Source organism: Moorena sp. SIO3A2 (assembly GCF_010672265.1).
Lineage (GTDB): Bacteria > Cyanobacteriota > Cyanobacteriia > Cyanobacteriales > Coleofasciculaceae > Moorena > Moorena producens.
The window spans coordinates 1-57,671 of sequence record NZ_JAAHHC010000004.1 but is presented as its reverse complement, the minus strand read 5'-3'; the positions used below and the strand labels follow the sequence as shown (position 1 = coordinate 57,671).

Here is a 57,671-nt window from a genome sequence, read left to right as displayed (position 1 = left end):
CGTTGATCTGCTGGCTTGCCCAGTTTTGGCACACGACGCCCGTGACGCATTTTTTAGCTTCCTCCTTTTTTTTGAACAAGATTTGCCTTTATTCCTAGGGTTTGGACTAGCTAATTGCTAATTGTCCAGTCCCTTAAGTTTAATTGTTGTGGTTAAGTCTTAGCGGATTTTTCGTGGGGCAGTGTAATTCCTAGACGTCGTTGCAGAGCTTCAATCACTTCTTCAGCCGACTTTTGACCAAAGTTTTTGATTTCTAGGAGGTCTTCCTGACTATAATCGAGCAAATCGGATACAGAGTTGATCTGTGCTCGTTTCAGGCAGTTGTAAGCCCGAACCGAGAGTTGTAATTCTTCGATTGGGATTTGGCTGGTCGGATCGTCATCATCACCATAGTCATCTTTAATAGATTCGAGATTAATATCCTTGAGAGGATTGAACAGATCCACCAGGGTCCCAGCCGCTTGAGATAAAGCTTCTTGGGGAGTTATACTACCATTGGTCCAGACCTCTAAAGTTAAGCGATCCTTTTCCAGAGCACCATCAATGCGAGTATTTTCAACGCTGTAATTTACTTTAGTCACCGGCATGAAAACAGAGTCAATCTGGAGGAAATCTACCGCTGTTGATTCATCATGCCCCCGTTCCACAGAGCGATATCCTGTACCCTTTTCGATGCGGAACTCCATTTCAAGCTTAGCCCCTTCTGCTAAAGTAGCAACATACTGACCTGGAGCAATAATTTCCACCTCCGAGGGCAAATCAAACTGAGCAGCTCTCACAGTGGATGGCCCAGTAATCATCACTCGACCTATCTGAGGTTGAGAGGTGTAGCTTTTGAGGACAACTTCCTTCATATTCAGCATAATTTCCAGGACATCCTCTCTGACTCCCTCAATTGTGGCAAACTCATTGTTTACGCCAGCAATCCTGACAGCCGTCACTGCTGCTCCTTCTAGGTTGGACAGCAAAACTCGTCTGAGGGCGTTGCCAACCGTTGTGCCTTGACCACGTTCGAGAGGCTCTAGGACAAATCTGCTATACTGACTTTGGTTCTTCAGTGTTTTGGATTCTACACACTCAATCTGAAACTGCGCCACAGAGTGACCTCCCTCTATTCATAAGACCCCTTTAACCGAATACAGGTTGAAGGGATAGTAAGCCAAAGGGTAAGGAGTTCCTTATGAACCTCCTCCTTTCAAGCTACTTTCCTTTCAACCTAACGGTCGCAAAAAATATACTCTTATACTCGACGCCGTTTGGGTGGACGGCAGCCGTTATGAGGAATTGGAGTTACATCCCTGATTAGGGTGATTTCCAGTCCGGCTCCTTGCAGGGCCCGAATAGCGGTTTCTCGACCTGCTCCTGGTCCACTCACCATCACTTCCACCTGACGCATACCTTGGTCTATGGCTCGTCGGGCAGCACTGTCAGCAGCGGTCTGAGCAGCGAAGGGAGTTCCTTTTTTTGCCCCCTTAAATCCACTAGAGCCAGCTGAAGCCCAAGAGACTACATCCCCTTTGGTGTCAGAAATGGTGACGATAGTATTATTGAACGTAGACTGGATGTATGCTATTCCATTGGGTACATTGCGTTTCTGCTTTTTTGTACCACCTTTTTTTGTTGGTCGCGCCATGTCACTTGACTTTACTCTATCGGTGATTGATTATCTTGGGGTTGAGTAACTTGAACAATTTTGTCCAAAGTCTTTTGTCCAAAGTCCTTTGTCCAAAGTGACTAACAGAAGGTCTCCTGGCAGTTACTTTTGACGAATGACCAATGACCACAAAGCTGTGGTGGATAGTTGAGCTGACTAGAGCTATTACTTCTTAGCCGGTGCTTTTTTCTTTCCAGCGATAGTCACTCGTCTACCGCGACGGGTACGGGCATTAGTGCGGGTTCGCTGTCCTCTCACGGGCAGTCCCATGCGATGACGACGTCCGCGATAGGTACCAATATCTACTAGGCGCTTGATGTTCATTGACTGCCAGCGCCTTAAATCCCCTTCCACCTGATAATTTTTTTCGACAGCTGCTCTGAGGGCAGCCACCTCAGCATCGGTCAAATCCTTAACCCTCGTATCTGGGTTAACTCCTGTTGCTGCTAAAATGTCTTTAGACCGCGACAGACCGATTCCATAAATGTAGGTCAGACCTATTTCTACACGTTTATCGCGAGGTAGGTCTACACTGGCAATCCGAGCCACGCTTGGTTCTCCCTTGACTGAAGTTTTGTGCTACAAATTAAATGTATGGATTAAGTGTATGGATTTGAGGTTTATCCCTGACGCTGTTTGTGTTTGGGATTCGGGCAAATCACCATAACTCGACCGTGGCGTCGAATCACGCGGCACTTTTCACACATTTTTCGGACAGATGGTCTAACTTTCATGCCTTTTTTTCTGGACAGAATGCAGTTGGTTATTATATCTTTTTTTTGGTTGACTTGTCAAATTTAACTTATTTTTCATAAAACAGAATCCGCTGCTAGTTTTACTTCTTACGCAGACGGTAGGTGATCCTGCCTTTGGTTAAATCGTAGGGGGTTAGTTCAACTTTGACCCGGTCTCCGGGCAGAATTTTGATGTAATTCCGACGGATTTTACCGGAAATATGAGCTAGGACATTAAAGCCATTGTCCAAGTCAACGCGAAACATGGCATTCGGCAGGGATTCAGTCACCGTGCCTTCCATTTCAATTAAGTCTTGTTTAGCCAAAGTGTTTTAACCTCAATACAACTATCCCCCTATGTTCTAAATTTTGATTATTTAATTCAGGGAGTCTTAACATATTTTATCAAATCCTAAATTATACCAACTAAACTAGTTTAAAACCAACTTTGGAGTAGCGCGGTCAGGGAAGCATTTTTCCCGTGGCCTAGCTCAAGGCATAGGTTACACCGGTCGAACCATTAGAATAACCATTAGTCTAAATTAGTCTAAGTATTAGGCTAGTGGTAAGGTATTCGCTACAATAGGGTCAGATGATGGCTTCCATGCCCCACGCAGGGGGTTTCCGCCCTTACGCATGGGCTTACCCTAAAATCATTACGCTAGAACCTGTTTAATCGATTCGGTGACTTGCTCTAAGGAGAGATCACCATTAATAGATTTTAAAGCTGAGTGTTCTCGGTAAAATTCCACCAAAGGAGCTGTTTGATGGTTATAGACCTCAAGACGTGTGCGGATAGTTTCCTCATTATCATCTGTACGTCCCTCCTTACGACCCCTTTCCAATAGTCTGTCGATCAAAACCTGATCTGGCACTTCTAGGTTGATGGCACCATCCAAAGTTTGGTCAAGCTCCTGCAACAGGTCATTCAAGAAATGGGCTTGGCTGACGTTACGGGGAAAACCGTCTAAAATCCAACCATTTTGAGCATCGGGTTGATTTAGGCGATCGCGGATCAGATCTATGAGCAACTCGTCAGGCACCAATTCTCCTTTATCCATATAGGACTGAGCTTTTTGACCCAGGAGGGTTTGAGCACTTACAGCCCCTCGCAAAATTTCCCCGGTGGAAATGTGAGGAATCCCTAGTTGTTCAGCCACAATTTTGGCTTGAGTTCCTTTACCTGCTCCTGGAGGTCCTAAAAAGATTAATCTCTTCATGTGTCATGTGTCATGGGTAATGTGTCAGTTGGTTTTTGTCCTAGGCAATGAACAACAACCAACTGACCCGAAAATTTGAGGCTCATCCACCTAAAAAAGCTGCTGCGCCCATTGCCCAATCGCTTTATTGCTTGACCATACCTTCGTAACGCTGGGAAATCACGTAGGTTTGAATTTGCTTGGCTGTGTCAATGGCAACCCCCACCAAAATCAGCAACGATGTGGCACCTAATCCCCTAAATGTGGTTACACCAGTGGCGCTTTCGACTGCAGTTGGTACTACAGCTACCAGTCCTAGGAAAATTGCTCCTAATAAGGTCAGTCGGTTCAAAACTCTCTCTATATATTCACTCGTAGCCCTTCCTGGTCGAATACCAGGGATACTCGCCCCCATTTTCTTCAAATTCTGGGACATATCTACTGGGTTTATAATCAGTGAGGCGTAGAAGTAGCTAAAGAACAAAATCAAGACTAAATAGACAGCAACATAGACCCAAGGAGTTTGACCATTGGGGTTGAGATAATTGGCAATCTGGATTAGGACTTGATTGATTGAGCCTAACAATCCATTGCTATTATCGCCACTAGTTATCCCAGCTAGGGATGTGGGTAGGATTAAGACGGCTGAGGCAAAGATAATTGGCATCACGCCACCTTGGTTTAACCTTAGGGGCAAATAATTTTTCCGCTCCCGGTAAAGGCGCTTACCAACTTGACGTCTGGCAGTAATAATCGGAATTCGTCGGCTGCCTTCTTGCACAAAGACAATACCAACAATCATGACTAGGAAAACTAACAGCAGCACAATTACCTTACCCACCGTTTCTCGACCCCCGGTCTGAGCCAGTTCAATGGTTTGACCCAAGGTGCGGGGCAAAACAGCAACAATATTGACAAAAATCAATAGTGAAGCTCCGTTGCCAATACCTCGTTCGGTAATTAACTCTGATAGCCACATCACAAACATAGAGCCAGCCGTGAGGGCAAGTACAGTTTCAAACACAAAGAATGCGCCTGGTTCAACAGCAAACCGCTGTGCCCACAACGATAAGCCAATACTTTGAATCACAGACCAGCCTAGGGCAACATAACGGGTAATCTGACCGATTTTTCGACGCCCTGCTTCACCTTCATTTTTCTGCAAATTTTCTAAAGCAGGAATTGCTGCCGTTAGCAGTTGTAGGATAATCGAAGCATTAATATAAGGCAAAATTCCCAAGGCAAAAATCCCTAGGGCGGAAAAACCACCACCAGAGAAAAAGTCCAAAAGACCTACAAACGGGCTATTCTGGAGTTCTGCTGAAAATCTGGCTCGATCAATTCCTGGTACAGGAAGAAAGACACCCAAGCGGGCTAAAATTAACAAACCAACGGTGACAAGCAGCCGACCTCTAAGGCCAGCCGCTTGAGCCATTTGCATAAACGTCTCTTGAGCAGTTGGGGCTTTGTCTCGACTGACAGTCATTTAAGGTACCTCTTGAAGATACAGGAGCATAAGGGCTAAAGGGGTTACTTAGCTATAACTTCCCAGCTGCCACCAGCCGCCTCGATTTTTTGGCGGGCACCACTTGTAAAGGCAGCAGCTTTTATATTGAGTGGCACATTCAGCTCCCCATCACCGAGTAGTTTCAATGGACCATCATTGGTGGTGACCACACCTGTCTCCAACAATGATTCCAAAGTTACCTCAGTATTGGCGGGAAGTGAGGCCAACTTACCTACGTTGATTGTAGTGTAATGTTTGGGGTTAATGACCGTAAAGTGTTTTAACTTGGGGATACGGCGATATAAGGGCATCTGACCCCCTTCAAAACCAGGTCTTGTCCCTCGACCTGAACGGGATTTTTGACCACGCATTCCAAAACCGCAGCTAGCCCCTTGACCAGCGGCAATGCCACGACCTACACGGCGTCGGCGCTTTTTGGAGCCTTTTTTTGGGACTGCATCATTGATTCTCATCGATCGTTTTTTGTAAGGGTGAAAATGTTTTTTTTAAGATTGACGGCTGACGCTAAACCGTCAACCTTGAGCATATTACTTTTATTTCTAGCTACCTGGTTTTTAATTTATGCATAGATTTGTTCAAGGGGAATGTCTCGTTCTTGAGCCACCTCTGAAAATGTGCGTAGGGAATCAAGAGAGTTGATTGCTGCTCTAGCATTATTGAGGGGGTTATTGGAACCAAGCTGTTTAGCTAAGACATTTTTAACTCCAGCTAACTCAAGTACTGTGCGCACAGCACCCCCAGCAATTACCCCAGTTCCGGGAGCAGCAGGTCGCATGATTACTTTGGCTCCCACCGCCCTACCTCTAGATGGGTGAGGAATGGAATTAGTTTTGGTTAAGGGTACATCAATCAGTTGCTTTTTGGCATCAGCAACTCCTTTACGGACAGCACCAATTACATCACTGGCTTTGCCTACACCAACCCCCACTTGACCTTTTTCATTACCTACAACTACGATGGCCCGGAAGCTCAACTTTTTGCCCCCTTTGACCACCTTACTAACGCGGCGGATTTGGATAACCCGCTCTTGCCAATTACTTTCTTTTTCTTTAGAGCGGTTGTTTTTTCTACGATTTGCCATAGTTCGCTAGAAATTAAATCATGATAGTAAGTATTCAAAGATTAGCTAATTTATAGTTGCTAATTTTTAACTGTTAATTTCAATTTTCAGTTGTTAATTGTCAATTAGCATTTACTAAAAATCTAGCCCTGCTTCACGAGCAGCTTCTGCTAAAGCTTTGACACGACCATGATATAGGTAGCCCCCACGGTCAAAGACCACTTTCTTGAGACCTTTTTCTAGTGCTCGCTGGGCCACCAACTGACCCACTTTAGCTGAGGCTTCACAAGTGGCTCCAGATTTGAGTTCAGATCTCAGAGCTGGTTCTAACGTTGAAGCTGCCACTATGGTATGTTGCTGATTGTCATCGATAACTTGCACATAAATGTGCTCATTAGAGCGAAATACAGCTAATCTTGGGCGTTCAGCAGTACCACTGACTTTCCGGCGTACCCGCCTATGTCTGTGTCGTATAGATTCTTTTCGAGTAAGTTTCATAGTTTACTTCTTACCTGCTTTACCAGCTTTACGTCTGACTATTTCACCGGCATATCGAATGCCTTTACCTTTATAGACTTCTGGGGGTCGAACTGCACGAATTTTTGCAGCTGTGTTGCCTACAACTTCTTTGTTGATGCCACTGACAATCACGTTGGTGTTGTTTTCAACTTTGACTTGAATCCCCTCAGGAGGAACGATCTCCACTGGCTTGCTGTAACCAACGTTTAAAATCAGATTACGACCCTGCACTTGAGCTCGATAACCGACTCCCTGAATGTCCAAACGTTTTTCAAACCCTTTGGAGACTCCCTCAATCATGTTGGCAACCAAAGTGCGAGACAAACCATGACTTTCACGGGCGGTTCGGGTTTCTTCGCGCCGGGAAACCTGTACAGTTTCACCAACTTGCTCAGCTTTAATTGTATCTGGCAAAACCCAATCCAGTTCACCTTTGGAACCTTTGACCTTCACCTGTTGACCGTCTATTGTTACAGTAACTTTACTGGGAATTGGTATAGGGCGCTTGCCAATACGTGACATAAAATTATCCTCCTAACTAAAGAAGTATGAAATATAAAGTATGAAGTATGAAGTATGAAGTATGTCATGAATTGGTTAATCAGCTAATCCGATCAATCCTAGGTTGGCCCAAGGACCGTTTGGCATATACTGAGCTGATTATTGCTCGAACTGATGCTCTAATCTACAGGGGCTTCCAGCTGATAGCTGGCAAGCCTAGATTTTTAAGTAGCGAGTCAGCTGACGGCTCTTAGTAGATCCTTCATCCTTCATGCTTCATCCTTTACCATACGTAACACAGAACTTCACCACCAATTCCCCGACGCCTTGCTTCCCTGTCGGTCATGATGCCATTAGAAGTAGAGATAATAGCAATCCCAATCCCTCCCAAGACTCTTGGCAGTTCTTTACGGTTGGAGTAAACTCGCAATCCAGGTTTACTCACCCGCTTCAGGGCTCTGATAATTGGTTTGCGATTGTTGCCCTTGTATTTTAGGGAAACAACTAAGTATTTTTTGACCCCTTCGCCTGCTTCCTCAAAATCAGTAATAAAGCCTTCTTCTTTGAGTACTTGGGCAATCGCCCGGGTCATTTTAGTTGATTGTACATTTGTTGTTTGATGCCGAACCAAGCAGGCATTTCTAATGCGGGTCAGCATATCTGCAATTGTGTCGTTTGCCGGCATTGTTCCTTCCTATGATTACAGGCTTATTTATCCCGGAAAGGCATTCCCATCTCTTTGAGTAAGGCGCGACCTTCTTCGTCAGTGTTGGCAGTGGTGACTATGGTAATATCCATACCACGAATCTGATCGATGCTGTCGTAGTCTACTTCTGGAAAAATGAGTTGCTCTCGCACCCCAAGAGTGTAGTTACCACGACCGTCAAAGCTTCTAGGGCTAAGACCCCGAAAGTCCCGAATTCTTGGTAGGGCTAAGTTAATTAGCCGCTCTAGAAAGGAGTACATACGCTCTGAACGGAGGGTAACCGTGACACCAACAGGCATCCCGGCACGGATTTTAAAACCCGCGATCGCTTGTTTTGCTCGTGTGACCACCGGTTTTTGACCGGTGATTATGGCAATTTCGTTTACCGATGATTCCAGAGCCTTGGCATTTTGAGATGCCTCTCCTAATCCTCGGTTAAGACTAACTTTGACTAATTTCGGTACTTGATGAATGTTTTTGTAACCGAATTGCTCTTTTAATTTGGGGACTATTGTTTCCTGGTATAGGATTTTTAACCCTTTTGTCATAGTTTTTTTCCTTTGATTTCCCTGGGCTTGGTCAGGGCAATTGTCATTAGTTATTAGTCATTGGTCATTGACCATTAGCCATTAGTAACTGAATAATTAGTCAATAATCTCACCAGTTTTTTTGAGCATCCGCACCTTCCGACCATCGTCGGTAAAGGTATAGCAGATGCGGCTAGCAATTTTTTCTTTATTCGAGTAAAGCATAACGTTGGAGCTATGGATTGGAGCTTCAAACGTAGCAATTTGACCTTTCTCACCTTCTTGTTGAGGCTTGACATGCTTAGTTTTGACGTTAACTCCTTTGACTACTACCTTGCTAATTTTGGGTAGCGTCCGCAAAATTTCTCCAATTTTGCCTTTATCTCGACCGGCAATCACTTGTACCGTGTCGCCCTTTTTAACGTGCATTTTGTAGCGTAATGGGGTATCAGTTTGTGCCTTCTGGTGTTTAATTGGCATCAGAGTACCTCCGGAGCAAGGGATATAATTTTTGTGAAGTTTTTCTCTCGCAGTTCCCGCGCTACAGGGCCAAAAACGCGGGTCCCTCTGGGATTGCCATCTGGGTTTATGATTACTGCTGCGTTGTCATCAAAGCGAATACTCATACCGCTTTCCCGACGTAGCCCCTTGCGGGTGCGCACAATCACAGCCCTAACTACATCTGACTTTTTGACGCCCATATTTGGAATGGCATCTTTGACCACACCAATAATTACATCACCCACACCGCCGTAGCGCCGATTTCCTGCACCAATAACGCGGATGCACATTATTTTTCTGGCTCCACTGTTGTCAGCAACGTTTAGGTAGCTCTCTTGTTGAATCATCAGTGTTCCTCCTCTAATAGAGTAATGAGTTATGAGTTAAACGAGTTATTAGTTAAACATTGCTAAGTTTCCAATTCCGAAAGGATTTTCTTCCGAGATCTCACGCACATTGGTAGGTCGTGGAAAACCCACATCGACTAGGGTTAACTCGCTATTTTGAGGAACTACTGACGATTTCAGCAACCATCCAGCGTTTGGTACGACTCAGTGGTCGTGTTTCTCTAATCCGAACGCGATCGCCTTCTTTACATTTATTTTCCTCATCATGAGCTTTGTATCGCTTGGTACGCACAACAATTTTGCCGTACTTTGGGTGGGGAGACCTATTTTCAATAGCCACCACCACAGTTTTGTTCATTTTGTCGCTGACCACCAGGCCAACTCTCTCTTTTGCTGCCATACTATTCCTTATGCTTCTGATTCTGATTGTGGGGTATCACTTTGTTCTGATTGTGGGGTATCACTTTGTGAGGTATCTGTTGATTCTTTCTGTTTAGCGAGTTGGCGTTCTCGTTCTACTGTCATTAGCTGAGCGATTCGGTGCTTAAGATGCTTAAACTGGTGAGGTTTTTCTAAGCGTTTGGTTGCCTTTTGCAGGCGCAAGTCAAACAACTGACGCTTAGCTGCTAAGATTTCCTGCTCTAGTTCGGCATCGCTCAGGCTTCTAGCATCTTCTATCTTGGGCAGAGCCATAGCTTATACCTGTTCCCCTTCACGAGAAATGAACTTCAATTTAATGGGAAATTTGTTCGCAGCCAGACGCATGGCTTCCCGAGCCACCTCTTCGCTTACCCCAGCGATTTCATAGATAATCCGACCGGGTTTAACTACTGCTACCCAAAACTCTGGGGAACCTTTTCCAGAACCCATACGAGTTTCTGCTGGACGCATGGTGACTGGTTTATCTGGGAAAATTCGAATCCAGATTTTGCCACCACGACGAACGTAGCGCGTCATTGCCCGACGACCTGCTTCGATTTGGCGGGAGGTAATCCAAGCTGGTTCTGTGGCTTGCAGGGCATAATCACCAAAGTTAATGGTACTGCCACGAGTGGCCATACCCTTCATTCGTCCCCGGTGCTGTTTGCGATATTTTGTTCTTTTTGGACTTAACATAATTTGTTCTTTGTTAATTGAAAATCGAAAATTGAAAACTGACAATTAACAAGCAAGCAATTTTCAAAATACTAGTGAGTCATTACTAGTCATTTGAGCGGTCTTCAAACTGCTGGCGGCGTTTTGGCTGACGGCGACGAGGTTGAGCTGTGTTAGGGGTAGGCTTTTCTTCTTGACCGGGAATCACTTCCCCTTTGAACACCCAAACTTTAATGCCCAAAATTCCATAAATGGTTTGGGCCGTTTTGTAGGAATAGTCAATATTTGCCCGGAGGGTATGGAGGGGCACTCGTCCTTCACGAGTCCACTCGGTTCGGGCAATTTCAGCTCCATTTAACCGACCACCTACCTGAACTTTAATCCCTTGGACATCAGCCCGCTGAGCCCGCTGAATTGCTTGACGAACCACTCGTCTGAAGGAAACTCGGCGCTCTAGCTGTTGGGCAATGTACTCGGCAATTAGGGTAGCATCTGCATCCACCCGTGATACTTCCACGACATTGATACGAATCTGACGATTGTTGCCCAGGGATTTTTGCAGACCGACACGCAAAGACTCAATACCACTGCCACCACGACCAACAACTACTCCAGGTCGAGCTGTATGAATTTCTAAATCAATCTGGTCAGCTTTGCGCTCAATCCGGATGTCGGAAATTCCAGCATTATTGAGGTTTTTGTCAACATATTGTCTGATTTGATAATCTTCCTGCAACAGAAGCGGATAACGCTTTGAGTCGGCAAACCAGCGAGAGCGATGCTCTTGCGTGATACCTAGCCGAAAACCAATTGGATGTATTTTCTGTCCCACTGTTCTTTTCTTTCCCTATTATCTAGCCATAGCGCTATTAGTGTTCACCCTTGGTAATGCTCAATCAACTCACTAACTAATCATCTACTTCTGGAGAAACAGCCACCGTGATATGGCAGGTTGGCTTGCGAATCTGATAAGCACGACCTTGAGCTCTTGGTCGATACCGCTTCAAGCTTGGTCCCATATCCGCAAAAGCTTTAGTGATGTATAAGCTAGCTGGGTCAATCCCTGCATTGTGTTCAGCATTGGCAACAGCGGAGCGTAGTACTTTCAAGACTGGTTGACAAGCCCGGTAGGGCATAAATTCCAGAATGATCAGAGCTTCCCGATAGGAACGCCCCCGAATTTGGTCAAGTACTCGCCTCACTTTACTTGGAGACATCCGAATGTAGCGTGCGATCGCTTTAGTTTCTGCTGTAGTGTCTATCGCCATCGTTCCATCATTTGCTTTCTTTATAGCTACTAACTACTGAACTAATCACTTTAACGACGGGCCTTACCATCCTTAACATGTCCCCGAAATGTTCGAGTCGGGGCAAATTCGCCCAGCTTATGACCTACCATCTGCTCATTGATAAAAACTGGTACATGTGTCCGCCCGTTATGAACGGCAATGGTGTGACCAACCATCTGCGGCACAATGGTCGAGGCTCTTGACCAGGTTTTAATCACCTGTTTTTCACCTTTAGCATTCAAGGTTTCAATCTTAGTCAGAAGACTATCGGCTATAAAAGGACCTTTTTTTAATGAACGACCCATAATTCAACGCTCGTTAGTTTTTAGTTGTTAGTTGGTAGTTAATAGTTGCTAGTTGGTAGTGATTAGTTGCTATTTACAACGTTTAACCTGCTAACTTTAACGTTCAACTCCTTAAGAATCGCGACCACCGCGCCCTCGCTTAGAGGATTTCCGCCTACGCCGGACAATTAAAGAACTACTTTGCTTTTTGGCCTTACGAGTTTTGGCTCCCAAGGCTGGTTTCCCCCAGGGGGTCACTGGACCGCTTCTACCAATAGGAGCTCTACCCTCACCACCGCCATGGGGGTGATCTACCGGGTTCATTACACTGCCCCTTACTTGGGGACGACGGCCTCTATGTCGATTGCGACCAGCTTTACCTAAACTCAAGTTTCTGGCTTCAACATTACCGACCTGTCCAATAGTGGCGTAGCATTCTTTACGCAACATCCTGACTTCACTAGACGGCAGCTTTAGGGTGACATAGTCACCTTCTTTAGCTTGCACTTGAGCAGTTGCTCCGGCTGCACGGACAATCTGTGCTCCTCGCCCTGGGATCAGTTCAACGTTATGCACGTTGGTGCCTAAGGGAATATCCTTTAGGGGCAAGGCATTGCCTATTTCGATGGGAGAGTCAGGCCCAGATATAATGGATGACCCCACTTCCAAACCCACAGGATGCAGGATATATCGCTTTTCACCATCTTGATAGTAGAGAAGCGCAATCCTAGCATTCCGATTGGGGTCATACTCAATTGCTGCCACTTTTGCTGGAATATTGTGCTTATCCCGGCGGAAGTCAATTACCCTGTATAGACGCTTATGTCCGCCACCGCGATGGCGACAGGTAATGACACCGCGATTATTGCGACCTTTTTTACGATGCTTAGACTTGGTTAGGGATTTTTCTGGCTCAGTCCGAGTAATCTCAGCGAAGTCTGAGACAGTACCCTGACGAGTGCCTGGGGTGTATGGTCTATAGCTACGGATGCCCATAACAAGTATTTTTTACTTAGTTTGTCTTGACTAGTTTGTCTTGACTAGTTTGTCTTAACAATTGACAATCTACCAATTGGCAATTAACCAATTAAAAATTAACAATTAGCAATTAGCCAGTTTTATACGTCTGGGAATAGAGTAATCGAATCTCCTGGAGCTAGGGTGACAATCGCCCGTTTGTACTGGGTTTTGTAACCTACAAATCTTCCCACTCGACGCTTTTTACGTGGCGGACGTAGGGTATTTACTGCCACCACTTTCACTTCAAAAAGACTTTCAATCGCGGCTCTAATTTGTGGCTTTGTCGCTTTGATAATCACATCAAAGACATACTTGTTCTGCTCCATCAGTAGGGTCGCCTTTTCAGTCACAATTGGGCGAATCACCAAATCAGCCAGGTCACGGGGGTTATACTCAGTCATTGTAAACCTCCTGAATTTTAGCAAGAGCCGTGTTAGTGGTCACGATTTTATCAGCGGCTAGGATATCATAGGTATTCAAGTTGGTGGCATAAATCAACTTGACAGTTGCTAGGTTACGGACTGACAAATAAACCTTTTCTTCTGGCTGAGCTAGGATTAGGAGAACTTTTGACTCAGGCTCAATTCCCCAACGACCAATTGCTGCCACCAAATCCTTGGTCTTGGGTCGTGGTAGTTGCTCAGTAAATTCCTCTACCACAATCAAATCCTCTGCTCGACTCATAAACGCTGTTCTCAGAGCCAAGCGACGCTCTTTGCGGTTCATTTTCTGGCTATAGTCTCTGGGTTTCGGACCAAAGATTACACCACCACCACGCCATAGGGGTGAACGATTAGAACCAGCACGAGCACGACCGGTTCCCTTTTGTCGCCAAGGTTTGCGTCCTCCACCTCTAACTTCGGAACGAGTTTTTGTACAAGCATTGCCTTGACGAGCATTGGCCATTTGTCTCACCAGTGACCGGTGAACAATGTGGGCAGCGTTTTCTTCTTTGGCAACTCGCATCTGGAGTGTTGCCTGCCCTACTTCTTCCCCTTGCCAGTTTCGCACTGAACAATCTACCATTTGTTCTCTCCTTCTTAGCGAGCAAGCGTTTAGCAATTAGCTGTTAGCTTTTAAGCACTTAGGGGGTGCTAGTAGTAAAAATAAACAGTTACATATACATCAGGCTTACACCTAACGATGAGGGAGCTAATTGCTTTTTCGTTCTGACTAACGTCCGACTTTATTAGTGGGTGCAATGCTCAAGAGTGTCCCTGGTTTACCGGGAACTGCACCTTTAATCGCTAGCAAATTGCGCTCTTGATCTATCTTGACTACTTCAAGTTTGCGAATTGTCACCTTGGTACCGCCGTAACGACCAGCCATTTTCTTACCTGGATAGGTACGACCAGGGGTTGTCCCTGCTCCAGTGGAACCTGGAAGGCGGTGGTTTTTGGAACCATGAGCCATCGGTCCTCGCCTGAAGTTGTGACGTTTCTGATAACCCGCGAAGCCACGACCAATGCTTTTACCGCTGACATCGACAATTTGACCAATACTGAACATATCGGTATTGACTGGCTGACCCAGTTCAAAATTACTGGTATCATCCACGCGGTACTCACGTAGGTGGCGTAAGGGTGGGGCGCTGGACTTAGCCAAGTGTCCTATTTCAGGCTTATTAATTGCCTTAGGCTTGACTTGGTCATAACCAATTTGAATGGCATTGTAGCCATCTGTCTGGTTGGTTTTTATTTGGGTCACAGTGCATGGCCCAGCTTTGACGACGGTTACAGGAATCGCTCTTCCTTCATCATCGAACACTTGGGTCATACCGAGTTTGGTACCGAGGATACCGACAGACACTGGTTTCTCCTTTGTAGACATTGCAGCAGTCTGGCAGCAGGGATATTCAAGAACCTGAATTCCCTTTGTGCCACAAACCTGGTCATTATAAACCTGGTCACTATTTATAGTGGATAAACCTCTCCTCAAAAAATAAGCAGAGAGCCCACTTTTATCCAGCTCGGCATGATGGTCGAGCTAGATTCTCGTTCAATTGCGTTTACTGGTCAGAAAAGGCTATTAAACTCGCCTGACTTCGCTGGGACTTAAGTTGTTAATAACTCAGTATCCCTTGATCCACGAAAGTGTAAGCACTGATTGACCTAAAGCAGACCCAAGAACTGATTGGAGTTGTTTAAACCTAACTGTCTTTGACCTACTTTAGCCCTGATGCCAAAAAAAACACCTGATATGCTGTGTATATTGTCTTGCCTCGAACCTAATTCTCAGCCCACAGCACACCCAGCTATTCAGTTGCTGAGGAAGCAACTGTCATAATGCCACTATTATATAGTATATAGTATTTTGCTAAGGGTGTCTAGTTAGTTTGAGAATTAGTTTGACAAAAATTTGCTTGCTGTATGGATTTATGTGAAATCGGGGGATGCAATTGTCGTGCGTATGCAATTCTCGCGCGTATGCGTTCGCGTAGCGTAGCCCTTCGGGCTAATCGCATCGTCTCGCGCACCAGATCATTCACTCCTCATCCCATTCCCCAGACAACAACACACAATCCCCCACCTGCAATACTCCAGCTTCATCCACTGGATTATATAGTTTCCCTTGTCTACGCAACGCCTGAACCATCACATTGTATTGATGCTGGAGATCAATTGGCTTCATACCGACCAAACTTGAATTCTCTACCAAAGTTACCCAATGCTTAGATCCCTCACTAAGGAAACTGCGACTTTCGATCCAGTCTCTAAACGCTGCTAATTCTTCCGGTTCCCCAACAACTAGCAATCGATCCCCTGAACGCAACGTCATCTTACCTTGTGGGTAGTGGACAATATCATTACCTTGTTGAATTGTCAAAACTGTTACCCCAGTCACGTTACGGATATCTGTTGCTGCCAGAGTTACCCAATCTAGACGGGAAGTTTGACTCAAAGTCACCCACTCACTGTGGAGTTCTTCAGCAACATCAGTGATGTCTTGCTGCTTTGAATAGGTAGCTTGTTCAGGTCGTACACTCAAATAGCGGTCTTGGTGAATCCGATTGATCACCGACTGAATCATACCTTGGGTTTCTCCCAGTGCTACTAGCACATGGGCTCCCATTTCCAATGCTGCCTCAAATTCTGGTTGCACTACTTCCCGCGCCCCTAACTGGGTGAGTAGGTCAATTTCGCTATTTTTGTGAGAACGAGCCACAATATCCAGTCCTGGGGCAAACTTGAGGGCACGTTTGAGCAACAAGCGGGTACTGCCAGGATCGGGTAGGGCAATGGCTAGGGCTTTAGCTTTTTCTAGATGGGCTTTTTCTAAGACCAGTTCCGAGTGAGCATCCCCAAACATATAGGGAATTTTTTCATGTCTTAATCGTTGAATAGCAGCTTCGCTATTTTCAATCACTAGTACCTCATGGCCTTGATTGCGCAGGATGTTGACCAATACTCGCCCCACTCGTCCATAGCCAGCCACTACCACATGATTACAAATCGTTTCTGGAATTGACAAAGCTTTAGTGCCCTGAAACTGACGCAGGTAGTTTTTCAGAAACGGCAGATTTACCAGGTGGTCTGCTATTCGGGGAGACCATCTTAGCCACATGGGTGTCAGGACTAGGGTAATGGCTGTGGTTCCCACCAGGAGTAGATACTGATCCCTAGTGATAAATCCTAACTCAAAGCCAACCACCGCTAAGACAAAGGAAAATTCTCCAATTTGATTGAGACCAAAACTAGCAATAAAAGCAGTTTTAAAGGAATAGCCAAATTTCAGCACAATCGGTAGGATAATGGCTGCTTTACCCCCCATCACTAACATCACTAAACCGATAATTATGCCAAAGTTATCGAGCAGCACTTCCGGCTCAATGAGCATTCCTATGGATGCAAAAAATAGACATACAAACGTGTCTTTAAGGGGGATGATTTTGGCAACGGCTTGGTCAGCATAATCAATTTCAGCCATCATTAATCCTGCCACAAATGCTCCCATTTCAACGGATAGACCAAGTCCAGCAGTAATCAAAGCAATCCCTAAACACAGGGCAATTACTGTGATCAGAAATAGCTCACTGTTTTCAGTGCGGGCAATATATTTAATGAGATGGGGAACTATCCAGCGACCCGCTGCTAGAGCAGCAGCTAGAAACACCAACGCTTTGAGTAAAGCAACAACTAAAGCTGAGCCAATATCTGAGGGCTGCTGAAGGGCGGGGATGACGGCTAACATCAGACCTAAACTAAGGTCTTGAGCAATCAAAATTGCTAGCATCACTTGACCATGAAGGGTATTGGTTTCTCCTCTCTCCATCAGGGTTTTAAGAACTACTGAGGTGGAGGAGAGGGATATGATGAATCCGAGCATTATTCCCGGAGTTAATCCATCAACCCAACCAAGTCCATTGGCTAAAACTGCAACTAGGGTAATAGTGAGACTAATTTGCAGTAAACTCCCTTTCAGGACAATATCTTTAAATCGTTTAAGCTGGGATAGAGAAAATTCTACCCCATAGGTGAATAACAAAAAAACAATCCCAATTTCAGCTAGGGATTTGACTTGTTCTAATTCGCCTACGAGTTTAAGACCAAACGGACCAACCAATAAACCACTGGCTAAATAGCCTAAAAGTACAGGTTGACGTAGCCGATTGGCAAGGTAGCCTCCCAGAGCAGAAGCCCCTAGAACTGTGGTTAGATCCAGAATTAAATTGTGTCCTGAGGCCATGATTAGGAATGGGTAATCGGTTATTGGTCACAGGCTTCATACCTGGGGGTTTTCCCTTGTGCCCTGATTTTTGGGTAACCTACTTCACCTGAACTAAGCAACTTGGGCATCAAGGAGTTGGTAAGGAAGGCTCAAAGTACTCTACCCACCTGATAATTTTTTCAGTTATCTTATGACGGTAGAGATTTCCAAGAACTATGGCTTTAGAACAGTGTAACGTTTGTGGGTCTTTAACCAGCACCAACGATGAAATTTGCCTCAGTTGTGGTTATCCAGCTAAAGGTCGGCCAAAGTTAGTTTTTTTCAAGTGGACTGCTATCGGTGTTGCTGTAGTATTTGCTCTGTTTCTCGTACTAGGGGTAATTAACAAAGTTGAGCAACACCTCAACTCTCAACCTTCGACACAGATAGACCGGTAAGATAGACCGATAAGATAGGGTTGGGTTATCAGTCTATCTGTGTATAAGGGAAGCCGTGCCAGCGCGCAGCAGACACAGGGCGCAGCAGACACAGCGCGCAGCAGATACACATGTACTTAGTTAGAAGTTGGCGGACTAATCAGACCATTAGCTGCACCAAATAGATTGATGGGATTTTTGCCATCGGTAATCAAAACACTCTGGATACCAAGTGCTTCTAGAAGTCTTGCCTGCATTTCCGGACCTGCTTGTGCGATCGCTTGAATGGTTTGAGGACCAATCGCTTCTACTTTCTGTCGGTATTCTTCACTCTTAATGTGAGCCATACGCTCAGCTTTGGCAATCTCTAGGTTACTCAAACTCTGTTGATGGGCTAATTCAGCTTCCTGACGTGCTTTGAGTTGAGCTAACTCGATTTCATTGCGAATCCGAGCCGCCTCGGCTTCTTGCTGAGCCAAGTTAACTGCTAATTGTCCTTGAATCTGAGCCGCTTCAGCCTTAGCTCTTGCTTCTGCTGTTGCTTGACCTGTAGACTCAATGGCTATATTTTCTGCCTGTAATTCTAGAAGTTTTTTCCGTTCTGCTTCTGCTGCACTTTGATCCAAAATTACTTGCCTTTCCAACCTGGCTTTCGCTTCTTGCTCAATCCGTTCCGCATCTTGCCGTGCAGCAGCTTCTTGAGCATCAGTAGTAATTTGAATCGCTAGCTGGACTGACTTTTGCAAGCTCCTTAAGGTTTCTTCATCCACTGGCTCCACTGACTGAATGTCAATATTGGTAATTACTAGGTTATTGGCTCGGAAACGAAATTCATCTCGAATATGACCTTCTTCATCAGTGCCAAACACCGCCAGTCGGATAATCCGGGCTGAATTGCGGTGAAATTCATCAAATTTTTCCCCTGCTACAGCACCCCGCACTCGGGATGCGATCGCTTTACAAGTATCTCCCACAAAATCAGGTACTTGAAACAGTCTAGCTGCAGTTTGTTCATCGTGTCTGTCCACATCAAAGTACCAGTTATAGGACAGCTGTAGCTGTAATCTGGTATGGTCTGCTGTCTCTACGGTAAAGATATCGGTCATAAAATCAGGACCGAGTAATAAGGCTAAGGATTTAATTACATTAGGTCGTTTGGGCTTGCTACCTGACAAAGAAAGCACAGTAAAGGCTTCATCTGGTTCGAGCATCACCAAGTCCGGTCCAAATACAGTTCTTGCAGTTCTGTTTTTATAATCATGAAGTTGTACAGCAGCATTTTGAGGAATATGAAACACAACTGCTCTAGTCTTATCCCGTTGGGATAGACGTTGGCGTACTCCTGATTTTTGCTCGGACTGATCCCCTCCAGCTACAGAATCCTGACCACGTCCAGACAATGGGTCTATTTTTTGCATCAACAGTTCCTCAACTACCGATGGCAGTTCTTTTTCCCAAAGCTTCTCATAGGGAGTGAGCATATAAGCCTGAGGACCACCGACCAGTTTGAGTTCACCAGTCTGAATATTACGCACATAGATACCTTCATTCTTATCAAGGGGAATCGCTTGACGCTTCTCAACCACTTCCACTTCCACACGGGGAATATAATCTTGTGGCCCAGCAATCATCCATAAATCCCCTGGTTGATGAGTAATGACCTGGTCACCTTCCCCTTCATTAAACGCTTCTTTGGCTCGAAGCAACAGTGCTTCGAGCTCACTGAGAACATAGATGTTTTGGATACCATTCTCCAAGGATTCACCGGGATGCAAGAAAAATGATGTTCTCCCCTGGCGAACCTCTCGCATACCGAGCTGAGGTTTTCCAGACTCATCAATGGGGTCAACCACAATACACCATTCGTGATCGCTGAGGGTAGTAATCGTGACTTCTCCCACTACATCTTCATAAACATCGGGAATATGAATTTCTGCATCTTCAAAGGTGACCAACCATTCATCTCCAGCTTTACGCTGACGACCAAAAATATCAGTAAAGGTGCGTTTAGCTTTCAGATGTAATGCTTTTTGTTCTGTCAAAATGTAAGCATTAATAATGCCAATTACTTCTTCATCCACACCAGGTAAATAGGCTCCTTCTTCTCTAACCAGCCATTCTTCACCTGCTCTACGTCTATTGCTTTGACGATCGGTGCAATTCTGCCGTGCTAACAGGTGTAAGGCTTGGTTAGGTTTAATCACCTCAGCTGTGACTGTCTCAACTACTTCCACCTCCACCCGGGGAATATAGGTTCCAGGTCCTTCAAACAGCCATTCATCACCTGCTAAACGGTTAATTGTTTCAGTCTGGGTTTCTCCATCAACTATTCTCGTAACCGTATCGGTAAAATCCCGAATTGCTCTCAGACGCAGTGCTTGATTGGTCTCGACTACTGCCAGTTGCGTGACATCCCCTACCAGTTTCTCGTTTGGATAAAGGGGAAACGGATCTTGCGCGAAACGAATTTCCAGATCACCGTAGCGCAGTCGAATTTGACCATGCTGATCAGCAATGGGTTGACCGTCTTCATCCCGGAGTAATGGATTAGCCACCACACAATAATATCGAGGCGGCACAATAATCATCGGTTCAGGTTTTAAGATCAGCCGCTCGTGATCCCGAAGGGTAATGGTTTGAGGACCAACCTCCAGTCGCGTAACACCAGTATTGTTGTCTAGCACATGAATAAACTGTTGGGGCTTGATGCGAATCACTTCACTAGTTGTTCTAGGCACTTCCATTTTCTTCTCTGTTTTACGCTCAGTTGTATTCATAGTCTCGGTCTAATCGAACTAGATTACTAAGTTGCCTTCATCGGTCGTAAGTAGTCATACACAATGAAAGTTGACTGATCAGATAAGGGAATAGGGAACGGCGAACCGAGAACATAAAGGGGTTGAACAACGTTAAGGGTTTCAACACAGTTAACAGTATTTATGTTCAGGTAATTAGATACGGTCTTGTGCCTATAGAAATCCCAAGTCAGTTGTGAGCAGAATTTTTTACCAAGGGAGCTTCGGATCAGTAAATCTCAGGATTCATCTAGGATTGCTATAGTTCATGGTTTATCCCTAAAGCCTAATCAACAATCAACTATTTTGTAACCTGACAGCAAAGGAACTCGCTATAAAACTAAAGTAACCTTTCTTTTTCTGTTCTGCCAAAATAACCCAAACTCGTTATGAATACGTTGAGTTTATTGAGTTGGGAGCAATTTCATCAAACCCCTGGGATAGAAGATGTGATTGCTGATCAGAACATTAACGATGAGGGATTAGGGATTAAGCAACCTTAGATTAGGCTTGATCGCATTAAGTACTAAAACTAGTAACCATTAATCATTAAGCCAACCCATTTAAATTAAATTAAACTTTTTTTTACGATATACTTATGATAAGTAAGAGCTCAAAATAAATAAATTATGGTGCATACTATGAATCGTGATGAATTCCTAAAACGCTACGAAGCTGGTGAAAGAGATTTTTCTGGTATTAATTTGAAAAAGGCTAACTTAAAAAGTACTAATTTCAAGGGTGTTTGTCTAAAAAATGCGGACTTGAGTAATGCTGATTTAGAGGAAGCTACTTGGGATGATGTAGATCTAAGTCATGCTAACTTGAGGAATGCTTACCTATACGAAACCACTATCGAAAATTCTAACCTTACTAAGGCTAACTTGAGTCATATAGTAGCCTCTGAATCAACCTTGGAAAACTGTGATTTTAGTGGTACTGATCTGAGTTATGCGGATTTATCTGTAATCTATATAGCTACTAGTAAGCTCAGGGATGCCAATTTTAGTTATGCTACCTTATGTGAGGTTTACGTAGGTGATTCTGACCTGAGCAATGCTAACCTCAGTTATGCCCGTATGCTAGGGGTTGATGGCTGGAAAAAAGCTGACCTGAGTAGTATAAATTTTACCAAAGCTATCTATACGTCATACACTGAGTTTCCGACTGGATTTAACCCATCAAAAGCCGGAGCAATCTTTATTTGTGCCGAGGCTGACTTAAGCGGTTTAGACTTGAAAAATGTCAACCTAGGTTATGAAGAACTGTGTGGCGCTAACCTTAGTCATGCTAATTTGAGTGGTGCAAGACTGTATAATACTGACTTGAGAGCCGCCAACCTAAGTTATGCCAATTTAGAAGGTGTTGACTTTCATGATGCTGATTTGAGTGAGGCTAATTTCAGCCATGCTAATCTTAAAAAGGCTAAATTAGCTAAGGCTGACTTAAATGATGCTATTTTCTGTAACACTATTATGCCTAATGGCAGGATTAAAAATAATAATTGTTAGCTAGATCAATCCAGCTCAGTGAGAAGATAATTATTGGTAATGGGTAATGGCTAATTTTGATTACTCCCGTACCATTGGCTTTCCTTATCAAAGCAGTGATTTTCTTTTCCTTAGACCATTCTTTGAGGCGTTGCTTAATAATGGAATGATTTGAATAGTTTTGTGGAATGGGCATCTTGCCCGTTCCTGACGGTGCGACCCGTGGCGAATTTAATTCTTAATGGGTCAAGCGCACCGGATCTTTTTGGGCAGGCAGGATGTCCACCCCACTCATATTCATTGATTGATTCAGCAACGCCACATTTTTAGCCAATCATACCTTAATTCAGCAACGCCAAATTTCTCAATTGCGCAGAATCAACCGTTGCCGATGAACATGCAACAAACGAAACTCCCGCTGCGCCACCTGCTCCAACATATAAATAATGTGCTCTGGTCGCAACATCGTGCCATCATTCAAACAACTCCCCACATACCGCAAAACCACCCCAGACTCCGCAACCTCCTCTTCACCATCTTTGGATTTTTGGGGTTCGATCACCTCGAAGTCAAATAAGCGATCGCATAAATTCACCCACTGCTTCTTCCCCGACTTCGTAAACCGCTCCCACCAAATTTCCTTACTACCTTTGATTGCTTCAATCCAACCCTGCCACTCTTCCCAAGACGCTTCTGATATTACCTCAACTCGAATCAAATACTCAGCTCTCTCCAACAGCTGAGTTCCCGCAGGTTCCTTCAAATCCACTGCTTCAACCCCATACACCGGAATCTCTTTAGGCAACTGAGACACCAGCCTTTCCCTAAACTCCTCAACTGGCATTTTCTCAGTTAACTCAAACTCCACAATCTCCCCACTGCTAGACGCTCCCAAGGGCAACGCATTAGCAATCATAATCCGAGCATTAGCCCGAAACCCCCCACTATATCGAATTGGCAGTGACGCCCGTCTTACTGCTCTCTCAAACAGACTTGCCAAATCCAGATGACCCAACAAGGTCATATCCCCCAACTTCCCAAAGCAAACCCGCAGCCGCTGATCCTTATTAGTATTGGGTTTAAAGTGACCAGCAAATTGCGGAATCTGTGGCGGCTCAATCACTACATTATGACCAAAATCAATCCCACACACACCACAGTGAGAACACCCATCAAAGGAACAATCCGGTACCGTTGCTGCATCTAACGCCCGTTGTAAATCTTCCTTGAGCCAATTCTTATCAATTCCCGTATCAATATGATCCCAAGGCAAGGGAGCATCAAGGGCGTTAAGGGTTGACGGTTGAAGGTTAGCTGGTTGAAGGTTAGCTGGTTGAAGGTTAGAAGGTTGAAGGTTAGAAGGTTGAAGGTTAGAAGGTTGAAGGTTAGAAGGTTGAAGGTTAGTTGGTTGAAGGTTAGTTGGTTGAAGGTTAGCTGGTTGAAGGTTAGTTGGTTGTCGGTTAGTTGGTTGTCGGTTAGTTGGTTGTAGGTTAGCTGGTTGTAGGTTAGCTGGTTGCTCTGAACTTTCAACCTTGGCCTTTTGGCCACGCTTCGCGAACAACCTTCCAACTTGCAACTCTTCTACACCCGCCATCACGTTCCATTCGCCATTTTCTACTTGGCGATATTTCCAGGTCAGACCTGATGAAGCGATCGCATTTTCCCAAGCAGCAAATGCCCGATCCAAGCTTTCCATCCAGGAGTCCATCCCTGCCCCCAATTCCCAAGCACGGCGCACCACCGCACTTAAGCGTCTGTCACCCCGTCCCACGAAATCTTCCATGGCCGAAATCCGAACATCGGTGTAATTAACCTTCACCCCCCTGATCTGACCAAATACTTGTTTGAGTAATTCCTGCTTGCGTTCAAACTCCGAAGTCGATACGGAATGCCACTGGAATGGGGTGTGAGGTTTTGGGGTAAAATTAGAAACAGTTATGTTAAACTTAATGGTTTTTCTGCCTTTAGCACGGCACTCCTGCTGCAACCAACGCACCGTTTCCGCAATCCCCAACACATCCATATCCGTTTCACCGGGCAAACCAATCATAAAATAGAGCTTGACTTTCTCCCAGCCTTGCTCAAATGCCGTCTTTACTCCCCTGAGCAGTTCTTCATTAGTCAGTCCCTTATTAACAATATCCCGCATCCGCTGAGTTCCTGCTTCTGGGGCAAAGGTCAAGCCACTCTGCCGATTGCCCCCTAGGATATTGGCAATATTCTCATCAAAGCGGTCTACCCGCTGACTCGGTAGGGACAAGGAAATATTCTGATCCTTAAGACGATTTTTGATTTCCATCCCCACCGCTGGTAGAGCCAGGTAATCCGAACAACTCAGGGATAGAAGGGAAAACTCGTTATACCCTGTAGCACGCATCCCTTGTTCAATAGCTTCCACCACTTTTTCTGGTTCCACATCCCGCGCTGGTCGAGTCAGCATCCCAGGTTGGCAGAAGCGACAACCCCGAGTACAGCCCCGTCGCACTTCGATCTTGAGTCGGTCATGAACCGTTTGGATATAGGGTACTAGTCCAATAGCATAGGCAGGCATCGGTGTAGCCACACGCCGCAAAATCCGCTTCGGCACATCAGGGCGGTTGGGTTTAACTGAGCCATCCTCAGTCATATCATAGAATTGGGGGACATACACCCCTGGTATCTGAGCCAAATCCAGGAGTAACGCTTCTCGACTTAAGCCAGCTGCTTTGCCTTCTTCGATTACTAAGCCAATCTCTGGCAACAATTCTTCCCCATCGCCAAGATCAACAAAATCTAAGAAATCAGCATAGGGTTCAGGATTCGATGTCGCCGTTTGTCCACCTGCAAAAATTAGGGGTATTTCCGATATATCAAACTGAGCACGGTCTTTCCAGGTCAGGGGAATTCCTCCCAAATCCAACATTTCCAAGATGTTGGTTGCCCCTAATTCATAGCTAAGGCTAAAGCCAATAATATCAAAATCTTTCAGAGGTCGCCGATTCTCGACAGCAAACAGAGGGGTTTGAGTGGAACGTAATTTAGCTGCCAAGTCTGGGGCAGGTAGATAGGCGCGATCGCATAATTGCCTAGGTTGATAATTCAATATATTGTAGAGGATGATATGGCCTAAGTTAGAAGCCCCCACTTCATAGATTTCTGGATAAGTCAATACCCAGCGTACCTCAGCTTCTTCCCAAGGTTTATGGACTGCTCCCAACTCGTTACCTAAGTAACGGGCTGGTCTGTTGATGTCTGGTGTTAATATTTCCTCTACAGTGATTGCCATAGAAACTTTATTACTGCTTTCAATGCAGTTAACCCTGATCCACCTTTGATTTTATCAGTACTCAGGCTAGAGATAAGGGGGTGAAGGTGGATGAAGTGAGGGAGATAATAACCACCATACTTCTTAACTGGTATTTCCCTATCTCCTCCCATCATCATCGCTGTAAGCACTTAATCTTCCCAAGATTTCCTATGATTTTGCTGCACTCAGAGCCATTGAGTTAGCTTCCCAACCTACTCCAACCCCCTAGAGGGCTGTAGCAAAAGCCTCATGGCTGTCAAAAATCTCAAACACCCCATCTAATTTAGTTAGCTCCAGCATAATTCGAATTGAAGGAGCTACGGAGCAAAGACCAAAGCGCCTCTCTAGACTTCTTGCTAGCTTCAGACCATGAATTAAGGCCATTAAGCCAGCACTGTCGAGAGACTCTAACTGATGCATATCAACCAACAAAGCCGAATCCTCAGCAGCCACCACAGCTTCTGTCAACTGACTTTTAAACTCAATTGCATTAGAAGCGTTAATATGACCGGAAGGTTGAATAATTCTTAATTTTGCACTCAGGGTCGCCTGTGTCATGAGTAGACTCCTCACTTGGTCAAATCCAATAAAATTTTATAGAGAATATATTGAAGATAGTATGGAATTTCGCTAATTCCATACCACTTCTGATAGACTTTGCCGAATCTTTACAGATTGCTAATGGTTTTTGAAATCTTCATTAAACTTACCATCAAAATGTATCATATATTACTTTTTTTCAAGTTAAGTAATTTATTTTTCATTTCCGATGGTCTAAGTTGCTAAGAGCATGGCTCAGTTGATGCCTATAAGTAGGGATTAAATTTTAATAATTTTTGTTACGTTAACTAAATAGAGCTGCCCTGACATAGAAATATAATACTTTTTGTTATAGGCTTGAGCCAAATGTTTAGCCTTAGATAAGTATAACGTTAACTAGGGTGTAGAGGCAAGTAGTACTAAGCAGTATGTCCTTATAACTGCCTTAGGTGCGCTTGACCCATTAAGAATTAAATTCGCACCTATTGGTGCGCGCCTCCAAGGGCGAATAAATCGCCCTTGGGTCGCACCTATTGGCTTTGCCAACGCTACGCGAACGGGTCGCACCTAAACTTCAATACCTCTAACCCTTGAAACGGCATAGCTTCTTCCGTTGAGGTTAAGCTTTCTGAGTTAAGTCCAAAAGGCATATAATATATATGTAATATATATGTCAGAGAGTACCAATCCACCTCATCAGTGATTTAGATCACATCCCAATAAGATAAAGATCACTATAGTGGCTAGTAATTTCAGAAGACAATAAAGTTATATGGAATTGTGGGTAAGTAATTGTGAAAACTACATTTGTTATTCGTCAACTAGTAGAAAAAGCCCTCTATATTAGGAAATTGACTCCTGATATAGAAAATGCAATTAACTACGAACTAACTCAAACTGGTTACATCTCTGATGTGGATTACGAAGCACTGGAATTATTAATGTCTGAGATGGATGCTGGTCGTGTACAGCTAGTTCCGAGTCACTAGAAAAAGTGGTTATAAACTAAGGCTAGACCAGCTCGGAGGCTTGGTAACTACTCCATGACTTTTAGCCATGACTTTTAGCCATGACTTTCAGGGTTGGGGCAAGCTCTGACAGCTACATGTGGCAAAACCCCTACAACTTTAGTTTACTCTCCTAAGGGGTCTGACTTGCTACTGCTTGAGTCGTGATCAGATCACCATTGAGTTGGCAAAGTCCTATTACCGATTAACCATTAAAAAAACTTAAAACTTTTCAGGATAAGCTTGCCAAACTGCACAGATAAAATAACTTAGTTGCTGGCGAGCATCAGGGTCACTTTCTACATTGACATCAGGGTCATCTAACCGAACCAAGAGGGGAATTACTTCAGTGTCTAAGGCTAGTCGTAATAAACTCGCTGGCCAAAGTAAATCCGGTCCAGAGCGTAGGTCGTAAAGAGTAAGCTGTTCAGGGAGTTCCACTGGCACAGGCTCTTGACTATGCAAGGTGACCAATATCATAGAACGCACCCAACACATTTGTCGCGATGACACAAATTCGATCACTTCAGCGTATAAACGAGTATTGTCATGCTCTAAACAAATAATCTGATGAGGCTGGAACTCGTAAACCAAACTCCTTGATAGGTCTTTATTCACCAGGCATCAATTCCTAAATTGAGTCATTGCGATACAATATAATGTTCATATTACCAGTTTGGTTAACGGGGGTATTAGACCCAGATTTGCCATGACTGGAAGTCAGAGGCTGTCTCACTGCTCATCTTTGCTATGATGTATTAATTCAACTTAGTCTCAATAGATTTAATACCATAGCATAGATTATGAAAGTCCAAGTTTCAGTCGTGTTTAGCAATCCCGTGGATTTCGTTAATTTTTCTCATCAGGCACTGCCTCGATTTTGCGTCGATCTGCCTTTTAAACCTCGCGCTATCCCAGTTGAAGAACTGTTGCCCAACGTCCCTATGATTGATAGCAATTCAGACGATTGGACAACAGACCTGCCCTTCGAGCAAATAGAATACAAGGAAGAAGGAGCAGAGGAATATGCCAAAATGGTAGTAGTAGTGGAAATCCCACAGGATGATATGCCCTTGTTTGAAGATGTAGTTAAGTCGTTTGGGGGAAAGATTATGCCATCAGAGGGGTTGGATGTAATGGACATGTAGTGGACATGTAGTTTACACCCCATATCTTACCCATAACCTGGCTTGTAGATCATAGAAATTCCTTGTTAATCTTGATCGAAAATTCAAGACTATCACAAAATATGTTTGAAGGAAAAATAGTCTGGAATACACAAGGAATGAAATGACCTCTAAGCAGGATAAACCTGAGGTGGCTAAAATCCTCGAACCATTCAAACTCGCATTGGCTGAGCATCTGAGTAACCCTGATGTTGTCTTAGACGAGGTACTGGCATGGACTGGCTCTCAGCCTTTTTTGACCCAGAAGCTTTGTCAAGTTATCCTTGACTCTAAATCTCCCATCCCTGTTGGTGAGGAAGCTCTCAAAGTCGAAGAACTAGTCAAAACTCACTTCGTTGAAAATTGGGAAACTCAGGAAGCCGCTGAACTTCTGCAAGATATTCGTAGTTTCTTGCTCGAAGAACAATTCCTGCGGCTATATCAGAAAATTTTGCAGGGAGTCATGATGGCAAATGACAGTTGGGAACAAAAAGTGTTGCTCAACTCCGGTGTGGTGATTAACCAGGGGGGAAATTTAAAAGTTTCTAACCGTATTTATGAGGTTGTTTTTAATCACAGCTGGGTAGCTCAAGAGTTAGCACAGTTGACCAGTACAGACTATTGGTTGGCATCTGAGCTGACGACAGATGCTACTGATCAAGCCATCGCCATTGCTTTTCCTAACCTACCAATCACCCCAGTTACTCAAGACCAAGATCTCACAACTGACCAGCCTAAACACTCAGAGCTGACAACTGATGAACCCAAACACCCAGATCTAACAACTGACGAGCCCAACCAATCAACTGTAGTACCTTTAGAGCCAGACCAAGCCACAACCTTGGCTACCTCATCAGCTAGCAGAATCCCATCACCCATTAGTTTTTGGGGTGGCTTGATCGCCTTGTTTCTAGTCATTACCTTTGGTGTATTTCAGTGTACTAGTGCTAGAAGAGCAGACGATCAACTAAAAAACCTTGCTTCTGAGGACATATGCAGACGCCAATTTACTACCAGAAAAGAACAAATAGAGCAACTTAGAAAGATAAAGAGTCAAAATAGTGCTTTTCCCAAGCTATGTCAGTCAATGTTAGATCAATTGCAGTTTTCCTATGCTATAGAAGAGCTCGCTAGTCAAGGTGAATTCAAGCAAGCTACTATAAATCTTTGTAAAGTATCAGAGCGTTACTACCAGTTTAAACAAAAATCTCTTCCACGTTTTTTCCGTCGATGGGATAGGAATAATGAGAATTATGCTAATTGGTTGAGAAACTATCTAATAAAATTAGATTGTCCAGCTGCTAAATATTTGGGGTAATCAATTGTTAAATTGTTAAATTGTTAAATTAAATTGTTAAATCAGTAGTTGTGGCAACAGGGAACAGGGAATAGGAAATTCATGCATGGATTTTTAGCAAACAGTTAACTAAATAACTAATTAATTTAACTAATTAATCTAACTTAATAGACTGGTTTTAGTCAATAAAAATTTATTTTATTGCCTACTTTTAAAGACTTAGCTATTTACTGATAAGCCAGATTCTTCTAAGGATTATAAAAAACTCCATCGCTACCACTGATTTCTTCTTCCAAAGATACCCTAATTCCTCGACGAGCAATTTCAAAAATAGTTAAGATAAATTCTCCCAATTGAAAATATTGGGTTTGACGTAATTGTTTCCTATGGCGTTGTTTGCCGCTAATCCGCTCATTGATATGGCTTGCATAATATAAAATTAGGCTAACTAATAGCCAACCTAATAAACTCAATAGAGCTGTTACAATGATAATAATCAGCCAGCCTAAGAACTGACACAACACTTGTAATAATGGATCGTCATATACATCAAGTTCCGAGTACAACAGAGAACTATTGCTACTAAAGATTCCTAAGGCAATCGTTCCCCAAAATCCACAGAAAAGGTGAACAGGAATCGAACCTACGGGGTCGTCAATTTTCCAAACTTGTAGAAAATATTCGCCTAAAAGGACAAAAATACCGCTGATAGAGCCAATTATAAATGCACTTTTGATATCTACAAAAGCAGCTGAGGCTGTAATTCCCACCAACCCACCTAAAATGCCATTGATAATTGAGGCTAGACTGGGTTTTCCCAGGATAATTGGACTAAAAAATACGCTGGATATTCCACCAGCTGCTGCTGCCATCATGGTAGTTGTGATGGTATTAGCTACATAATCGAGATCCTTTGCTGAGCCACCATTAAAACCAAACCAGCCCAGCCAAAGAATTAAGCAGCCTAAGGTGGCTAAACCCAGATTATCGGCAGAGAACTTTTCAGTTTCGAGACCTTCATATCTATCTGTTCTTAAATTGTAGCCAAAACGACCTTGTCGTGGCTTTAGTAGCCAAGCCCCTACCAAGCCAGCCATACCACCAACACTATGGACTACAGTTGAACCCGCAAAATCATGAAATTTTAGCGCCTTGGCTAGCCAACCATAGTGTCCCCAAACCCAGTGACCGGTTACGGGATAGATAAAACCAACCAGGAAAAAACTAAATAGGAGAAATGCCCAGAATTTTACCCGTTCAGCAACAGCTCCTGAAACAATAGTGGCTGCAGTTCCAGCAAAGACTAACTGAAATAAAAATAGAGCCGCAAAGGAGCGATTAGACCAATCTTGATTGAGACAATTAAATCCTGATTCTGGAAAACCAAGATTTCCAAATTGGGGAAAGGGAAGATTAAAAAACAACCCCTTTTGACCCACTAAACTTAAACTATTATTTTCTCCTGGAACACAACTGTAAGTGATGCCATCACCAAACATTAAGCCAAAGCCAACTAGCCAAAAGGCTAAGGCTGATATACAGAAAACTATCAAATTTTTAGCCAAGACATTAGTCGCATTTCTCCGTCTACATAACCCGGCTTCTAACATGGCAAAGCCAGCATTCATAAAAAAGACTAGAAAAGATGAAACTAACAACCAGATAGTAGACAGGTTAGTGAAATTATTCGTGTTACTATCTTGTGCTACTGCTACACCAAGCCATCCCAGCAGGATGGTAATAGCCAAAGATAGGCAGAAGTACCAACGGCTCGGTACCCGGATGATTTGGTGTTTTAATCTCTTGTACTTATGTCGAGACATCAAAGCAAGCTTTCTAGTTTTTTGACACTCCCCGGTCGCGCATACGCGGGGATTCTTCATTCAACGAGCCAGCTTGCTGAACCTGGCCGGAACCAAGAACAGTAGAGGCCGATTCTCCTGAAGCGTTTAGATATTTTAAGATCCAGGTTCCGGTGTGCCCCACCGTACCCAAGGCTTTCTTAAGGATGTTTATTGCGGCGTTGTGGTCTCTATCTAACTGACAACCACACTTGCACGTATGAGTCCTAGTTGATAGGGACTTTTTAACTTCTTCGCCACAATTGGAACAGTTTTGGCTGGTATATGCAGGATTTACTGCAACTGTTACCTTTCCGAACTTGGTGCCAAAGTGCTCCATCCATTTCCTAAACTGATACCAACCTGCATCATTAATAGACTTAGCGAGGCAGTGATTTTTTACTAGGTTCTTGGCTCTTAAGTCGACCTAGGCGACCAGATCGTTAGAACAGATTACGCAGCGCGCCGGAGACGAAACCTTAGAATAAAGAAGCCTTAATAACAAAGATTTAACCCTTTTATGCATAGCCGACTAACCATAAAGGCTTCTTTATTCTTACGGTAACTTCGTTCCCAGTCTCTTGGCGTTCTCTTCACGTTGCCTACTTATCTTAAGGTGCTGTCTGCCTAGTCTATTAACTGCTTTATTTCGATTGGATGAGCCTTTCTTCTTGCGAGAAACTCGACGCTGGTAGAACTTAAGGCGTTTTTCTCCCGTTCTGTAAAAGCAGGGATTTGGTTCAGTTTTTCCAGCGGAATCAGTGTAAAAATATTTTAGTCCAACATCCAAGCCGATAGCTGTCCCACTTGGCTCTAGTTCCTCTTTGATATCAACTGAAACACAAAACTGGACATAATAACCATCAGCCCGGCGAACTATACGGACTCGCTTTATTTCCTTTTTATCCAAGCGCCACAAGTCCCATCTACCTTTAAGCTTAAGCTTCCCAATACCCTTTTTATCACTAAAGGTGATTGACTTCTTGTCAGGGGATAACTTCCATCCAGACTGTTTATACTCCACTGAGCGGCAGTTTTTCTGGAACTTAGGAAAACCTTTCTTTCCAGGTACTTTTTTCTTGCAGTTATCAAAGAATCGAACAATTGATGACCATGCTCTTTCAGCACTAGACTGACGAGCAGTAGAGTTTAATTCATTAGCAAAAGGAAAGTTTTTAGCAAGGACTGCACTGTACTTATTAAGGTCAAATTTGTTGACCCCTTTATTTTCCATCCAATACCTGAGGCAGCTATTACGGATGAACTGGACTGTCCGGATAGCCTCGTTGATCCCAGAGTATTGATGTTTTTTTCCTTTCGCCTTGAACTCTAAAATGATCATCAGCTTCTTAAAGTTACCGTAAGAATAGGGTCGCCTTATAACAACAGTTTTAACCCTTTTTCCATAGCCGACAAACCATAAAGGCGACCCTATTCTAAGGTTTCGTCTGGGACCTAAACTGTTCACTCCCTTATTTTACAACATCCAGACTAAAATTCCGGATTTTCCTGAAATATTTTTCTAGGCGCGTCAAGCCGCTGTGAGCCTTCATCCCCGGTCATTAGACACGGGGTTTTCGGCTTTGGGGGATTTTTATAAAAGGACAGAGATTTACGCGAATCTGTTCACAGCAGAAGCTGAGCCATCTTCTAGCTTTGAGTTAAAAGGAAGCTGAGCCTCTGAGTTCGCTAGTTCTTGAAAATGAATAACTTCTTTACGGGGATCAGCATGACTGACTTTGACGTGTAAGCGATCGCCTAATTGAACCGAACGCTGGAAACGCATGGGCAATTCTAGACCTAACTCTTCTAGGAGAATGTTGCCCTTATTCTCGTTTTCTCGCCACCAACTGAGTACTAATACTTGCCAAACCTGATTCGGGTTACGCCGCAAATATTCCAATCCCCAATATTTGTTGGTATCACGTTCTACTTCACTAGCATCCTTAGCTGTTCTGGTTACACTCTGCATCGTTTCGAGCAAATCTTCAGCTTCAAAGGGTAGGGGGTCACCCCGTAGATGAGCTTTCAGCTGGAAATGAGTCATTAAGTCAGTGTAGCGGCGGATCGGAGAGGTTACCTGGGTGTAAGTTTCCAAAGCCAAACTAGCGTGGCGTGTTGGGGTAATGCTCATTTCGCTTCTAGGCATACACCGACGCATGGCACAGAACCGCACTGGACCGGCTGGCAATAGCAGCAGTTCTTCTTGGGATGGAAGTTCTGGCTGGGGTTGTCCTCGGAATGGTAGTGGAATTTGGTGCGCTTGACCATAGCGTCCAGCCACTTCACCTGCCAGAATCATCATTTCTGCCACCATTTGCCGTGATGGTGAATCTTCTAACACCTCAATGGTAATTTGGTCATCATTTCCCACCTTGATTACCGACTCTGGCATATGGATGCTAATCGCCCCCTGAGACTTGCGCCACTTTTGCCGACGCACAGCCAAGTTAGCGATCGCAAACAGTTCTGTTTCTGCCTGTACCCCTAACTGCAACATTTCATCTACATCTTCATAAGTCAGGCGATAGGTGGGTTTAATCAGGCTGGGGTGAATCTGATAGTCATAGATGGCACCATCTTGATCCAAGATCACGCCAAAACTGAGTGCGCCACAGACTTGACCTTGAACCAAACTCATTGGACCAGTTGCCAGTTCCGATGGGAACATGGGAATCATGCCCGTGGGTAGATATATGGTGGTACTACGCCGTCGTGCTTCTAGGTCAAGATTATCCCCTGGCATTACCAAGCGGGTTGGGTCAGCGATGTGAATCCACAGACGCTGAGTGCCATCCTCTAGATCTTCTATACTCAAACCATCATCTATTTCTTGGGTACTTTCATCATCTATGGTGTAGAGTTTCAGATGAGTTAAATCCAAGCGATCTGAATCTGGGTCAGTAGGAGGATTTGCCAGGTATTGCTGGGTCAATTCGAGTACCTCACGACGAAATTGAGTTGGGATTTTATGACGCAGCAAGTACTTCTGGTGAGGACGCCACAAACCCAAATTTATCAATAAATCGAAGGCATTTTCTGGGTTTTGAGGGCGTTTTAGTGCTTCCAGAGTTTCCTGAACTGCACGAGATGGTTTATCTGGTTCACTAACGAACCGTTCTAGAGCATCAAAGCGAGTGCGATCGCTATCAACCCACTCTACTTGCTCACCCCCTAACTTTTGCTGTACTCGCTTCAAAAATTCTTCTTGTTCCTGGTGCTTTGATTGAGCCGCTGCCAGTTGATGCTTGATTTCAGCCACCATGCTAGCGGAGCGGGGTTCATAGGTTTGTGCTTTTTGTTTAAAATAGATTTTGTCTTCAAACAGAATACAGTGTGCCGCATAGCACTGGGGTGGACTTTGCTCAGAAAATAATAACTGTGCCATGTCAGCACAGGTAACCGCCTCTCCTTCTTCCACCAGTAATTCCCAAGCTAATTCTAAGCTATCTGGGTCTAGATAGGGTTGTACTCGAGCAATAAACTCTGGTATTTGTGATGGCTCATAAGTAGAATCTGCCACTGTGTAGGTGACTTGTCGAGGATGGAGCTTGTGCAGTTTCCCCCGTTGATCCAAAGCAATCAAGTGGTTCTTGCCCTCTGGACGATCGACAACAGCGAGATGGCGTTCTCCTTGTAAGCGAAATTCGATTAGTGTTCCCTTTTCCACCAGTTCTGATAACCCGGGTAGCGTTTACCAAATCCACCTCCCCCCAGTCTATCCTGTGTTGTTGAGATACCCAACTCAGCAGACGGGGTCAAGTCTAAAGTCTGAAGTCTGAAGTCTGAAGTTGTCAGTGGTCAGTGTAACTCCTGGTTGGGTCGCAAGTTTTTAGTTAACCATGTCTTGATGCAGAGCGCGAGTGGGGGAATTCCCCGTGAGGCCACTGCATCGCGCGCCTCAGCCATCGATCACCCCATTTCATCCTTCATCCTTCATCCTTCATCCTTCTTATTTGATATTTCATTCTTCACACGGGAAATATCCCAGAGGAAGACCGTGATTGTTCACCTTAACCTTCTTTATTAATATAGGGTAGCAAAGCCAAGAACCTTGCTCGCTTAATGGCTGTGGTTAGCTTTCGTTGTTGTTGAGTCGTTAGATTAGTAATGCGGCGGGGTAGGATTTTTCCCCGTTCAGTGATAAACTTGCGCAGCAACTCAACATCTTTATAGTCGATCGGTTCATCGGGTTTGATCGGAGAGAGACGTTTACGAAAGTAAGTCATGATTGGTTGTGATTGGTGATTGGTTATTTAGGTTACTGGTTACTGATTATAGTCATTTGTTCTTTGGTAAGTATTCAGCTATCAGCTATCAGCTATCAGCTATCAGTTATCAGTTATCAGCTTATGGGCTATCAGTTATCAGCTTATGAGCTATTAGCACGCTACTTAAGCTGCTTAGGTTTCTTTTATTCTGACGGCACCTGAAGTAGAGTGAGCCATTCGCGTAGCGTGACTCAAAGGCCAATGTTCACGGCTGACCACTGAATGCTTACAATAAAACAGGTAAGCATTGGTTTAAGCTGAGTTACTTGAGCTGACCGCTGATAGCTGACCGCTGAACGCGCACGCGTGTGCGTAGCACATAAGCTGAATACTTGTTCTTTGTTGCTTGTTCTTTGTCAATAGTCCATTTTCAATTAACAAATTCAATTCACAAATGACCAAGGACCAAATCTATTTGATTTCTTTGTGAATCATGTGCTTGTTGCAATGGGTGCAAAATTTCTTCAGTTCCAGACGTGATGATGTGTTACGGCGATTCTTCCTAGTGGTATAGCGGGAAACACCAGCCGAGCGCTTATTGGAGTAACTGCGACATTCAGTACATTCTAGAGTAATAACGATTCGGACACCTTTCTTACTTGCCATAGTTTTTTTTCTAAGAACTCAAATATTACAATTAAACACAATTTACTATTATCTCATGGGATGCCCCAGTCTATCAAGTAGATGCAAAATTGCTCAAGTCTCGGGAAAAACCTCACGCCTTGTTGGCACCATCATCGTGCAGGGCAATCTGGTCACTGACAAGGGCAGCCCACAGTAGTATCCTTGAAATGCGATTAGCTAGACCAATCAAGCCAATCATCATCGCGCTTTAGTGCAGCGAAGCCAACCATGCTCTCCAGTTTAGTTAGAGTCAGTAACCGGTGCAAGGGTAACGAATCTAACCTCAAGAATCAAGATAACCGAAAGCCCACTACCCTAAACTCTGAGCCGGATTGGTGTATAATAGCACGACTACCGTAACTAGCCAGAGCAACAGGAAGATGAGCATCTGCAACATATAAAAGCCAAGAGTATTTTTGATCAGGAGTGAGCTGACCAGCCATACTCCTACAAAATCGATATCGAAAGCAGCAGCCCGCCACTCTATTGCTATAGCAGTCGCCAGGGCAGTTAGGACATCGACATTAGTCTCACACCCTTTGTAAGCGATGCAGAGGTGCGACCCGTGGCGAATTTAATTCGCCAACGGAAAGCGCACCTAAGCGGTCTTGGGGGTTTCCCCCACTCGCTATTGCATCAAGAAGCGCAAGAGTTTGACTTCTGACAAATGACTTCTGCTATACCTTAGGGAAAGCGGGGATGAAATGGTTTTCTAGTGACATACTCCCGACGCTGACAAGCACGGTACAGCGCGGGCTTCATTAAACTAAGCCAGTGAGTCACCTCTGACTCGTCTTCAAAAACGTACGTGATACTTTCGCATCATACGGCTCATCATTACAGTACAATCCTTGACATTGGCTCCTCTAGAACGGATTTTCATCTAACTCTTTTGAGTTGGTTTTGCTTCCGTGTTTGGCATCATGGCAATGTAGGTGTAATAATTCGAGATTTTTGTCTGAATTATTTCCATCCAGTGCGCGTGGTATTATATGGTGCTTTTCCAACAAATCTCCATCTCTGTTCGCGAAGCGTCGGCTACGCCGAAGGTAAGACCACTGCGGAGTGCATTTCCGGAAACGAAACCTAAGATAGGGTCGCCTTACTACAAAAGCGCCGTTACCTTTTACCCATAACCTACCAACGTTTGAAGTTACCCTATCTTAGGGTAACTTCAAACCCTTCTTGCCGTTTCAAAAGCCTTCCCGGAGACGAAACCTTAGAGAGGGTCGCCTTATTAAGCCCACCTACTTACGTCGTGTTTTATTGTATATTAATTACGAAGAGTATTCGATGTGCCTTGCGCGCATTCTTGAATGTACAACCAGCTTCTGGAGAAACCATTGGCTTAGACGGCAAAGTCCTTAAAGGTTCAGATCAGATTGAAAACGATAATCCCAATTCCGACTCCCAAGGAGACGAAACCTTAGAGAGGGTCGCCTTATTTCATATAACTTAAAACTATTACCCATAACCTGTTCCTATAAAGGCGACCCTCTCTTACGGTAACTTCAAACCCAGCAATTATGTTGGTCAGTTCTTACATTGTTGAGCGGGGCTTGATTTTAGAACCCTTTGAAGTTGATGCCAAAACCAACGAAATTAAAGCTTTACCAGAGTTGCTCAAGAAACTGGCTCTAAAAGGAGTTGTCAATGCCAATGATGCTATTAATACCCAAAAAAAACTTGTGAATTTATCGTCAACAGTGGCAAGGATTATATAGCTGCTTGAAAAGGTAACCAACCAAGTCTATTTCAAGATGTTAAAACAAATTTTAGACCGGAATGGCTCTTCCGGCAATATGGTGTAAAATGTAGCTAGTAATACTAAATGCTGTTAACCGACGGATGGACTTTCATCTAGATATAGCAGTCGCCAGGGTAATTAGGACATGACAAAAGTCTCAAACTACAGTATGGCAAGAGTTTAACTTCTGACTTCTGACTTCTGACTTCTGACTTCTGCTATACTTTGTTAAATTTACCGAATGTAACCGTGTTCACTTCTTATAAAAAAGAATAATTTATAATATTGAATTTGGATTTATTAAATGAAGTAATTAACTGTCCTAAGTGTCAAATTTATACGAATGACATTAATCAAAATCGACCAATTTTAGTGCGAGATTTATCCATATAGCGCTTTTTAGCCTCATCAGGTACACATATTTTTTTCCCTCTTCCCTCTTCCCTCTTCCCTGCTTCCTGCTCCCTGCTCCCTAAAACCTTAGGTGCGCTTTCCGTTGGCGAATTAAATTCGCCACGGGTCGCACCTCAAAAACTTGTACCTTACTAGATTAAAAACCGCTATATGTGGGCAAGGAGTATACTTACAAGTGCCTCGTCGTCAATTTTATTGTTGTCACTGTCAAAACTACTCAACTGAACCTTTAAGCTTTATATAAATGGGTCGTAATTATACAAAAATGGATGAATAATATATCTATAATAAAGTTCAAGAATTAACAGTGGCACAAGTAAGCAAAAATGAACAATTAAGTCAAGAAAAAGTCGAAAAAATTTTTAAAATAATCCATAAGCAAAAAAAAATACTGGGTAACTCCACAACGGTTAAATATAGATGAATTTAGTCGAGCAAAAGGAAAAATAAAATTTGTTACCGTTGTTTGTGATATTGATAACAGTTATTTATTATAAGTAATTGACTCTCATAAGAGTGAAGAAATTATAGAAGTACTCAAGGAGCAACCTATTGCAATCAGGGGAAAAATCAAAGAAGTCAGTGTAGATATGTGGGGTGGATTTCAGAAAGTTGTCAAGGAAGTTTTTCCGTTCGCGTAGCGTGCGCGTAGCGCAAATGCTAATCTGGGAATAGATAGATTTCATGTCATAAAATTAGTTAACAAATCTCTGAACAAAATTCGCCTAGAGTTAGAGGGAATGGGGAATGGGGAATGGGGAATGGGGAATGGGGAATGGGGAATGGGGAATGGGGAATGGGGAATGGGTAATGGGTGATGGGTAATGGGTAATGGGTAATAGGTAATAGGTAATAGGGGGAGCATGTCACTAATGCCTAATATTTGTACATTATCTATAGCCCCCTCATGGGTAAAAGCCAAGCTGATCTGGTAAATAGTTCATCTGTTCTGCAACTAAGACCGGCTCAATAACATGATTTTTGTTGTTTTGTCAAGTAGTTCATTTGTTAGGCTTATTTGACCTGCTCCCCATCAAGACAGCGTGCCCGTAGCGCATTAGCTGACCGCTGAATGCTTACAAATCAACAAGCGGGTGATCGGACTCGAACCGACGACGTTCAGCTTGGGAAGCTGACATTCTACCACTGAATTACACCCGCAAACCTTTAACTATTATTTAACTATTATTGGTATTATAGCAGTTCTTAATTGGGTCAGGTACTTCACCCGATTGAGCATTGCTAGATCAAGTGCGCAAGAATACCCATCATAAAGAAGATTGATAGGGAGATGGGGCAGATTTTTATTAAGGTTAATTACCCGGACAGGATCTGATCGGGGCCTTCAGCTTGGCTTTTTGGTAAGCTGTAGACAAAGATTAGCCTTCCCCATTGCTGCTAGTATAGCGCCCAAGGATCACTTAGTAATGCTTTGAGGTGTTAACCCTAAGCGAGCTATACAAAAGGTTAAACTACCAAAAATTTAAATCTACCAAACTAGTAAAACTAAGCCAGTGTCATGGGAATACTGGACTTTGTCTTAGCATTTAAGTCAATCAAAAATCATGTTTAACACCACTGAAATTCTAATTAACGCCTTTGTTATAAGACTCCGGGAAGGCTACCGCCGAACTTACGGGGGACTCAACCCTGACAACGAAGATATAATTGCTTGGGCTGGCAGCATGGCAATGGAAAATATTGCCAACAGTGATGCCCTCTATCACAATGTGGAACACTCCATCCTAGTTACCCTCGTCGGACAAGAGATTTTGCGAGGCAAACATATCCGTGAAGGTGGTGTAACTCCTGATGATTGGTTACACTTTATCATTTCTTTGGCATGTCATGATATTGGCTATGTTAAAGGAGTATGTCGCCAAGACCGAGAAAATGAACGACTCTACGCTACTGGTCAACATGGGGAGATGGTTCATTTACCCCAAGGCTCTACCGATGCTGCTCTGACGCCTTATCATGTCGATCGGGCAAAATTATTTATTGATGAGCGCTTTGGTGGTCACAACCTGATTGATGCCGAGTTTATCAAGCGCAACATTGAACTGACTCGTTTCCCTGTGCCGAAGCAAGGGGATCATCAAGATACAGGTAACTATCCTGGATTAATTCGCGCCTCTGACTTGATTGGTCAACTGAGTGACCCACGCTATCTCAAAAAAACTAGTGCTTTGTTCTATGAGTTTGAAGAAACTGGATTTAACAAAACCATTGGGTACCTCCATCCTGGAGATCTGCGGCAAGGCTACTCTAAGTTTTACTGGAATGGGGTATACCCTTATATTCAGGATGCCTTGCGTTACCTATCCTTAACTCAGGAAGGTCAACAAATTACGGCTAATCTCTTCTCCAATGTCTTTGTGGTCGAACACTCACACAATCACAATGGACTGGGGAAAATGACACAAAAGGTTAATGTATAATCAGAAATTATGAACGGTGTTGAGTGAAGGGTGTTGAGTGAAGGGTGATTGGATCAGATTTCGATACCATCTTTGTATGGGTGAAACATAGCTAATGCAAGATACGCCCATACAAAGTAAACACGAGGTGCTTTTCGCGCTTTCGGAATAATCCTATGAACTGGTGGCAAAAACTTACCAAGAACCCTCTCGCCCGTTTTGGGGCATTGCTATTATTGACTTTTTATCTAATTGTCATTGCAGCAGATGTTGTTGCTCCCTATGATCCTTATGTGTCTCAGCCAGATGGTTCCCTGCTACCACCTACCAAGATCTACTGGCGTAACCAGCAAACCAAAGAGTTTATTGGTCCCCATGTATATCCCACAACCCAAGGACCAACGGATTTAGAGACAGGCGATCGCAAACTGATTGTAGACTGGCAAAAGCCGTCGCCAGTGGGTCTATTTGTTCCAGGTCGGGAGTATAAGTTGTTTGGAGCGATTCCCTTCAACCGTCACCTGTTTGGTACGGTGGGTGAGGGGAAGATTAATCTATTAGGTACCGATGAGCAAGCTCGTGATCAGTTTAGTCGCTTGGTGTATGGGGGTCGGATTAGTCTTAGTATTGGTCTAGTCGGAATTGCGATCTCCTTTCCCCTTGGTCTAATCATTGGGGGAATTTCCGGCTATTTCGGCGGCTGGGTAGATGGGATCATCATGCGTCTGGTAGAAGTTTTGATGACTATTCCTGGTATTTACCTACTCGTCGCCTTAGCGGCTGTGCTACCACCTGGTCTAACTAGTGCGCAACGGTTTTTGTTAATTGTTTTGATAACCTCGTTTATTAGCTGGTCTGGCTTAGCACGAGTGATCCGAGGACAGGTGTTATCGATTAAGGAGCGGGAATTTGTCCAAGCTGCCAAAACCATGGGGGCGAATCCCTTTTATATCATTGTACGCCACGTTCTACCCCAGACAGCTTCCTATGTGATTATCTCAGCAACCTTGGCAGTTCCTGGTTTCATTGTGGCCGAGTCGGTGCTGAGTTTGATTGGGTTGGGAATTCAGCAACCTGACCCGTCCTGGGGAAATTTGTTGTCTTTGGCAACCAATGCCTCAATCATCGTGCTACAGCCTTGGTTGATTTGGCCGCCAGCACTGCTGATTATTCTGACGGTGTTGGCGTTTAATTTACTTGGGGATGGTTTGCGGGATGCTCTCGATCCCAGAAGTTTACAGCGCTAGCTATTGAAATACTCAAGGGGGAAGGATCGGTCGAGTCTGGAAAAAGCCTTTTTTTCTCGGTTCAATCATCAACCTTGCTCCCCTTGAACTATAGCCCTCACCACAATAGTCCGAAGGATTCAGTTTTAACAAAACATCTCAGGGAACAATAATATTAGAAATGGAATGTTTTGTGGCTGTGTTTACCCATTATCAAATACTTACTGGCTCAGACAATAATATATAAAATACAAACCCAATCCAGAGCAAAGAAGAAGAGCACGGCAATTATAGCGTTGATCACAGTTATGAGGTACAGTATTCTTTGAAGCTGATTACCTGTTAGGTGCGCTTTCCGCATCTAATTATTAAATTCGCTCAAGGTGCGCGCCTCCTAGGCCGGGGAACCCGGCCTAGGGTCGCACCTTCGGGTCGCACCTGAAGATGCAGCGCATCCCTATTACCTATTACCTATTACCTATTACCTATTACCTATTACCTATTAGCTATTACCTATTACCTATTACCTATTACCTATTACCTATTACCTATTACCTATTACCTATTACCTATTACCTAAAATCCCGAAATTTTGTACCTCATAGCTATGAGAAGTGCTATAAATAATAGTAATACTGGCTAGTTGCTGTTAGGATTTTGCGCTCCAATTAATTTTAACAGAGTACTAGTTTTGGCGACGATAAAGACTTTAAAAAAGACCTAGTTTTGATAAAAAAAATATTTTTTGTTTCTTTATAAGAATCGACAATTCCTTGTCTGTTTCTTTACAGTCCATGTGGCAAGACAGTACCAGTTAGAAGAGACATAGGGACTGCGGACATGAAAGCATTATCACTGGAAAGTGTTACGGCAGCATCTAATCTACCCAAGGAGTCACCTCCTCAGGAGTATCGGAGTGAGTACCCCTTCCGGACACTACTTTATCTCTACCGCCAAGACCTAGGTAAAATCGGACTGTCGATGGCGGTGTATGTGATCAAACACAGTCCGGAATGGATCAGACCATTGGTGATTGCTAATGTAATTGATATTATTGCCAACCCAAGCACTCACCCACTGTCGGAGTTATGGATTAATGGGGCTATCTTAGGGATTTCTATACTGCAAAATATCCCCACCCATTACTTACACATCCGGTTTATGAGTCTGGCGACTCGCAACATGGAGTCGAATCTGCGCTCAGTAATCACCCAGCAGCTGCAACTGCTTTCGATTGGGTTCTACAAAAATAACAGCAAGGGAGCACTACAAACTAAACTCTTGCGGGATGTGGAACAAATTCAAGGGTTGGCAACAACCCTGTTCCAGTTTGTCCCTGCGGCTATGCTAACTATCTTAGTAGCAATTGTCGCTACTGCTATTCGTGCTCCTTGGTTCTTGCTGTTCTTCCTGGGAACTGTTCCAGCAGCTGTGATTCTGATTTCGGTACTCAGACGACCGATTCGCGATCGCAATTCTGCTTTCCGACAACAACTAGAAGAAATGGCAGCTAGCTTAATCGAGATGATTCAGCTAATCCCAGTCACACGAGCTCATGGTGCTCAACAGACTGAGATGGAACGGATTGATGGCAAGTTAGTGACGGTGAAAGAGGCAGCGGTGCGACTTGACTCGATTAACGCCATCACTGATTCCTCTTCTTGGGTAACCCTACGGTTATTCAGTCTAGTTTGCTTGATCACCTCAGCCTGGTTAGTCTATACCAAGCAATGGGCAATCACAGTGGGGGATGTGGTGTTACTGACCGGCTATTTTGATTCCCTGACTAACTCGATAGTGCAAATTCTAGCGGTATTGCCACAGATTGGCAAAGGTTTTGAATCCATTCGCTCAGTGGGTGAAATTCTCGAGTGTCCTGACCTAGAGCGCAATCCTGGTAAGATAGCTCTGCAACAGCTGCGTGGTGAATTCACCTTTGAGTCCGTTAGTTATCAGTATCCCGATACGGAACAGTTTGCCATTCAAGACTTTTGTCTACAGGTCAATCCTGGGGAAACCATTGCCATCGTCGGACCATCCGGAGCCGGAAAATCGACCTTATTAAGTCTGATTATTGGTTTCATGGCTCCCACAACCGGAAGAGTTTTACTAGATGGTACAGATATGAGTAGCCTCGACCTACAGACCTATCGGAAATTCCTATCAGTGGTTTCCCAGGAGACTATCTTATTTGAAGGTACCGTGCGAGAGAATATTGTTTACGGCAGTCAACAATTGGATGAAGAACAGTTAATCAAGGCGATTCAGGATGCCAATGCTTTAGAATTTATTCAGGAATTGCCCTCGGGACTTGATACTCTAATTGGGGAAAATGGGGCAAAACTTTCTGGTGGTCAACGGCAACGATTAGCGATTGCTCGTGCTTTAATTCGTAATCCACGGGTGTTAGTTCTCGATGAAGCAACATCGTCTCTAGATACTGCTTCGGAAGCTTTGATTCAGGAAGCGTTGGAACACTTGATGGAAAATCGCACAACGTTTGTGGTAGCTCATCGCCTATCAACGATTCGGAAAGCTGACCGGATTGTAGTTATGGAACGAGGGCATATTGTAGAAGTTGGCAATCACCCTCAACTGCTGGCTAAAGATGGAACCTATACACAGTTACATTCATTACAGATATAGCAGTTATGGCGCTACGCGCAAGTCAGAAGTCAGAAGTCAGAAGTCAGAAGTCAGAAGTCAGCTATGACTAAGTTTCGGAGTTTAGGAATGTCCTGACCTTCATGTGTAATGCTATATCAATGGGGTGAGGTATAGAATTATGGGTTTTAGGGAGTAGGGAGTAGGGAGTAGGGAACAGGATAAAAATTATGTGTACCTCATAGCTATGAGAAATGCTATATCACTGAGGGAAATCACCGAACTGTTCTCGATAACGAGCTAACAATGACTCCATTTGAGCTAATTGCTCCTGAGCTTGTTGCTTTTGCTGACATTCTTGTTCGGCTCGTTGCTTTTCGAGTTCGGCTGCTTCAGTAGGGGCAGGAACTAGTTGTCCTTCTGGAGTAAACCAACGTAATTTTGAGTCATAAATTCCCAAATATAGTGCCAACTGTTGACTCCACAACCAACCTTCTTGATTAGGCTCAAGTTCGAGATAACAACCATCTACCAAGTGGAAGCCCTTTAATTCCAGGGTGTTGGGGTCAAACCAGAAATAGTCGGGAGTACGGAATGTATCCTGGTAGATTTGCTTCTTTAATCCTCGGTCCGTATCTGCTGTGGTAGGGGAAATAATTTCTACAATCACATTCGGATACTTCCCCTCTTCTTGCCACACTACCCAACTGTTCCGAGGTTTGCGCTCAGTTCCCAGCACCACAAAAAAGTCAGGCCCACGAAATTCTTCAGACTTACGTTGTCGAGGACTGTAATAAATAGTCAGATTTCCCGAGACATAGAAATCATCACGCTCATCCCACAACCACTCTAGGCATTGGATGAGTAGGGTCATTTGTAGTCGATGTAGATCAGTTTCCAAAGGTGGTTCGTCACTGAATAAATCCCTAGGGGGAAATATAACATCTTCCGGTACAGTTGTTGCCTTTTCTGTTGGCGTTTCTGTTGCCGTTTTTAATTCTTGAGTCAAAGACATGGCGGCTAGGGTACAATAAGTAGGTAGTACTTATTAGTCTAGATTATCATCATTATATCCAGTCAAGTAATATCTGAACAAAGTTGACAAAATTATCAATATCTGAATCTTAATGATTCAGATAATAAATGATTAATCACTCATGAATAATGAGTAATAAAAATTGATGTCAAAGCTCCAAACCACTTTTTTGCAACTTCTTAAATGGATCCAGAATGAAATCAATAATACGACGCTGCCGGACAATCACCTCGGCTGTTGCAGTCTGACCTGGAGTTAAGGTAATCTTTTTGTTTTGGGCTTCGATATAGGGCTTTTCTAACTCGATTTCCAGTTCAAAACTTTCTAGCTTGCCTTGGTTGGTTTCTGTCATCTTCGAGTCTGGAGAAATCCAACTCAAGTTACCTTTCAATACCCCATAGTTTTGGAAGGGATAGGCATCAAACTTCATCTTCACTGGCATTCCTACCTGTAAAGACCCACTCTCTGTAGTCGCTATTTGGGCTCGGAGTACTAGGGCTGAATTCTCTGGTGCAATCTCTACAATTACCTCTCCCGGTTGGACAACATCCCCAGCGCCTTGGATCGGCAAATGAAAAACTGTGCCAGTAGCAGGAGCCTTGAGTACTCGTTGCTCTAACTGAAATTCCAAGGATTTAATCTGGCTTTTTACCTGGGCAATTTCTGCTTGCAGGGTAGTAATTTCTGTTTCCAGATTCTTCAGCTGTTCCTCAATTTTTAGCATCGCCAGTTTACTCCCTTGCACTAGACTCTGATAGCTACGTTTCTGCTCTTTCAGGCGAAGTTCAGCTTGCTGAATATCAGCCTTAGCTTCATGAATAATCCGCTCGTAGCTGCCTTGCTGCTCTTTGAGGCGGGACTTGGCTTGCAAAATATCGGACTGGGCTTGGACAACGCTTTGGTAGTTTTCTTTTACTAGCTGTTCCGCTTCAATGAAGCGGTCTTGTGAAATGACACCTTCCTCAAACGCTTGTTTGTAGCGTGGGAGTCTTTCCTGGGCAGCTGATAACCGAATTAATGCTAATTTATAAGTTGCTTGGCTCGACTCAATGGATTGCTGAACTTGATTGATTTGGGCCAGTTTTTCCTCTTTTTGTAAATTATGGATATTCTTGAGAGAATCAAGATTATACTTTGCCTGCTCCACTTGAACCTGTTTTTCCAATTCTTGAGCTTGGTTCTGTTGCTGTTGGGTATGCAGCCCCAGCATCAATTGATTCTTGAGTAGTTCTAACTGCGCCAGCCGATTCTGTTGACCTGTCTGTTTTTGAAGCAACTGCTCGAGCTCAGCACGAACTAAATCTGATTCTAACTTCAGTAAAATCTGTCCTGCCTTTACGATCTCCCCCTCTTTGACTTTCAGGGCAGCCACCGTTCCAGAAACTGGTGCATCCAACCTAATGGTTTTCCCCTTAGGCTCAATCCGCCCTCTGGCACTCCCGGTCTCATCTACCTTGGAGAGCATTGACCAAGGTAAGAGGGTACCGGCAAAGATGACTAACAGATAGAGCAATCCCCGAGTCCACGCTCGTGGCAAGGTATTGAGCAAGTCATGGGTGAGTTCAGACCAGTCATCACCGAGAGATGGTGATGAGGCTGATGGTGATGAGGCTGATTGAGTTGGTGGTGGTGTCTGATTAGTGTTTAGCGAGTCCGGTGGATTGGTGACTAAACTATTGCGAGTTATATAGTCATCGTTTGGCTTTTTCGGAAAGCCTGAGTTTGGAAAGCCTGAGTTAGGGTCGTATGGCATAATCCACAATTGGTAATTGCTATAGCATTTTTAAAAAGGGAACAGGGAATAGGGAATAGGGAATAGGGAACAGGGAGTAGGGAGTAGGGAGTAGGGAGTAGGGAGTAGGGAGTAGGGAGTAGGGAGTAGGGAGTAGGGAGTAGGGAGTAGGGAGTAGGGAGTAGGGAATCGGGAGTAGGGAATCGGGAGTAGGGAGTAGGGAATCGGGAGTAGGGAGTAGGGAAAAAAAATATGTGTAAATTATTACTATTAAAACCGTTATATATACTTGCTTGTTTTTAAACTTTTAGCGACAATTATTTTTATTTTATTTACTTTAGTTTAAGTTTACTATAAAACAAAAAAAAAGCATTTTTAATAACTATAATTTACACAGTATTTTTTACCGATTCCCGATTCCCGATTCCCGATTCCCAGATCCGCTGTTCCCTGTTCCCTATTCCCTTTAATTAGGATTTCAATCAGCAACAGCAATAGTCAGTTGTTGCTGATTGAGATAGAAGTAGTGACCACGCTTAGCCATCAATGCCTCGTGGTTACCACTTTCGACCAAGATTCCTCGATCAAGTACTAGAATTACATCAGCTTGGCGCACGGTAGAGAGGCGATGAGCAATAACTAAGGTGGTTCGACTTTTCAAAATTGAGTTGAAGTTAGTTTGAATGATGCGCTCGGATTCAGCATCGAGGTTGCTGGTGGCTTCATCTAAAATCAACAAGCGGGGATTCCCTACCAAAGCACGGGCGATCGCTAGGCGCTGACGTTGACCACCAGATAACATACCACCCCCCTCGCCAATCTGAGTTTCATAACCCATGGGTAGCTGTTTAATAAACTCATCTGCACCAGCCTGTCGCGCTGCTTCCATAATTTCTGCTAGGGTTGCTGAGGGATCACCCATGGCAATGTTTTCCCGAATGGTTTTGCCAAACAGAAATGTATCTTGGTTAACTACACCAATTTGCTCCCGCAATGAGCGCAGGGAAAGACTGGTGATGTCTTGACCATCAATTAACACTTTGCCATCGGTGGGGATATAAAGCCCCAAAACTAATTTGGAAATGGTGGTTTTCCCTGAACCACTGCGACCGACTAGAGCTACCATTTGCCCTGGTTTGACCTCAAAACTGAGATTTTCGAGTACATTAATATCGCTTTGAGGGTGATAACGAAAGGTGACTTGCTCAAAGCGAATGTGACCCCTCAGTTGTGGTAACGATTGACGAAGTTGCTGCTGCAAATCTTCTTCTGGTTCCGCATCCAGCACATCATTGATGCGTTCCACTGCAATCAGAACTTCCTGCAATTCATTCCACAACACGGTTATGCGCTGGAATGGGTCCATCACATTATTTAGCAACATATCAAAGGCGACTAATTGACCGATGGTGAGTTGGTTTTGAATCACCAGCCACGCTCCATACCACAGCAGAGTAGTAGTAGCAACTGTTTCGATAGTATTACTGAATATTTGTAACTGGTTGCTGATGATTTGTCCAGAAAAGCTAGTTTTGATCGACTTATTCAGGAGTTCCTCCCAATGCCAGCGCACTGTTTGTTCAACTGCCATGGATTTAATTGTGTTAATCCCGGTCAGGGTTTCGATCAGATAGCTTTCTTGATTAACTAAAGCATCGAAGATTTCTCGGGAAATCCGGCGTAAGAAGGGGGTGGCTATTAATGCCAGCAGGAAAAATGGCGGCACAATTAACAACACTAGCGCTGCCAGTTTCCAGCTGTACCAAAACATCAGACTCACGTAGACAAAAACAGTGAGTAAGTCGAGCAAGATTGATATAGCTTCGCCAGTGAGGAAGCTTTGAATTTTTTGGTTTTCCTGGACGCGGGAGACAATGTCACCGACAAAACGAGACTCAAAGAAGTTTAAGGGTAATCGGAAGGTATGGCGAATAAAGCCGACAATCAAGGCCAGATCGACTTTGTTAGCGGTGTGGTCTAGCAAATATTGCCGCAAGCCAGTCATGGCAACTTGGAATAAGCCAAACAGCAGCAAGCCTAAGCCAACAGCGTTTAAGGTCAGGGTACTACCTTGCACTATTACCCGGTCTAACAATAGCTGTGTGAATAGAGGTGTAACTAGTCCGAAGATCTGAACTAAGATAGATGCGATTAATACCTCTAGAAGCACCAGCCCGTGAGGTTTCATTAATTCAAAGAACTGCCAGAAGGCAACACTCGCCTCCTTGGCTTCCTTGAGCATTGCTGTCGGTTGCAACAGAAGGGCATAGCCAGTCCAATTTGCTTTGAAATCGGAATGGTTAAAGGTTTTTTGACCAATGGCAGGGTCTCCTACAATTACGCGATCGCGAGTCACTTTATAGACCACGATGTAGTGTTTCCCCTCCCAATGGGCAATAGCGGGCAGTTTCTCTTTTGCCAATCGGTCGAGACTAGCTTTGACCGGTCGGGTAGAAAAGCCGATGCTTTCTGCTGCTGTAGCTAGACCTCGTAGTGATGTGCCATTGCGGTCAACATTGGCAACATCCCGCAAACGATTAACACTGAAACGTTTACCCCAGTAGCGACCGATCATCACTAAACAAGCAGCACCACAATCTGAGGAACTCTGTTGGGCAAAGAACGGATAGCTTTGAGTAACTTGCTGCCACCAATGGCTAACTTTGACTGTGGGGTTGGGAAAGTAAACTGGACGGGTCTTGGGCTTTGGTTTTCGCTGTGGAGAGGGTTGAGAAGCTGCGACAGCTGACAAGGTCTTAGCCAATGCTGGAATAGGTTGGTCATTAGCCGATGGGGTAGCATCAGACTCAATCAGCTCACTAAGTTGTGGCAAGTGGAGTAGGGCAATTTTGCTATCACCATTGCTGAGACTATATAGCTGAGTTGGCATCCTCACCTGCCAAGAGTTTCCTTCCTTTAACTGGGAGGGAGTGTAGATGCTGCCAGCATTGAGGGTTTTGCCAGAAGCATGGAGTAGCTCTCCGTGTCGGAGCAGCCAAAGTCTTTGATTGTTTAGTAGATAATCTGGGAGTGTGCCCACTTCCAGAGTATAGGGTTTTAATAGCGATAGCGTTTTAAGTAACCCTTCTCGGGGTAGATTCTCGAAAAAACCATTGCGACGACACAATAAGAATAGATCCCGCAATACTGCTTGTCTATGGAGGTGATCCCGGATGCTGGGATAGTTACGGAGCAACGGCTGCAACAACTCACCAGCAAGATAGCAAAGCTTGAGCTTGACAGAAGCTCTGGCAGTGTAAGGCTGAAACGATTCTTCTGGAAACAAGGTCAGCTCGCCGAAGGTGCTGGATGCTTCTAGGGAAGCCAGTAAGTTATTGTGCTGATCAAGGAGCCTGACTTTGCCAGCCATAACGATGTAAAGGCCAACATTTCCATTACCTGCTTGCCAGAATCCCTTACCTGCCCTTGGTTCCAGAATTTTAATACCCTTGAAGCAGCGGTCGAGTTCTTGTTGAGGGAGTGCTTGTCCCAGGGTCTGGGCAAGTTGTTGAGCAAAATATTGCTTGAAAGCACCTTGAGACGATGAATCCTGAACCATGGAGTTTACTCCAATCAATCAAAACATTCCTAGAGCTTGGATTCAGTAATAAAACTCTGTATAATTTATTGATGCCATTCCGTAAGTTTTGAATGACTAAAATCTACCTGTGAGATATTACTGAATTAGCTCTGATTAGGATTTAATTTGCAATCATTAGGAAGTAATGATTGCAATAAATAATCTGTTTTTGGCCTGCTACCAAAGTGTCAGTTATCAGTAAGTTTTCAGTAATTTTATTCTGAGGGGGTGACATGAGCCCCAAAAAGCTTACTCTATAAGGCTTTGATGCCAATGGGCTCATGGAAGATACAGTCCCAAATTAACCCTCAATTCATTTTATGGAAGCTCAAACCCTTATAACTAGGTCCAAAGGAGCGCCCAAAACAGAATGTATCTTTTTGTAACTTATGGGCTGAAATTATTACCCAGTATTTCAGCTTGCATGTCACCCCCCCAGAATTTTATTACTAGTTATGAGTTGTCTTATTAGTTGTCCGAAGGACTATACTTTAACTCTTTATAACCAACTATTGCCACAATTTTGTACTAGCTGTACTAGTTGTACCAGCTGCTGATTTTGTGTGGATTGAATGGCCACAATTTCAAAGATTCAGTTAATGAGGCAGAAGACAAGTTGCGAACAACAATGCCAGAACCCTCAGTTTCAGAAGGATTCTTGGTATTCTTGGCCTTGGAGGATTTATGGCGGGTGGAAAGTCCCATTTTTTTGAGCAGACGGTTGATATGGCGATCGCTGACTTCAATGCCAAACTCTCGGGTCAGATGCTTGTTCAACCAATGGGCTGTCCAAGAGTGAAATGAATAGCCATACTCACGGGGACTATGACTCACCAGCTCTTTCAAACGTTCAAGGTATTGGTCATTAATAGTCTTAGGTCGGCCAATTGGCAAAGCATTCCAATTGTGCATGTTACCAGTTTGGAGTTGGCAAATCCAGTACCGTGCGGTTTCTTGAGAGCAGTGTAATGCTGTACAAATTTGAGTCTGAGACTGACCCTGATCTGCCAGCAACATAATCTCAATCCGACGACGATATTCTGGGCGTAAATTGGTTTTTAGGCTTTCTAGCAGCAATTGTCGTTGATCTGGAGTCAAAAACTGACCTGCTTCTATATCGCTGCTTTCTGGAGCGCTGTGTTGAACGTAAGTTACAACCATATGACAGCTAAATTGCTTGACACACCCTATACTGATAAAATTCTATTAATTTTTCAAGAAGTTTTAGTAAAGTTTTGTTGAAAACATCATAATTATGAAGCTCTGCATTGCTGTTATGCATTAAAAATGCATAACAGCAATGCAGAAGGCAGAAGGCAGAATGAACAAGAGTTTCACGGTTTTTTTCCTGATTTACTAAAAGGTAGTTTAAATGGGCGACAGCTTAACTAGAAAAAAAGAGCCATTTTGGCTGAGGGGGTGACAACAAGGCTAAAAGCGATGCAGTGGCCTCACGGGGGTTTCCCCGACTCGCGCGATTTGTCTGAGTTACATCAAGAAATGCTTATTCTTAATAGGATTGGTTTTGCCATTAAGAGGATTACGCTTTCTTGACTGCCCTCACTGTATTAATCACTCCGAAAATCCAATTTTTCTACCGTTTTATATAAAGTTTTGTAACTATTATGATCAAGTTTTGTAACTGAGGGGGTGACATGAGCCCCAAAAAGCTTACTCTATAAGGCTTTGATGCCAATGGTGTCATGGAAGATACAGTCGGAAATTAACCCTAAATTCATTTTAGGGAAGCTCAAACCCTTATAACTACGTCCAAAGGAGCCCCCAAAACAGAATGTATATTTTTGTGAATTATCGGCTTAAATTATTACCCAGTAAGGATTTCAGCTTGCATGTCACCCCCCCAGGTTTTGTAACGAATCTCAGAAAACAAGGAACTTGAATCCAAGTGTAAACTTTCTGTCAGTACTCCTTCTTTTTTCCCTGCCTAAGGGAGCACTGTTGACAAACAGGTTTTGTCAGTCCGGCTTCCTGGAGGTAATTATACCAGAAGATGCCAAACCAGTCATAGTTGAAAACTATCCGAACTTTTCTAGTTTACCTGCGGAATGTGGGCTCCCGTTATAAGTGGGCAACAATTTCTATCTGTTCCATTTGTTCCTTTAGCCAGTCAGAAAACAAGTCTGAAAGAATCTCAGAGCGCAACTGCTGATCCAATTGCGGTTGAATGATTTCCTCAACCAAAATCAGGTGTACTCCAGATGAGGTCACAATTGGTTGGAGAATCTGGGGCGGACTGGCAGCAAAAACCGCTGCCGCAATCTCTGGCTTGAGTTCTTGGCGCTGTAGTATTCCTCGATATCCCCCAGAGCGGCGCAGTGACAAGTCCTGAATATGTTGGCGAGCAATCTCATGGAAACTGATTTCCCCTTCCTTGAAGGCATAAAAGAGTTCCCACCCTAGGTCTTCGTCCTCCAAAACCACTTCGTACATGACAACTCCGGCATAATCAAGCTGGTGTTCATAAAAAAAAGACTCAACTTGACCGTTAAACAGATGTTGAGCGACCTTGTCAGCGATGGTGTTGGTGTAAATCAATGCTTCAAAATCATCGAGAGATAGATGATGTTTTTGCAGCCACGACCAAGTCTCGTCAGTGTTATGAAGATCGGTGGCGAGACGGAAGTCGTCTGCTGCCTGTTGGAGTTCTTCCGGCTCCACTTGAATGCCAGCCTCTGCTGCTGCTGACTCAATAATCTTGCAAGTAACGATGCCCTCCACTAAGCTAGGAATTTGGCAAGAGAGCCTGACATGCTCAAAAAGAGCTTTCTGGTCAATAGTAATCAAGCTTTGCATAATATCCTGCTGAATTTTACTTAATTTGAAACTCAATCGTTAGTTGGATGAGGCACTAGGGACTATACCTAATACCTAACACCTTGGCCTAGGGCGTGTCTTCAAACTCGGAGATCCCCCTAAATCCCCCTTAAAAAAGGGGGACTTTGAGTATGGCTCCCCCCTTTTTTAAGGGGGGCTGGGGGGGATCATAATCTTGCCGAAAACTTTGAAAACACGCCCTAACCCTCAAAACTAAATTGACAGTCAGCCGTCAGCCGTCAGCCGTCAGCCGTCAGCCGTCAGCTTATTTTCTTCAAAAGCACCGATCTAGTAGCCTGGCCACAGGCCAAGGCTGATAGCTGTTCGCTTAGCGTGCGCGTAGCGCATTAGCTGAATGCTTACAATTGACAGACTACTAGGGTTGAAATGATTCATAATTTCTTATTTTAGCCATCCATCAATGAATTTTGTCTGAAAAAAGATTAAGTTTAGTTAAGATTAATTTAATTGAATTGGGTCTTGACATCGAAAAGAAATAATTCATTAATTTATGTCTAAAACTAAAAGACAAACCCCATACATTATGTCTTATCCACTAGAAATAAAGCCTTGTTTTATGTCTAAAAAAGACTAGCTAGATTTAAGTCCAAAAACAACTATAAAAACCCTTGACATTTTCTGTTTTTGGTACGAGGATTAACTTAAGAAGTTAGCAAGCTAACTAGTCATGAATAGTTACCTGATTGCTAACTAACCCACATCTGAAATTAAGGAAAAACCCAAATGTCTAGTATTAAAATCGCTGAACTGCGTCCTGCTGGTTCAGAGCTATTCCAAGATTCTGAAAGCTTCCTCAATGAGCTAAGCGATGGTCAGGAAATGGACATGGTTTTAGGAGGAGGAGGAGTATTTAGTATAAATACCGCTAGTCTGGTGACCGTAAGTAACGTTAACGTCATTTCGTTTCTCTCGAATGTTAACTTTAATAAGGGTAAGGGTAAGGGTAAGGGTCGGAGACGCCGCCGCCGTCGTGGTAAGCATTAAGTTCCTTAAGTAAAGGGATTTCGCTCTTTACGAAGTCGGTTGTAACTGATATCTTGCACTAATGTCAGTAGTCAGCCAGGGTTTAAATACCTGGCTGATCAATCAAGTCCTCTGACCTAGAGCGTCGGTCCAGTAGACGTGGTTGACAAGTATACAAAAATGTGGGTGGTGTGAAAATCCGGCTCGAAATCTAGGCGGTTTTCTGTTGAGTGGTTGTGGGCATTCTGGCTAAAAGATGAAGATTATGGACAACAGCCATACGTCGTAAATCAAAAAGGTTCTTACGAATTCCTAAATAACGAGCGCGAGTACCCTGCCATTGACCAATGTGAGCAAGGCTATGTTCAACAGTGATTCTCTCTCGTAGTTTGGCTCGAGCAGATTGAGAAGTTTGGTATTGCCGTAATTCCTGTAATAGAGATTCATCCGGATGAATAGAAACTGTGCGACCTTTGATGTTAGTTGTACATAAGGAACGTTTGGGACACATCTGACACTTTTGACGAGGAAATTGAACTACTTTACCTTCATCAAAAGGAATGCTAACTCCATTGGGACAGCTAATTAATTGCTGTTCCCAGTCAAGAACAAATGCTGTTTTGTCAAAAACTTTACCGTTACGGACTCGCCAAGCTTTACAAATAATGGTCAAGTTTTCATCACGTTCTTTTACAAAATGACTATTGAGATATCCTCGGTCTATATGTAATTCTTTCAATATTATAAGTTGAGCTTTTAAGTCTTCCGCCATCCCTGGAGTGACACTGGCTTCGGGAACATTAGCAGGAGTGACTCCGACTGCTCGTACTAAACCTGAGTCTAAATCTTTAAGAATATGACGTTTGTAACCATCAAACCTCTTGCTACTACTTTTACGTCCATGACGCATGTGTTCGTCTTCAATGGAGATGCGCCGATTTTTGGCAACACCTTTACGGAGCTTTGGGTCGCCGTTATCTATTACCTCCACATCTTGTGCTTCCACGGTTCTAGCTACTCCCAGATGTTGATTAACATCCTTGAGGGTTTGCTCATCCAAGCTCGCTTCTTGTTCGACCCACGATTCAACTTGATTGAGGGTTTGGAGAATGGTTATTAAAGCTTGTGTTCTTGAATCTGGGTCGTCCCAATCTAAATCTAAGGCAGCTTTTAAACTTGACCCTGCTATGAGAGAAGCTCCTGATTGTGAAGCAATGATATCTAATTTTTCCCCCTGTTGATGGGCAATTACTTCTAAGGCTTTTCGTAAGGCATGACCTAAGAGGTTGTAAGTATCTTCGACTTTTGCTGCCCCCCACAAAGGACTTGAATCGAGTGCTCCCCGCAAAGTTCGAGAACTAAATCCCCCTTTTTTTTCCACCATTTCTATGGTGCGTTCTACTAAGCGGCGATCCCCTTCACTAGCAATTAAAGCTGCACGAAACCTCACCAGAGTCCCTTTCCCAAAAGGTGCTTTTTCACAGTCTAAGCAATCTAACACCAATTGCCATCTTCTATCCATGTTGAGAGCTTCTATTACTTCATCATCAGACACTCCCATATAAGCTTGTAAAATTATAGCTAAACCTAGTTGTGCTGGTGGTACTGGGCATTTTCCCACTGTACTATCTTTAAATAGGGTTGCTAGTTCAGTTTGAAATTGCTCATCAAATAATTGATGACGAATCTCCCTCAAAATTAGAAATAGTTTAGCTTTTCGGATTTTTTTAGCTACTTGTTGCTCAGATGGGGAAAGAGCAATTGGAGGATTCCAGAAAAGGGGACGCATCGGTAAACTCTTGCTCAAAACACATATACAATATTTTCTATCATCCATCCCTTACCTGAAGTTTGACAATCAATTCAGCGGTAAGGGACTTCCACTAGTAATCCCAAGAGATTCTGATTCCCCGGAAGACCTACGTAAAGTCGGGTTTCGCACCCGTAAGATGAAACCCGGAATTCGTTGCGTAGTCGGAATGCTTTTCTTACACACATTTTCCTGTGTTTGTCAATCACTTCTACTGGACTGACGCTCTAGGAATCAATGTTGGCCACATTATGATTTCAGTCTATTTTAATGGACTTTATCCATTAGCCGGTTGGTAACCATTCAGCGGTCAGCGGTCAGCGGTCAGCGGTCAGCGGTCAGCGGTCAGCGGTCAGCGGTCAGCGGTCAGCGGTCAGCGGTCAGCGGTCAGCCGTTGGCCAGGCTACGCAAATGGCTACGCTACTTGAGGTGCCGTCCGCTGACGTAACAGAGATTAAACCAATGCTTACTTGTTGTCTTGATCCCAAGCGCGAGTGGGGTAAACCCCCGCAGGTCGGTAATGGTGCGTTTTCCGTAGGCGAATTAAATTCGCCACGGGTCGCACCTCTGCATTGCTTATTCAAAAGCTGATAGCTGATAGCACCTCAAGTAGCGCATTAGCTGTTGCCGTAGCGTGTGCGTAGCACATAAGCACCTCAAGTAGCGTGTGCGTAGCACATATAGCGTTGATCACAGTTATGAGGTACAGTATTCTTTGAAGCTGATTCCCTGTTAAGCACCTAAACAAAATTAATTTCCTACTACCAATCTCTGTAACCCTTACAGTGTAAGGCTTTGATTTTTTGAAAATGGGTAATTAATTTTGTGCACCTGCTTAGGTGCGCTTTCCGCATCTAATTATTAAATTCGCTCAAGGTGCGCGCCTCCTAGGCCGGGTTCCCCGGCCTAGGAGGA

At 43.9% G+C, this 57,671-nt stretch carries 58 protein-coding genes, 1 tRNA gene and 1 pseudogene (1 of these 60 running past the window's edge); 14 read left to right on the top strand and 46 right to left on the bottom strand.

Features of this window, described 5'->3' with window-relative positions; translation table 11 throughout:
* The 27 genes from rplQ to F6K64_RS05385 form a co-directional block, all read right to left on the bottom strand.
* Positions 1-50, bottom strand: partial view of a 50S ribosomal protein L17 gene (gene rplQ, locus F6K64_RS05515; protein ID WP_008191162.1) — the start only. It extends 301 nt beyond the left edge of the window; 50 of the gene's 351 nt are visible here — the first part of the coding sequence; the start codon lies at positions 48-50; the stop codon falls past the left edge of the window.
* 102 nt (positions 51-152) lie between these two features.
* Positions 153-1,097, bottom strand: coding sequence for a DNA-directed RNA polymerase subunit alpha (locus F6K64_RS05510; protein ID WP_008191164.1), 945 nt, complete (start codon positions 1,095-1,097; stop codon positions 153-155).
* Positions 1,098-1,240: 143 nt separating this feature from the next.
* Positions 1,241-1,633, bottom strand: a complete 393-nt coding sequence (rpsK, locus tag F6K64_RS05505; RefSeq protein WP_008191167.1) for a 30S ribosomal protein S11 — start codon at positions 1,631-1,633, stop codon at positions 1,241-1,243.
* A gap of 186 nt (positions 1,634-1,819) precedes the next feature.
* Positions 1,820-2,203, bottom strand: a complete 384-nt coding sequence (gene rpsM, locus F6K64_RS05500) for a 30S ribosomal protein S13 (protein WP_008191169.1) — start codon at positions 2,201-2,203, stop codon at positions 1,820-1,822.
* A gap of 71 nt (positions 2,204-2,274) precedes the next feature.
* On the bottom strand, positions 2,275-2,388 hold the full coding sequence (rpmJ, locus tag F6K64_RS05495) for a 50S ribosomal protein L36 (RefSeq protein ID WP_071986986.1): 114 nt from the start codon (positions 2,386-2,388) through the stop codon (positions 2,275-2,277).
* A gap of 101 nt (positions 2,389-2,489) precedes the next feature.
* Entirely contained in the window at positions 2,490-2,714 is a 225-nt protein-coding gene (gene infA / locus F6K64_RS05490) for a translation initiation factor IF-1 (protein ID WP_008191178.1), read from the bottom strand.
* 330 nt (positions 2,715-3,044) lie between these two features.
* Positions 3,045-3,608, bottom strand: a complete 564-nt coding sequence (locus F6K64_RS05485) for an adenylate kinase (RefSeq protein WP_008191180.1) — start codon at positions 3,606-3,608, stop codon at positions 3,045-3,047.
* Between the two features lie 124 nt (positions 3,609-3,732).
* Entirely contained in the window at positions 3,733-5,073 is a 1,341-nt protein-coding gene (secY, locus tag F6K64_RS05480) for a preprotein translocase subunit SecY (RefSeq protein ID WP_008191183.1), read from the bottom strand.
* 44 nt (positions 5,074-5,117) lie between these two features.
* Positions 5,118-5,567: a 50S ribosomal protein L15 gene (rplO, locus tag F6K64_RS05475; protein ID WP_008191185.1), complete on the bottom strand. Its 450-nt coding sequence runs from the start codon at positions 5,565-5,567 to the stop codon at positions 5,118-5,120.
* A gap of 107 nt (positions 5,568-5,674) precedes the next feature.
* A complete protein-coding gene (gene rpsE, locus F6K64_RS05470; protein WP_008191187.1) occupies positions 5,675-6,196 on the bottom strand; it encodes a 30S ribosomal protein S5 in 522 nt (173 codons plus the stop codon).
* Between the two features lie 114 nt (positions 6,197-6,310).
* Entirely contained in the window at positions 6,311-6,673 is a 363-nt protein-coding gene (gene rplR, locus F6K64_RS05465; RefSeq protein WP_008191189.1) for a 50S ribosomal protein L18, read from the bottom strand.
* A gap of 3 nt (positions 6,674-6,676) precedes the next feature.
* Positions 6,677-7,216, bottom strand: a complete 540-nt coding sequence (gene rplF / locus F6K64_RS05460) for a 50S ribosomal protein L6 (RefSeq protein WP_008191191.1) — start codon at positions 7,214-7,216, stop codon at positions 6,677-6,679.
* Between the two features lie 262 nt (positions 7,217-7,478).
* Positions 7,479-7,880, bottom strand: a complete 402-nt coding sequence (gene rpsH, locus F6K64_RS05455) for a 30S ribosomal protein S8 (protein WP_008191196.1) — start codon at positions 7,878-7,880, stop codon at positions 7,479-7,481.
* Between the two features lie 23 nt (positions 7,881-7,903).
* The gene (gene rplE / locus F6K64_RS05450; protein WP_008191199.1) at positions 7,904-8,449 is read right to left on the bottom strand and encodes a 50S ribosomal protein L5; all 546 of its coding nucleotides are present in this window, start codon (positions 8,447-8,449) and stop codon (positions 7,904-7,906) included.
* A 96-nt stretch (positions 8,450-8,545) separates the two neighbouring features.
* Complete coding sequence (gene rplX, locus F6K64_RS05445; protein ID WP_287248919.1) at positions 8,546-8,908, bottom strand: 50S ribosomal protein L24; 363 nt, start codon at positions 8,906-8,908, stop codon at positions 8,546-8,548.
* Positions 8,908-9,276, bottom strand: a complete 369-nt coding sequence (gene rplN / locus F6K64_RS05440; protein ID WP_008191203.1) for a 50S ribosomal protein L14 — start codon at positions 9,274-9,276, stop codon at positions 8,908-8,910. Before rplN ends, rplX begins: the two co-directional genes overlap by 1 nt.
* Before the next feature lie 151 nt (positions 9,277-9,427).
* The gene (gene rpsQ / locus F6K64_RS05435; protein WP_008191205.1) at positions 9,428-9,676 is read right to left on the bottom strand and encodes a 30S ribosomal protein S17; all 249 of its coding nucleotides are present in this window, start codon (positions 9,674-9,676) and stop codon (positions 9,428-9,430) included.
* Positions 9,677-9,684: 8 nt separating this feature from the next.
* Positions 9,685-9,969 (bottom strand): 50S ribosomal protein L29, encoded by a 285-nt coding sequence (gene rpmC, locus F6K64_RS05430; protein WP_008191208.1) that lies wholly within the window; start codon positions 9,967-9,969, stop codon positions 9,685-9,687.
* Between the two features lie 3 nt (positions 9,970-9,972).
* Positions 9,973-10,392: a 50S ribosomal protein L16 gene (gene rplP, locus F6K64_RS05425; RefSeq protein WP_044495712.1), complete on the bottom strand. Its 420-nt coding sequence runs from the start codon at positions 10,390-10,392 to the stop codon at positions 9,973-9,975.
* Positions 10,393-10,477: 85 nt separating this feature from the next.
* Positions 10,478-11,203 (bottom strand): 30S ribosomal protein S3, encoded by a 726-nt coding sequence (gene rpsC, locus F6K64_RS05420; RefSeq protein WP_008191211.1) that lies wholly within the window; start codon positions 11,201-11,203, stop codon positions 10,478-10,480.
* A gap of 76 nt (positions 11,204-11,279) precedes the next feature.
* On the bottom strand, positions 11,280-11,639 hold the full coding sequence (gene rplV / locus F6K64_RS05415; RefSeq protein ID WP_008191214.1) for a 50S ribosomal protein L22: 360 nt from the start codon (positions 11,637-11,639) through the stop codon (positions 11,280-11,282).
* A gap of 50 nt (positions 11,640-11,689) precedes the next feature.
* Positions 11,690-11,965 (bottom strand): 30S ribosomal protein S19, encoded by a 276-nt coding sequence (gene rpsS, locus F6K64_RS05410; RefSeq protein WP_008191216.1) that lies wholly within the window; start codon positions 11,963-11,965, stop codon positions 11,690-11,692.
* A gap of 111 nt (positions 11,966-12,076) precedes the next feature.
* Positions 12,077-12,940 (bottom strand): 50S ribosomal protein L2, encoded by an 864-nt coding sequence (gene rplB, locus F6K64_RS05405; protein WP_008191218.1) that lies wholly within the window; start codon positions 12,938-12,940, stop codon positions 12,077-12,079.
* Positions 12,941-13,062: 122 nt separating this feature from the next.
* Positions 13,063-13,365 (bottom strand): 50S ribosomal protein L23, encoded by a 303-nt coding sequence (locus F6K64_RS05400; RefSeq protein WP_008191220.1) that lies wholly within the window; start codon positions 13,363-13,365, stop codon positions 13,063-13,065.
* Entirely contained in the window at positions 13,358-13,990 is a 633-nt protein-coding gene (rplD, locus tag F6K64_RS05395; RefSeq protein ID WP_008191222.1) for a 50S ribosomal protein L4, read from the bottom strand. The genes F6K64_RS05400 and rplD overlap by 8 nt, the downstream gene beginning before the upstream one ends.
* A gap of 147 nt (positions 13,991-14,137) precedes the next feature.
* Entirely contained in the window at positions 14,138-14,773 is a 636-nt protein-coding gene (gene rplC / locus F6K64_RS05390) for a 50S ribosomal protein L3 (protein WP_287265039.1), read from the bottom strand.
* A gap of 675 nt (positions 14,774-15,448) precedes the next feature.
* Complete coding sequence (locus F6K64_RS05385; protein WP_287265038.1) at positions 15,449-17,650, bottom strand: cation:proton antiporter domain-containing protein; 2,202 nt, start codon at positions 17,648-17,650, stop codon at positions 15,449-15,451.
* A 197-nt stretch (positions 17,651-17,847) separates the two neighbouring features.
* On the opposite strand from F6K64_RS05385, the gene F6K64_RS05380 reads away from it, so the two are divergent.
* A complete protein-coding gene (locus F6K64_RS05380) occupies positions 17,848-18,069 on the top strand; it encodes a hypothetical protein (protein ID WP_008191228.1) in 222 nt (73 codons plus the stop codon).
* A gap of 116 nt (positions 18,070-18,185) precedes the next feature.
* Here the strand turns inward: F6K64_RS05380 and F6K64_RS05375 are convergent, their stop codons facing one another.
* Positions 18,186-20,825, bottom strand: a complete 2,640-nt coding sequence (locus tag F6K64_RS05375) for a colicin transporter (RefSeq protein WP_008191230.1) — start codon at positions 20,823-20,825, stop codon at positions 18,186-18,188.
* 659 nt (positions 20,826-21,484) lie between these two features.
* Here F6K64_RS05375 and F6K64_RS05370 point away from each other — a divergent pair.
* Complete coding sequence (locus F6K64_RS05370) at positions 21,485-22,354, top strand: pentapeptide repeat-containing protein (RefSeq protein WP_008191234.1); 870 nt, start codon at positions 21,485-21,487, stop codon at positions 22,352-22,354.
* 343 nt (positions 22,355-22,697) lie between these two features.
* Here F6K64_RS05370 and F6K64_RS05365 read toward each other — a convergent pair whose 3' ends face one another.
* A complete protein-coding gene (locus F6K64_RS05365; RefSeq protein ID WP_008191239.1) occupies positions 22,698-25,598 on the bottom strand; it encodes a TIGR03960 family B12-binding radical SAM protein in 2,901 nt (966 codons plus the stop codon).
* A 246-nt stretch (positions 25,599-25,844) separates the two neighbouring features.
* On the bottom strand, positions 25,845-26,177 hold the full coding sequence (locus tag F6K64_RS05360) for an STAS domain-containing protein (RefSeq protein ID WP_008191243.1): 333 nt from the start codon (positions 26,175-26,177) through the stop codon (positions 25,845-25,847).
* Between the two features lie 776 nt (positions 26,178-26,953).
* On the opposite strand from F6K64_RS05360, the gene F6K64_RS05355 reads away from it, so the two are divergent.
* Positions 26,954-27,148 (top strand): hypothetical protein, encoded by a 195-nt coding sequence (locus F6K64_RS05355; protein ID WP_008191245.1) that lies wholly within the window; start codon positions 26,954-26,956, stop codon positions 27,146-27,148.
* Positions 27,149-27,388: 240 nt separating this feature from the next.
* On the opposite strand, the gene F6K64_RS05350 is transcribed toward F6K64_RS05355, so the two are convergent.
* Positions 27,389-27,784 (bottom strand): hypothetical protein, encoded by a 396-nt coding sequence (locus tag F6K64_RS05350; RefSeq protein ID WP_008191247.1) that lies wholly within the window; start codon positions 27,782-27,784, stop codon positions 27,389-27,391.
* Between the two features lie 185 nt (positions 27,785-27,969).
* Between F6K64_RS05350 and F6K64_RS05345 the strand changes: the two genes are divergently transcribed.
* A complete protein-coding gene (locus F6K64_RS05345) occupies positions 27,970-28,314 on the top strand; it encodes a hypothetical protein (protein ID WP_008191249.1) in 345 nt (114 codons plus the stop codon).
* Between the two features lie 142 nt (positions 28,315-28,456).
* A complete protein-coding gene (locus F6K64_RS05340) occupies positions 28,457-29,650 on the top strand; it encodes a hypothetical protein (RefSeq protein ID WP_008191251.1) in 1,194 nt (397 codons plus the stop codon).
* Positions 29,651-29,877: 227 nt separating this feature from the next.
* Here the strand turns inward: F6K64_RS05340 and F6K64_RS05335 are convergent, their stop codons facing one another.
* The 7 genes and pseudogenes from F6K64_RS05335 to F6K64_RS05305 form a co-directional block, all read right to left on the bottom strand.
* Positions 29,878-31,452, bottom strand: coding sequence for an ammonium transporter (locus F6K64_RS05335; RefSeq protein ID WP_044495721.1), 1,575 nt, complete (start codon positions 31,450-31,452; stop codon positions 29,878-29,880).
* Positions 31,453-31,465: 13 nt separating this feature from the next.
* Positions 31,466-32,812 (bottom strand): annotated as a pseudogene (locus F6K64_RS05330) (RNA-guided endonuclease InsQ/TnpB family protein).
* Between the two features lie 270 nt (positions 32,813-33,082).
* Positions 33,083-35,140, bottom strand: a complete 2,058-nt coding sequence (locus F6K64_RS05325) for a ribonuclease catalytic domain-containing protein (RefSeq protein ID WP_008191260.1) — start codon at positions 35,138-35,140, stop codon at positions 33,083-33,085.
* A gap of 343 nt (positions 35,141-35,483) precedes the next feature.
* The gene (rpsR, locus tag F6K64_RS05320) at positions 35,484-35,699 is read right to left on the bottom strand and encodes a 30S ribosomal protein S18 (RefSeq protein ID WP_008191262.1); all 216 of its coding nucleotides are present in this window, start codon (positions 35,697-35,699) and stop codon (positions 35,484-35,486) included.
* A gap of 453 nt (positions 35,700-36,152) precedes the next feature.
* Positions 36,153-36,347, bottom strand: a complete 195-nt coding sequence (rpmG, locus tag F6K64_RS05315; protein WP_071986987.1) for a 50S ribosomal protein L33 — start codon at positions 36,345-36,347, stop codon at positions 36,153-36,155.
* A 311-nt stretch (positions 36,348-36,658) separates the two neighbouring features.
* Positions 36,659-36,811 (bottom strand): hypothetical protein, encoded by a 153-nt coding sequence (locus tag F6K64_RS05310; RefSeq protein WP_287265036.1) that lies wholly within the window; start codon positions 36,809-36,811, stop codon positions 36,659-36,661.
* Between the two features lie 423 nt (positions 36,812-37,234).
* Positions 37,235-37,378, bottom strand: coding sequence for an HNH endonuclease (locus tag F6K64_RS05305; RefSeq protein WP_081431819.1), 144 nt, complete (start codon positions 37,376-37,378; stop codon positions 37,235-37,237).
* A gap of 290 nt (positions 37,379-37,668) precedes the next feature.
* Between F6K64_RS05305 and F6K64_RS05300 the strand changes: the two genes are divergently transcribed.
* The 3 genes from F6K64_RS05300 to F6K64_RS38075 all read left to right on the top strand — a co-directional run bounded on the left by F6K64_RS05300 (position 37,669) and on the right by F6K64_RS38075 (position 39,170).
* Positions 37,669-37,827 (top strand): hypothetical protein, encoded by a 159-nt coding sequence (locus F6K64_RS05300; RefSeq protein WP_154659987.1) that lies wholly within the window; start codon positions 37,669-37,671, stop codon positions 37,825-37,827.
* Positions 37,828-37,894: 67 nt separating this feature from the next.
* Positions 37,895-38,092 carry a hypothetical protein gene (locus F6K64_RS05295; protein ID WP_008191272.1) on the top strand — a complete coding sequence of 66 codons (198 nt, stop codon included), beginning with the start codon at positions 37,895-37,897 and terminating at the stop codon, positions 38,090-38,092.
* Between the two features lie 937 nt (positions 38,093-39,029).
* Positions 39,030-39,170, top strand: coding sequence for a transposase (locus F6K64_RS38075; RefSeq protein WP_131827285.1), 141 nt, complete (start codon positions 39,030-39,032; stop codon positions 39,168-39,170).
* A gap of 41 nt (positions 39,171-39,211) precedes the next feature.
* On the opposite strand, the gene F6K64_RS05290 is transcribed toward F6K64_RS38075, so the two are convergent.
* Together F6K64_RS05290 and F6K64_RS05285 are read right to left on the bottom strand one after the other, a co-directional pair.
* The gene (locus tag F6K64_RS05290; RefSeq protein ID WP_287265035.1) at positions 39,212-39,451 is read right to left on the bottom strand and encodes a hypothetical protein; all 240 of its coding nucleotides are present in this window, start codon (positions 39,449-39,451) and stop codon (positions 39,212-39,214) included.
* A gap of 167 nt (positions 39,452-39,618) precedes the next feature.
* Positions 39,619-39,690, bottom strand: a tRNA-Gly gene (locus F6K64_RS05285).
* Positions 39,691-40,094: 404 nt separating this feature from the next.
* Here F6K64_RS05285 and F6K64_RS05280 point away from each other — a divergent pair.
* The 4 genes from F6K64_RS05280 (at position 40,095) to F6K64_RS05265 (ending at position 44,821) form a co-directional block, all read left to right on the top strand.
* Positions 40,095-40,970 (top strand): Npun_R2479 family HD domain-containing metalloprotein, encoded by an 876-nt coding sequence (locus F6K64_RS05280; RefSeq protein WP_008191277.1) that lies wholly within the window; start codon positions 40,095-40,097, stop codon positions 40,968-40,970.
* A 155-nt stretch (positions 40,971-41,125) separates the two neighbouring features.
* Positions 41,126-42,196, top strand: a complete 1,071-nt coding sequence (locus F6K64_RS05275; RefSeq protein ID WP_008191278.1) for an ABC transporter permease — start codon at positions 41,126-41,128, stop codon at positions 42,194-42,196.
* 423 nt (positions 42,197-42,619) lie between these two features.
* Positions 42,620-42,802 (top strand): hypothetical protein, encoded by a 183-nt coding sequence (locus tag F6K64_RS05270; protein WP_287265033.1) that lies wholly within the window; start codon positions 42,620-42,622, stop codon positions 42,800-42,802.
* Between the two features lie 213 nt (positions 42,803-43,015).
* Positions 43,016-44,821 (top strand): ABC transporter ATP-binding protein, encoded by a 1,806-nt coding sequence (locus F6K64_RS05265; RefSeq protein WP_287265031.1) that lies wholly within the window; start codon positions 43,016-43,018, stop codon positions 44,819-44,821.
* Between the two features lie 220 nt (positions 44,822-45,041).
* On the opposite strand, the gene F6K64_RS05260 is transcribed toward F6K64_RS05265, so the two are convergent.
* From F6K64_RS05260 to F6K64_RS05240, 5 genes are all read right to left on the bottom strand, one after another.
* A complete protein-coding gene (locus F6K64_RS05260; RefSeq protein WP_008191284.1) occupies positions 45,042-45,794 on the bottom strand; it encodes a Uma2 family endonuclease in 753 nt (250 codons plus the stop codon).
* Between the two features lie 169 nt (positions 45,795-45,963).
* Entirely contained in the window at positions 45,964-47,568 is a 1,605-nt protein-coding gene (locus F6K64_RS05255; RefSeq protein WP_287256762.1) for a beta-barrel domain-containing protein, read from the bottom strand.
* 457 nt (positions 47,569-48,025) lie between these two features.
* Positions 48,026-51,106, bottom strand: a complete 3,081-nt coding sequence (locus tag F6K64_RS05250) for a peptidase domain-containing ABC transporter (RefSeq protein WP_287254042.1) — start codon at positions 51,104-51,106, stop codon at positions 48,026-48,028.
* Between the two features lie 558 nt (positions 51,107-51,664).
* Positions 51,665-52,288, bottom strand: a complete 624-nt coding sequence (locus tag F6K64_RS05245; RefSeq protein ID WP_287254040.1) for a helix-turn-helix domain-containing protein — start codon at positions 52,286-52,288, stop codon at positions 51,665-51,667.
* A gap of 918 nt (positions 52,289-53,206) precedes the next feature.
* A complete protein-coding gene (locus F6K64_RS05240; RefSeq protein ID WP_287254038.1) occupies positions 53,207-53,941 on the bottom strand; it encodes a peptidylprolyl isomerase in 735 nt (244 codons plus the stop codon).
* Positions 53,942-54,706: 765 nt separating this feature from the next.
* On the opposite strand from F6K64_RS05240, the gene F6K64_RS05235 reads away from it, so the two are divergent.
* Complete coding sequence (locus F6K64_RS05235) at positions 54,707-54,967, top strand: hypothetical protein (protein ID WP_287257436.1); 261 nt, start codon at positions 54,707-54,709, stop codon at positions 54,965-54,967.
* Between the two features lie 190 nt (positions 54,968-55,157).
* Here F6K64_RS05235 and F6K64_RS05230 read toward each other — a convergent pair whose 3' ends face one another.
* Positions 55,158-56,735: an IS1182 family transposase gene (locus F6K64_RS05230; protein ID WP_287265029.1), complete on the bottom strand. Its 1,578-nt coding sequence runs from the start codon at positions 56,733-56,735 to the stop codon at positions 55,158-55,160.
* A gap of 313 nt (positions 56,736-57,048) precedes the next feature.
* Here F6K64_RS05230 and F6K64_RS05225 point away from each other — a divergent pair, with 313 nt between their 5' ends.
* Entirely contained in the window at positions 57,049-57,204 is a 156-nt protein-coding gene (locus F6K64_RS05225; RefSeq protein WP_287265027.1) for a hypothetical protein, read from the top strand.
* Positions 57,205-57,671 lie beyond the last annotated feature (467 nt).

What these genes read in the sequence shown, in the direction of transcription:
- rpmG (WP_071986987.1), bottom strand. Translation starts at nt 36,347, where the DNA reads ATGGCAAGTAAGAAAGGTGTCCGAATCGTTATTACTCTAGAATGTACT.
- F6K64_RS05245 (WP_287254040.1), bottom strand. Translation starts at nt 52,288, where the DNA reads ATGGTTGTAACTTACGTTCAACACAGCGCTCCAGAAAGCAGCGATATA.
- F6K64_RS05385 (WP_287265038.1), bottom strand. Translation starts at nt 17,650, where the DNA reads ATGGCCTCAGGACACAATTTAATTCTGGATCTAACCACAGTTCTAGGG.
- F6K64_RS05260 (WP_008191284.1), bottom strand. Translation starts at nt 45,794, where the DNA reads ATGTCTTTGACTCAAGAATTAAAAACGGCAACAGAAACGCCAACAGAA.
- rpsK (WP_008191167.1), bottom strand. Translation starts at nt 1,633, where the DNA reads ATGGCGCGACCAACAAAAAAAGGTGGTACAAAAAAGCAGAAACGCAAT.
- F6K64_RS05235 (WP_287257436.1), top strand. Translation starts at nt 54,707, where the DNA reads ATGTCTAGTATTAAAATCGCTGAACTGCGTCCTGCTGGTTCAGAGCTA.
- rplP (WP_044495712.1), bottom strand. Translation starts at nt 10,392, where the DNA reads ATGTTAAGTCCAAAAAGAACAAAATATCGCAAACAGCACCGGGGACGA.
- rpsH (WP_008191196.1), bottom strand. Translation starts at nt 7,880, where the DNA reads ATGCCGGCAAACGACACAATTGCAGATATGCTGACCCGCATTAGAAAT.
- F6K64_RS05375 (WP_008191230.1), bottom strand. Translation starts at nt 20,825, where the DNA reads ATGAATACAACTGAGCGTAAAACAGAGAAGAAAATGGAAGTGCCTAGA.
- secY (WP_008191183.1), bottom strand. Translation starts at nt 5,073, where the DNA reads ATGACTGTCAGTCGAGACAAAGCCCCAACTGCTCAAGAGACGTTTATG.
- rpsS (WP_008191216.1), bottom strand. Translation starts at nt 11,965, where the DNA reads ATGGGTCGTTCATTAAAAAAAGGTCCTTTTATAGCCGATAGTCTTCTG.
- F6K64_RS05335 (WP_044495721.1), bottom strand. Translation starts at nt 31,452, where the DNA reads ATGTCTCGACATAAGTACAAGAGATTAAAACACCAAATCATCCGGGTA.
- rpsR (WP_008191262.1), bottom strand. Translation starts at nt 35,699, where the DNA reads ATGACTTACTTTCGTAAACGTCTCTCTCCGATCAAACCCGATGAACCG.
- F6K64_RS05265 (WP_287265031.1), top strand. Translation starts at nt 43,016, where the DNA reads ATGAAAGCATTATCACTGGAAAGTGTTACGGCAGCATCTAATCTACCC.
- F6K64_RS05485 (WP_008191180.1), bottom strand. Translation starts at nt 3,608, where the DNA reads ATGAAGAGATTAATCTTTTTAGGACCTCCAGGAGCAGGTAAAGGAACT.
- rpsQ (WP_008191205.1), bottom strand. Translation starts at nt 9,676, where the DNA reads ATGGCAGCAAAAGAGAGAGTTGGCCTGGTGGTCAGCGACAAAATGAAC.
- F6K64_RS05345 (WP_008191249.1), top strand. Translation starts at nt 27,970, where the DNA reads ATGAAAGTCCAAGTTTCAGTCGTGTTTAGCAATCCCGTGGATTTCGTT.
- F6K64_RS05365 (WP_008191239.1), bottom strand. Translation starts at nt 25,598, where the DNA reads ATGGCAATCACTGTAGAGGAAATATTAACACCAGACATCAACAGACCA.
- F6K64_RS05280 (WP_008191277.1), top strand. Translation starts at nt 40,095, where the DNA reads ATGTTTAACACCACTGAAATTCTAATTAACGCCTTTGTTATAAGACTC.
- rplE (WP_008191199.1), bottom strand. Translation starts at nt 8,449, where the DNA reads ATGACAAAAGGGTTAAAAATCCTATACCAGGAAACAATAGTCCCCAAA.
- rplV (WP_008191214.1), bottom strand. Translation starts at nt 11,639, where the DNA reads ATGGCGATAGACACTACAGCAGAAACTAAAGCGATCGCACGCTACATT.
- rpsE (WP_008191187.1), bottom strand. Translation starts at nt 6,196, where the DNA reads ATGGCAAATCGTAGAAAAAACAACCGCTCTAAAGAAAAAGAAAGTAAT.
- F6K64_RS05255 (WP_287256762.1), bottom strand. Translation starts at nt 47,568, where the DNA reads ATGCCATACGACCCTAACTCAGGCTTTCCAAACTCAGGCTTTCCGAAA.
- F6K64_RS05275 (WP_008191278.1), top strand. Translation starts at nt 41,126, where the DNA reads ATGAACTGGTGGCAAAAACTTACCAAGAACCCTCTCGCCCGTTTTGGG.
- F6K64_RS05400 (WP_008191220.1), bottom strand. Translation starts at nt 13,365, where the DNA reads ATGACTGAGTATAACCCCCGTGACCTGGCTGATTTGGTGATTCGCCCA.
- F6K64_RS05240 (WP_287254038.1), bottom strand. Translation starts at nt 53,941, where the DNA reads ATGCAAAGCTTGATTACTATTGACCAGAAAGCTCTTTTTGAGCATGTC.
- F6K64_RS05295 (WP_008191272.1), top strand. Translation starts at nt 37,895, where the DNA reads ATGTTGGTCAGTTCTTACATTGTTGAGCGGGGCTTGATTTTAGAACCC.
- F6K64_RS05380 (WP_008191228.1), top strand. Translation starts at nt 17,848, where the DNA reads ATGGCTTTAGAACAGTGTAACGTTTGTGGGTCTTTAACCAGCACCAAC.
- rpmJ (WP_071986986.1), bottom strand. Translation starts at nt 2,388, where the DNA reads ATGAAAGTTAGACCATCTGTCCGAAAAATGTGTGAAAAGTGCCGCGTG.
- F6K64_RS05340 (WP_008191251.1), top strand. Translation starts at nt 28,457, where the DNA reads ATGACCTCTAAGCAGGATAAACCTGAGGTGGCTAAAATCCTCGAACCA.
- F6K64_RS05230 (WP_287265029.1), bottom strand. Translation starts at nt 56,735, where the DNA reads ATGCGTCCCCTTTTCTGGAATCCTCCAATTGCTCTTTCCCCATCTGAG.
- F6K64_RS05360 (WP_008191243.1), bottom strand. Translation starts at nt 26,177, where the DNA reads ATGACACAGGCGACCCTGAGTGCAAAATTAAGAATTATTCAACCTTCC.
- rplD (WP_008191222.1), bottom strand. Translation starts at nt 13,990, where the DNA reads ATGGTAGATTGTTCAGTGCGAAACTGGCAAGGGGAAGAAGTAGGGCAG.
- F6K64_RS05270 (WP_287265033.1), top strand. Translation starts at nt 42,620, where the DNA reads ATGCAGCGCATCCCTATTACCTATTACCTATTACCTATTACCTATTAC.
- rpmC (WP_008191208.1), bottom strand. Translation starts at nt 9,969, where the DNA reads ATGGCTCTGCCCAAGATAGAAGATGCTAGAAGCCTGAGCGATGCCGAA.
- rplN (WP_008191203.1), bottom strand. Translation starts at nt 9,276, where the DNA reads ATGATTCAACAAGAGAGCTACCTAAACGTTGCTGACAACAGTGGAGCC.
- F6K64_RS05310 (WP_287265036.1), bottom strand. Translation starts at nt 36,811, where the DNA reads ATGGCTGGTCAGCTCACTCCTGATCAAAAATACTCTTGGCTTTTATAT.
- rplB (WP_008191218.1), bottom strand. Translation starts at nt 12,940, where the DNA reads ATGGGCATCCGTAGCTATAGACCATACACCCCAGGCACTCGTCAGGGT.
- rplF (WP_008191191.1), bottom strand. Translation starts at nt 7,216, where the DNA reads ATGTCACGTATTGGCAAGCGCCCTATACCAATTCCCAGTAAAGTTACT.
- F6K64_RS05250 (WP_287254042.1), bottom strand. Translation starts at nt 51,106, where the DNA reads ATGGTTCAGGATTCATCGTCTCAAGGTGCTTTCAAGCAATATTTTGCT.
- rplO (WP_008191185.1), bottom strand. Translation starts at nt 5,567, where the DNA reads ATGAGAATCAATGATGCAGTCCCAAAAAAAGGCTCCAAAAAGCGCCGA.
- rplX (WP_287248919.1), bottom strand. Translation starts at nt 8,908, where the DNA reads ATGCCAATTAAACACCAGAAGGCACAAACTGATACCCCATTACGCTAC.
- F6K64_RS05370 (WP_008191234.1), top strand. Translation starts at nt 21,485, where the DNA reads ATGAATCGTGATGAATTCCTAAAACGCTACGAAGCTGGTGAAAGAGAT.
- rplR (WP_008191189.1), bottom strand. Translation starts at nt 6,673, where the DNA reads ATGAAACTTACTCGAAAAGAATCTATACGACACAGACATAGGCGGGTA.